The following is a 57,671-nucleotide window of genomic DNA, read 5'->3' on the forward strand; positions in this document are numbered from 1 at the left end:
ACGTGTTGCGCCTAATGCTATTAATAGTGAAGTAGATATGTCTAACTTACAATCGGGCGCTTATTTTGTTAAAGTGACTATTGAAAATGCGACTAAAACTATTAAAATTATTAAAGAGTAAGAATAAAAGTAAAAACGTAATTCTTTAAATTTTAAAGTCCCGCTGCATCTGTAGCGGGACTTTTTTATACCGTAATTTCATTGGAAAAGGTTAGAAAAGTATCTTTTTTATTACCCCAATCTTAAACCGTATTTTAAGTACATTTGTGCTATGCAACTTATGTACTCTTTTATCATACCAGTTTTCAACCGACCAAATGAAATTCAAGAATTATTAGATAGTTTTTTAGAACTGAAAACTGCTTGTACTTTTGAAATTATTATTGTGGAAGATGGGTCTACTAAATCTTCAAAACAAGTGGTGGATAGCTATACGTCTAAATTAGATATTTCTTATTTTTTTAAAGAAAACTCAGGCCCAGGCGCTTCTAGAAATTATGGTATGCAACGTGCTAATGGAAATTATTTTATAATTTTAGATAGCGATTGTATTTTACCATCGCAATATCTAAATGCAGTTAATAATAGTTTACAGCACAATTATGTAGACTGTTTTGGCGGTCCAGATGCCGCTCATGCATCTTTTTCTAATCTGCAAAAAGCGATTAATTTTAGTATGACTTCGTTTTTAACCACGGGCGGTATTCGTGGACATAAAAATAGTATAGACACTTTTCAGCCTAGAAGTTTTAATATGGGCTTGTCTAAAAAAGCCTTTCACGAAACACAAGGTTTTGGCAGAATACATCCAGGTGAAGATCCCGATTTAACGATAAGGTTGTGGACTAAAGGGTTTAAAACTAATTTAATACCAGAAGCTTATGTTTTTCATAAACGCAGAATTTCGTGGTCTAAATTTTACACACAAGTCAATAAGTTTGGTATGGTAAGACCAATTTTAAATTATTGGCATCCAGAAACAAAAAAAATAACCTATTGGTTTCCTTTTCTCTTTAGTTTTTCTTGTATATTATCGCTACTACTTACGGTTTTTGGTATATTATGGCCTTTATATTGTGTTTTTTTGTATTATATTTTAGTTTTAGTTTCAGCAACTATTCAGAATAAAAGTATAATTATAGGGTTTCAATCATTAATAGCAACAACAATCCAGTTTTTTGGTTACGGTTACGGTTTTATAAAATCAACATTGACCTTAACGCTTTTTAACAAAAAGCCAGAAGAGGCTTTTCCAAAATTATTTTTTAAAATTAAATAATGACAACATTAAAGTCAAAAATACTAACAGTAATTAAAACGAGAAAAATTAATATTTTCTTCTTGTTTTTCATTTTGGCATTCGCCATATTAGTATTAACAAAACTCTCTAAAACATATACCGATACCATCGCTTTTACGGTAATACCAAAAAATATTCCCGATGAGGTTATTATTTTAAACGATTCTTCGCATCAACTTAAAGTAACTTTAAAAGCGCAAGGATTTAAATGGTTAAAATATTATTTGAAACAGCCTTATTTATCTATCGATTTTAATACCGATGTGAATAAAGCTGATTCCACTTACGTTTGGATGCGAACAAAAGGGTTTTCAAATCTAATCAAACAATTCAGTAAAGAAATTGAAATCGAAAGTATAAATCCTGAAACACTAACCTTTTATTTTGATGAAAACGCGGTAAAATATGTACCCGTTCGACCTCAAATGACCATTGCTTATGCTCCTGGTTATGATGTTATGGAAGAAGAGTCAACAACTCCTGATTCTATAAAAGTTATTGGACCGGAATCCTTATTAAGAGAGTTGGAATTTATTAAAACACATAATATTGAATTGACCAATATTAATAAGCCTGTGCACCAAATTTTGAAGTTAAATCTCGATTCTTTAAATACTAAAATGAGTGTATCGCAAAAGGAAGTGTTATTAGCATTAGATGTTAAAAAGTTTACCGAAGGCACAAAAGAAATTCCTGTTGAGGTAATTAATGTTCCTAAAGACCTCACATTAAAATTTTTTCCAAAAAGTATTTATGTAAGTTATTACACAAGTCTGGAGAATTTTAATGCTATTAAAAAAACAGATTTTCAGATAATTTGTAATTATAAGGATTTAAAAGAAACCAGTACCTTTTTAACGCCCATACTTACTAAAAGGAGTGAAAAAGCAAAATCTATAAGGTTACATCACGAAAAAGTCGAATTTATTATAACAGAATGAAAACAGTAGTGTTAACAGGCGGTATTGGTAGTGGCAAAACGACGGTTGCAAAAATGTTCGCCGAGCTAGGCGTGCCTATTTATATTGCAGACGACGAAGCCAAGAAATTAATGGTATATTCTAAAGTTATTAAGCTTAAGCTAATAAAACTGTTTGGGGAGAAAGCTTATATAAATAATACACTGAACAGACCCTTTTTAGCAGAATCAATTTTTAATAATAAAGAATTATTAGAGCAGATGAATGCCATAGTGCATCCAGAAGTTAAAAATCATTTTGAAAATTGGAAATCGCGGCAAGAAGCGCCTTATGTAATTAAGGAAGCTGCTATTATTTTCGAAAACGGAAGTTATAAAAATTATGATCATATTATAACTGTACACGCACCCGAAACAGTGAAAATAGAACGCGTGTTACAGCGAGACTCGACAACTGTAGACAGAATAAAAGCCATTATGAAAAACCAATGGTCCGATTCAGAGAAAATAAAACGATCAAATTACGTTATCGAGAATCTAGATCTCGATAGAACACGAAAACAAGTCCTTCAAATCCACACAAACCTTCTAGAAATTAAGTAGATAAACCTACAATGTTTTTTTTGTTAATGTAAGGTTAAATGGTACGATTACTCATTGTTAAAATGTTAATTTTGAATAATGAGGAAGAAAATTTTTCTTGTGTTAATCATTTTAATGAGCTTATCTCTTGGTGGGATAATCTTCGTTCAGAGTTATTATATCACAAATTCTGTTAAAAATGAGGAAGATCAATTCAAATTTAACGTAAAAAAGGCATTACGTTATGTTACTAATAAAATTGAGAACGAGGAATTTAAAGACCATATTTATAAAATATCGCGCTTAATAGAGAAAGGGGAATTGGTTAATATAAACGAGAACTCCATTTCTAATTTATACATTAAACAGTACGACGAAAACACCAACGAAACATTAGTATATAGAAATGGTATCCTAGAGGAGAATTATAAATTATCATCATCGCTCTTTGACATTGGTTTAGATAGTACAAGCATAAAACGTATTATAAACCAGAATGAAACGAAGGTTTATAAATCCAGTGAGATTGATGGTAAGGATAATGTTGAAATGATTCAATTTGGAGACCTTACTAGAACTGATAATTTGGTGTACGAAACGCATTACAATAATACAGCCTACAGACGGCCTATTCATAAGCGGGTGTCGATAGAGCAAATAAACAAACTTTTAAAGTTGCGTTTATTGCAAGATGATATTGATATCGATTACGAATTTGCTATCTATAGTAACGGTTTAGCTACAAAGATACAAACAGAAAATTTCGAACTTCAAGGATTAGAAACTATAGGTATTCCTGTTTTTTATAATGAGAAAGATTCTAATAACTATAAATTATTAATCAATTTCCCCGATCAGCAGAAATTTATTTTTTCAACGCTTATAGGAATGATTTTGCTTTCGGTAGTTTTTACATTAATAATTATATTAACTTATGGAAGCGCTATTTTTCAACTCGTTAAGCAACGCCAAATTTCTGAAATCAAAACCGATTTCATTAATAATATGACGCACGAATTTAAAACGCCAATAGCAACTATAAATTTAGCGTTAGATTCTATAAGGAATCCTAAAATAATTAACGATCAAGAAAAGGTATTGCGTTACCTTACAATGATTAGAGAAGAAAATAAGCGAATGCACGCTCAGGTAGAAAATGTATTACGTATATCTAAACTTGAAAAAAACGAATTAAATATAAGTAAGGATAGGGTAAGATTGCACGACTTAATAGAAGATGCTATCTCGCATGTTGAATTAATTGTAGAAGATAGAGGTGGTTTTATTGAAACCGATTTAAAAGCCGATAAGTCCTCTATTTTAGCAAATGAAACCCATTTTACAAACGTTCTGGTAAATATTCTAGATAATGCTGTGAAGTATTCTCCAGAGGCACCAAAAATTATTATTGAAACGGTAAATGTTGGAAACAATATATTAGTAAAAATTAAAGACAACGGAAGCGGAATGAGTAAAGCCGTACAAAAACGTGTATTCGAAAAATTTTATAGGGAACACACGGGCAATATTCATAATGTTAAAGGACACGGTTTGGGCTTAGCTTACGTAAAAAGAATAGTAGAAGATCACGAGGGTCATATCTCGGTAGAAAGTGAAAAAGAAAAAGGAAGTACTTTTATAATAAAGCTTCCCCTAATATCATAAAGTTATGGAAGAACAACAAAAAAAAATATTATTAGTAGAGGATGATCCAAATTTTGGAACGGTACTAAAAGATTATTTAATGATGAATGATTACGAAGTTGTTCATGCTAAAAATGGTATGGAAGGTTTCGAAAAATTCAAAAAGGACGATTACGATCTATGTATTTTAGATGTAATGATGCCGTATAAAGATGGTTTTACATTAGCAAAAGAAATTAGAGAAAAAAATTCTGATATTCCTATTGTCTTCTTAACCGCGAAAGCAATGAAAGAAGATGTGCTTAAAGGGTATAAAGTAGGGGCAGACGATTACCTAAATAAACCTTTTGATAGTGAAGTGCTATTAATGAAGATTAAAGCAATAATGCAGCGTAAGGCTACAGAGACTGTTGCCGATAGCAAACAATTTGAATTTAAAATTGGAGGTTTCGATTTAAACTCTAAACTAAGATTTTTAAAATATAAAGATAATGAACCGGTAAAATTATCGCCAAAAGAAAACGAATTATTACGTCTATTAGCGTTACATGAAAACGATTTAATGCCTAGAGAGTTGGCATTAACAAAAATATGGAGAGATGATAATTATTTTACATCTCGAAGTATGGACGTGTACATAGCAAAGCTACGTAAGTATTTAAAAGTAGATGATAAAGTCGAAATTTTAAATATTCACGGCGAAGGCTTTAGATTAGTTGTAAACCCGGAACAGTAGAATACAGTGATATGATAAATATAAAAAACCAGCTCCAAAGCTGGTTTTTTTATACATTAAAGTTTTCGGAAGCTATTAGCGCTAAATCGCGTTCGTTTTTAATAGAATGGCTTGCATCTGTTTTTAGATTTTCAATTTCTTCTGTAATGCTTTTTGTATAAGTTTCTACCGTACTTAAACGTTTTAAATTATTTAGCATAGTTAATAAACGTTTTACTAATATCACATCGTGCTTGCAATACGTTCGTAAAGACGCCATAGCTTCGTATAGTAGTGAGCTAAAATTAACTGTTGAGATAAAAACCCAAGGAATATCGTCTATATAAGTGAAGCTAATATCATTTTTCTTAAGCCTTAACACGTATAATTGCGATAAGTAATCTATAGCATTAAGCGCGGTTCCAGGGTCGTTAATACCAGGAGACATCGCTTTAACTGCGATCTCGGTTAATTGTTTAAAAGCTAATACATAATTATCTTCTATAAGTTCGCTTTTTGCAAAGTCGAAGTTTGTATGCAAACCTCCAAGAGTCTCTTCATCTAATTCTATTTCTGTTTTAAATAAGATGTCCTTTTCTAAAAGAAACGCTCCTTTATTAGCACTAATCTCTATTTTACACTCGTGCTTTTTTGCAATTTCTGCGATATTTTCTAAGGATATATTTTGAAGATATCCCGTTTTATACGATTTGTAGCTATTCCAATTATCAGACGACTTAAAAGATTCTTTATTGTCCTTTTCAGAGTCTATGAGGTGTAATAATCTGTTACTTGATTTTTTAAAAATTTTATCCATTATATTGTTTATTTGAATGGATTGAGAAATCGAGTGTATGAAATAAATAAATGCACCTAACGATACGACCATAAACACAATGGCTAATAGTACCGAAAATCCGGGTAATTGATATTCGTTACCGCTGGGGCGAATAGAAATTAATGTAAAGATGCAATAGAGTATTGTGGCTACATAAATACCTAAGATAACTTGATGTCGTCTGTTCGAAATTAAACCCGGTAATAAACGTGGTGAAAAATTACTCGATGCTTGGTTTAAAAGCACCATTACCATAGAGAAACTAAAAACCATAATTGAAATAGAACCCGCGGTTATTGTTGTTAGTAAAGTACGTGCCGTATCGGTGTTATTAATAACCAAGTCTGGTACAATATCTAATAAATATTTAGAGATGCCTTGACTTTCTAAATAAAACATTAAATAGGCAAAAGCACTACCAGCAAAGGCAATTAGAGTGGGGAAAAAAGCGATTTTATCTTTTAGTTTAAAAATACTTCTTAAAATAAACAGAAACTTTTCTTTCATAAACAGTTTGGTTTTATTTCACGTTAAATAAATGTACTATTTTTTATTTTGAATGGCTTTCAGTACTGTTTTAAAATCGGTATTAAAATCGAACCACGAGGTTTCTGGATCTCTTTTAAACCAAGTAAGTTGTCGTTTTGCGAAACGACGGGTGTTTTTTTTAATTTCCGAAATGGCAAATTCTAAAGTCCATTCTCCATCTATATATTTAAATAATTCTTTATAGCCAACGGTATTTAGCGCATTTAAATCTTTATAATCTAAAAGTGATTGGACTTCTTCTAGTTGACCGTGGTCAATCATACTATCTACGCGGGCGTTAATGCGGTCGTAAATAATGGCTCTTTCAGCGGTTAAACCAATACTAACGGTTGTAAAAGAACGATTGTTTTTATCTTTATTTAAAAAGGAAGAATACGGTTTACCCGAACCGATACTTATTTCTAAAGCGCGAATTACACGCTGCGGGTTTTGAAGCGCTATCCTATTATACGATTCTAAATCTAAGTCTTTTAATTGGCGTTGTAACGACGCTAAGCCTTCGGTTTCGAGTTGCTGATTCAGTATTTCGCGAATATTTTTATCGACTTCCGGAAAGTGATCTAATCCTGTTGTAACCGCATCCACATATAAACCGGAACCACCAACCATAACGACATAGTCGTGTGTTTTAAAAAGCATATCCAATTTCGCAATGGCGTCTTTTTCGAAAGCGCCAACATTATAGTTTTCTAAAATCGATTTGTGCTGAATAAAATGATGTGGTGCTGCAGCGCGCTCAGATTTTGTAGGCGCCGCAGTGCCAATGTGCATTTCTTTAAAAAACTGTCTAGAATCGGCTGATATAATTTCGGTATTAAAATAATTAGCTAGTGTAATACCAAGACTGGTTTTACCAATGGCAGTTGGGCCAATAATAGAGATAAGATATTTGTTTTCTGTTTTCAAAATAAAATGACTTATGGTAAAGGTGTAACGTGCGTTAAGGATAGTAGCGGCATCCTTTTTTTATTCCTAAAAAAGATATAGCGAATAGCCTGACTTTAATAGCTAAATGCTATTAAAGTAACGCCCAAATATTATTTAATATGCAATGGTTGCCCGCAGTTGTAACAATACTCGGCTTTGTCCTTATGGTTTTCAGCTAAGCAATTTTGGCACGATTGTGTGTTCAGGGCTACGGTGTTAGATTGCTCTTTTTTCTGTTTCTGCTCTTCTTCGTTATTGGTACTTCTTGTGTATTCGGCAGACACAATTCCTGTAGGCACGGCAATAATACCGTACCCTAAAACCATTATTATTGTGGCTATAAATTGACCTAAGGGTGTTTGTGGTGCGATATCACCAAAACCTACGGTAGTAAGGGTAACAATGGACCAATAGATACTTTTAGGGATGTTATCGAAGCCGTTTTTTTCGCCTTCTACTAAATACATAATTGTACCAAAAATAGTGGCGGCAATAACAACGGCAAATAAAAATACAGAGATTTTCGCACGGCTTGCTTTTAGGGCTGTGGCGAGTTGGTTTGATGCGCCTAAGTAACGGGCTAATTTTAAAATTCTAAATACACGTAATAAGCGTAGTGCTCTTAAAGCCACGAGAGCGTGTGTACCTGCAAATATTAAAGATAAGTATTTAGGTAGGGTAGATAACAAATCGATTATACCGTAGAAACTAAATATGTATTTCCAAGGTTTTTTTACGGTAATTACTCGCGCTATATATTCGATAGTAAATAATACGGTAACAATCCATTCGCCTACGTTTAACCAAAAATGGTATTTTAAATCGATGGAGGCTACGCTTTCAAGCATTACCAATAAAATACTAGCAATAATGAAAACTAATAAAATAACATCGAATAACTTTCCGGCAGGAGTGTCTGCTTCGTAAATAATTTCGTGAAGTTTTATCTTCCAACGCTTATTTTTTTCAGGTAAGGGATTTTCCATAGGTATAAAAAATACAGAAATTTAATTATTTTCTTGCTGTGTATCTAATGTTACAATTTTTAAGCGTTTATTACGTCTTAAGTAACTTTGTATAATATGCTGGTTATCTCTATTGTTAAGCATTGGTGTAATGATTGTTTTTAAAATATCGATATTGTTTATTTGATAGTTTAAATTGAAAAATCCCAAGCCTTGAAAGATACCATTTTCTATAAGAATAGCACTACGTTCATCGATATCGCGACCTTTGTCTATAATTACCATATCTTGATTATCGTAACTGTATTTTTTTATTAGCTCAGTGACGCGTTTATTATACGCTTCTGGTGCTTCTTGATTAACACAAGCGCCATTGCACGATTTTATATCGTAATTAAAACAACTGGTTTTGGTTTTATATAAACCATTTAATTTCTGACATAAATTATAGTCTTCCACCACTTTAAACATAAATGCTTTTGCGCTTTGCCTATTGCTAAAGGTTGTTATCGCTTTTTTGCGACCATCGGCCTTATCAACGGTTAAATTAATATAACCATTATCGTCTACAAAACTGTATAAAGCACTAGAGAATAGAGAACGGCGTAACGAACGATTATGTTTCGGTTTTACGCGTTTTATTTCTTCGCTTTCTTTTAATAGTGCAACAAGTTCGCTACCTGTAGACTCGTAAGTGACCTCGGCCACTTGTAACTGTATTTTTTTTGACTTCGAGTCGGTACCCGTAAAATGTTGATTAATACGTTTCTTAATATTATTACTTTTACCAATATATATAATATCTCCGCTTGAATTATGAATATAATACACACCAGTTATTGATGGCAATTGACCCATAATATCGACGAGTTTAGGCTCCAATTGAAGCTTTGGCTCTTTACGAATGGAATTAATAATAATTTCCTTATTCGTGTCTTTGTCTATTAATAACTTAAAAAGTTTTACTGTCGCCAAGGCATCTCCAGAGGCGCGATGCCTATCGGTTACTGGTATACCTAAAGAACGCACTAGTTTACCCAAACTATAAGACGGTAAATCTGGAATTAAGTCTTTAGACAATTGAACGGTGCATAAGGTTTCTCTTTCGTATTCGAACCCTAGGCGGCTAAATTCTGTACGTAAAATACGATAATCGAATTTGGCGTTGTGCGCGACTAAAATAGAACCCTCTGTAATTTCGACAATGCGTTTAGCGACTTCGTAAAATTTAGGTGCATTGCGCAGCATATTACTGTTTATACCTGTTAAGTTTACAACAAACGGTTGTATCTCGCGCTCCGGATTTACCAAACTAATAAATTGGTCTACGACTTCGTGTCCATCGTATTTGTAGATGGCAATTTCGGTAATGCCTTCTTCATTAAACTTCCCGCCGGTCGTCTCTATGTCAACTATAGTATAAATATGCTATTAATTTAAGTGTTTGTTATGCGTTGTAATTTCTTTCTCCAAAGATACTACTTCCTACACGAACCATTGTGCTGCCACAATTAATTGCTAATTTATAGTCGCCACTCATACCCATAGAAATGGTTTTGAAGGCTTTATTTTCGGGCTGAAGCGCTTTTAATTGATTGAATGCAGTTTGTAAAGCATTGAATTCATTTTCAACCTGATTGGTATTATCAGTAAATGTTGCCATCCCCATAACACCAGTAATTTGAATGTGTTTAAATTCTGAAAAGTCATCCCTCTGTAAAATCTCTGAAGCCGCGTCTAAAGACATTCCGAATTTAGAATCTTCTTCAGCAATTTTTATCTGCAAAAGACAATTAATAGTGCGCTCGTTCGCTTTCGCTTGTTTATTAATTTCTTTTAATAACTTAAAATTATCGACACCGTGAATTAAATTCACAAAAGGTGCCATATATTTTACTTTATTACGTTGTACGTGCCCAATCATATGCCAAAGGATGTCTTTTGGCATATCTTCGAACTTGTCGCACATTTCCTGAATTTTATTCTCTCCAAAAATACGCTGACCAGCGTCGTAAGCTTCCATTAAGTCGCTAACCGGTTTCGTTTTAGAAACGGCGACCAGAGAAACGTGCTCTGGGAGGGTGGCTTGTATATCGTGTAATTGCGTTGTTATGCTCATTTGTTCTTGCTTATAATCAATTTGCTAAATGGTAATGCGTTTTAAAACTCGTAAATAGTAACTCCACTTCGTAATTTTGGTTCTATATACGTGCTTTTTGGAGGCATTTTTAAACCATCGTCAGCGATGGTTTTAAGTTCATTAATACAAGCAGGAACCATACCAAAACCTATTTTGTAGTCGCCTTCATCCACTTTACTTTTCATATTTACGACTTCCTTAATACCACTTATGTAATTTATTCTATTATCGTTACGTAAATCTTCAATACCTAAAATAGGTTTTAAAATGGTCGCATAAAGTAATTGTGCATCCAAGGCATCAAGCGATGTTTTAAACGAATAACCTGCTTTCCTTAAATATAAGGAATAAAACTCGCCATCTAAATACATACTGAAATGATGTTTTTGTGTCGGTTTATAAGGAATGGCACCGCGGTTTTCTATTCTATACAGCGTATCTAATTGTATTAAAAACTCTTCTTTACTTAATCCGTTGAGATCGGTGATTAATCTATTAAACTCGTGAATTTTTAATTCGGATTCCGGAATTAAATACGTCATAAAGTAATTATAAGACTCCGATCCTATATGATTTTTGTTTTTAGATTTTAAATCCTCATATAATAAATGAGACGACGACGAACGGTGATGGCCATCGGCAATATATAAGGTGTCAATGTCTTTAAATGCGTCCGAAATCGCGTTTATATCAACTTCATTTTCAATTTTCCATAAGTAATGCGTGTCGCGAAAGGTGGTTGTAAATTCAAATTCTGCTCGGTGTTGTTGTTCCTTTTTAATAATAGATGAAATAACAGCGTTATCGGGGTAGGTCAACAACACAGGTTCGGCATTAAAGCCCACCGTTTTTAAATAGTCTTTAAACACGACTTCGCGGCTAGAAATAGTGTCTTCGTGTTTTTTTATAACATCGGCTTTGTAGTCTTCAACACTTGCTGCTGCCACAATACCGTTAAATACTTGGTTTTTTCGATCTATAATTTTATAAATATAAAAACAAGGGGTGTTATCGCGTTTAAATATGCCGCTTTCTTTAAATTCTAAATAGCGATTTTTAACGAGTTGATAACGCGCAACTCCAGAAATTTCTTTTGCATATTTATAGCCCGGATTAACGATGTGCAAAAATGAATACGGGTTATAATCTAAACGGCCTTCGCGTTCTGCTTGCGTATAACTTTGATACGACCGCGAAGCCACCAAGCTCACTTTATCTCGGGTAGGACGTACTGCTTTAAACGGAATAATTGTAGACATACTAAATATTGAGAGTGTTTAATTCGCATAAAAATAAAATTAGACCTTTAGAGGTATGCGAACGCTATCTGCTTATAATTTTTATTTCGAAAATTGCTTAGCGACTTTTTCAGCCTTTCTACTTTCTGAATAATCATAAAATCCTTCGCCAGATTTAACACCTAATTTCCCTGCCGCTACCATATTCACTAATAATGGGCACGGTGCATATTTAGGGTTTTTAAAGCCGTCGTACATAACGTTTAAAATTGATAGGCAAACGTCTAGCCCAATAAAATCTGCTAATTGTAAAGGTCCCATTGGGTGCGCCATACCTAATTTCATAACTGTATCTATTTCTTCAACGCCGGCAACACCGTTGTATAACGTTTCGATAGATTCGTTTAGCATTGGCATTAAAATTCTATTCGCTACAAAACCAGGATAATCGTTAACCTCGGTTGGCGTTTTACCTAATCTTTTAGATAAGTCCATAATAGTTGACGTCACGACATCGCTTGTACTATACCCGCGAATAATTTCAACCAATTTCATAATAGGCACAGGGTTCATAAAGTGCATTCCAATAACTTTCTCTGGTCGAGAAGTAACGGCTCCAATTTTTGTAATAGAAATAGAAGAAGTATTGGTGGCTAAAATGGTGTTGTCGTCACAAACGTCGTCTAATTGCTTAAATATTTTAAGTTTTAAATCGAAATTTTCGGTTGCAGCTTCAACTACTAAGTCGGTGTTTTTAACTCCTTCAGAAATATCGGTGAACGTGGTAATCTTTTTTAGAGTAGCGGTTTTATCAGCTTCAGAAATTTTTTCCTTAGCAACCATTCTATCTAAATTTTTCGTAATAGTGTTTATGCCACGCTCTAAAGACGCCTCACTAATATCTATAAGTTGTACGTTGTATCCGGATTGAGCAAAGGTGTGGGCTATTCCATTTCCCATTGTTCCTGCTCCAATTACTGCTATATTCTTCATTAAATATTTATTTTTATTCCTTAAAAAAAGGATTCTTATTTATTATCTATTTTTCCTTGAGCTCGTTTGGTGTTTAGCAAGGAAGTAAATTGTATTTTTTACTTAATTATACTTCGAATGACTTTAATTTAAATAATGAGATTATTAGTTGCGACAGCACTAAAACTGATTGATAATCATAGTAGCAACACGCAAGGCTTCGGTACCATCGTGAAGTGTTACCACTGGTTTGGTGTCGTTATTAATGGCATCGGCAAACGATTCTAATTCGTCTAAAATGGCATTATTTTCTGAAATTTCAGGATTGTCGAAATAGATCTGTTTTTTGATGCCTTCCGCATTTTGAAGAATCATATCAAAATCTCCGGGGTTTTTCGGGGCGTCTTTCATTTTAACGACTTCACATTTCTTCTCTAAAAAATCGACAGAAATATAAGCGTCTCGCTGAAAAAAGCGAGTTTTACGCATATTCTTTAACGAAATTCTACTCGCTGTTAAATTCGCCACGCAACCGTTAACAAACTCAATACGCGCGTTGGCAATATCGGGAGTGTCACTAATTACCGAAACGCCACTTGCCGAGACGTGTTTTACTTCAGATTTTACGACGCTTAAAATAGCATCGATATCGTGAATCATTAAATCTAAAACCACAGGAACATCGGTACCTCGTGGATTAAATTCTGCCAAACGGTGCGATTCTATAAACATAGGTTTATCGAGCATGTCTTTAACGGCAATAAACGCAGGGTTAAAACGTTCTACGTGCCCCACTTGACCTTTAACGCCTTTTTCGGCGACTAAAGCACGCAAGGTTTCTGCTTCCTCAACGGTATTTGTAATTGGTTTTTCTATAAAAATATGCTTGCTTTTAGCAATGGCCTGCTTGGCACATTCGTAGTGCGATAGGGTAGGGGTAACAATATCGACAACATCTACAGCGTCAATTAATGCTTCTATAGTACTAAAATAGGTGTAGCCCAATTCCGCTTCAATACGTTTTGCATTTTCTTCATCGGCGTCATAAAAGCCAACCAAATTATATTTTTCAGATTGATTAAGCAGTCTTAAATGAATTTTTCCAAGATGACCAGCACCTAATACTCCTACGTTCAGCATATAATTACGTTTTCAACAAAAATAAGATTTTTGAAGCAGAATAAAGAAAAAGAATTTATAAAATAAAGGTATGAAACCTTTAAGATTTGATTAATTTTATCCCGTAAAACTCCCAATTATTTTGAAAGATACTTTAAAACATCAAGGCTTACGTCAGCAATTAGTTTCTGTGGTTAAATCTAAAGGTGTAACCAACGAAAAGGTACTAAAAGCGATGGCTAAAATACCACGACATTTGTTTATGGATTCTAGTTTTTTGGACCACGCGTATCAGGATAAAGCCTTTCCTATTGCTGCCGACCAAACGATTTCACAGCCGTATACAGTAGCGTTTCAAAGCGAATTAATGCAAATAGAACGCGGCCATAAAGTATTAGAAATTGGCACTGGAAGTGGTTACCAAACCGCTGTTTTGTGTGAATTAGGAGCACAAGTATATAGTATTGAAAGACAGCGAGAATTGTTTAAAAAAACGAGTAATTTTTTACCTAAGTTAGGGTATCGTGCCCGAAAACTTATTTTTGGTGATGGCTATAAAGGATTAGTTGAAGAAGCGCCGTTTGATAGTATTATTGTTACTGCCGGAGCACCTTTTGTACCCAAACCGCTTTTAGCGCAACTGGCTATTGGTGGCCGCTTGGTAATTCCTGTGGGTGACGACGTGCAAACAATGACGCTATTTGTAAGAACAGGCCCAAAAGCATTCGAGAAAACCGAGTTTGGAGAATTTCGTTTTGTGCCTTTATTGGAGGATAAAAATTAAGGGGTTATTTCTTGGTTTGCACTATTGTTTTAATCACCATTACTATAGGCATTAGCGTTAAAAATGCGATCGTTATTATTAAGAAGTAATTTGAAAACAGCGAAAAGGAAGTGCTGTTTTTTAAAGCTATAGTTACCATTTCGTAAGTAATTACCGCGCAAATTAATGAAAAGCTCAAGTTAATATATCGTGTTATTTTTGTTGAACTTCTGTACTGTTTTTCAGCATTGTTTTCCGTGATTTTCACAGGATAATTATAGATGTAAGGATGTTTGTTCAATTTATAAACGCCGAAGCAAATAGCAGAAAGTAGCATGGGGACTAACCAAATCATACTTTTCTCGTCATAGCGGTTTACTTCGCCATCTAATCCAAAATGAGCGGGAACCCTATCGGGTAAATCACTGTAATGATGCGCTATAAACGCAAACGAAAATAACAAGCTTAAAAGTGTAAGCGCTTCAATAATTCTGTCTGATTTATCACAGTCAATTTTTAATTTAGGTCGGTTGGTGTTGAACATTTTCGGTGTTTTAGTTGAAAGGTATTTAACGTCGAGCACAAGGATCGTTATAAATATTAGGTATGAGAAAGGGGTAGAGCAAAATTAGAGTTTGTAATTACGAAGCGATTAATATTAAAATACTAATTTAAATAGTATTTTCCTTAATTAGTTTCTTTTTCAACCTATTCATAAATAGGTTTTGCCTTATTAATGCAATAACCAGTTCATTCCAAAAAACCAAATAAATGCAAAAAATCCAATATTATAACTTTGAGAAATAAGTCCGAAAAAGGCACTCATACACAAAGCAATATAAAACATCCTAATTAGAGAAAAAGAATATACTACTATTTTTGAATCTCTATTCAGCTTAAAATATTCTTTATCTACAGGAGCCATTAGATGATTTCTTCCCTGTCCGTTGAAAAAGGAGTTTCTGAAATTAATTTCAAACCCTGAAAGTATAATTTCATCAATTTTTAAGTGAATCAGTTCTTTTTCTATCGTTTCAATAATTTTATTGTTTTCAGAATCTAAATTTAATTTTATATTTTATGTTTAATGGAAACAAATTATTTTTTTATATATATAATGTATTAATTAAACCTTTTGTAAATCCAAATGGTTCTTAAAATTGTTTTGTAATCGACTTCTTAAAAACATTCCAAAGAGGTGAAACAAAATGGCAACTACAATTATAAGGAGTCCAAAAATCAAGGTTTTGTTATTTGAAGCTGCCACTATTAAGGTAATTATGCCTATTAATACGGTAAGAATAGGGAAAATGGCTATAACAGGATTTGGTTTAATGTTTAATTGCAATAATGAGCCTTTTTCAGAGGTTATTATTTCCCCATTTAAATACGCCGTTTTTCTTTTAAAATTCGGGACATACCACTTAATATAAGTCCATTTATCATAAGCTTCAAACGCATTTTGACTTGTAAATTTCCCAACAAACTTCAAGTTATTTTGGCCAAAAATGTCCTCAATTTTTTGTCTTAAATTATCTCCATTCAAATTTGAAGAATAATGTGCTTTTTTAGTGTTAAGTATATATTTAATCATTTTCTATAATTATGTTTTTTCAATATAAGGGCTAAAAGTAACGCGTATATGATTCCGGATTATCTCTTTACTCAAAGGCATACAGCTAGAGTATAACTTAAGTTAGTATTTTATAAATATAGTTAACTTTAGGATATAATCAGAAAGGACAAAGGAGGAATAAGGTCATTTTGTGTAATGAGACTTAGATCTTGTTTTTTTGATTTTAGGTTCCGTAGTAAAAACCAATAGTATTGACGCTAAAATAATAAGCTCAGAAAAAATCAAAGACTAATATTCTTTCGGTTCCGAAATTCTTGAAAATTCTACAGTTAGAATGCTCAAAACACAAGAGGTTATTATAAATATTGAAGCTAAATGTCTTTATATCATTTTTTAATATTATGAGAGGATATTGGGTTTATTGTAGTCTTTGTTATTGCGTTGCAGGTTTTATATCGAGGGTTTTCCTAAGGAAAATTAGAAGTTTAAAAACAAAGCAACTGACAATGATAATATTAATTAATTTTATACGGTATTATGTTTTTTTTATTTTTTTTAGTCCAATCCATTCGTGTTTAATATCCTTCATTAGTAGCCCATTGTCAAATTTCACAGAACCTTTTGGGAAAATATTTTCATCTTCAAAAAAACTCGACTCTACGTTTTCCACTTCCAATAACGATACTTTCCAATTTTTCGTTTTTAATTCAAGTCCGTCAAAATCATTTTTATCAGGCGCGTATCCAATAGAGGCATATTCAAAAAAATCAGATGCACATTTTAAATTTTCAAATACGCTTTCGTTATTCCACTTATGTGTTTCTGTGGCTTGGATTGATATAGATGTTTGGTCTTCACTTATAAATCTGATATCGTAATTTCCGCCTTTTTCATTAACTGTAAAATTTGCTAAGTGATGGATTCCAGGGAAAAGTGTTCCTCCAGCAAGAGAATTTAATTTAGAGGACGTGTCTCTTCTTGGAATATAAACACCTTCTTTTAGTTTTCCATTTTCTACCCATTCGACTGCAATACGGTGTGCTCCGTTTTCAGATGAAATTCCGATTTGTTTAGGGAAACCTTTAGGTCTGATTTCTTTTAATCTAATTAAACAAATTCCACCAATTCCTTTTCCATTTACCAATTTCGGTTTAAAAGGTTTTGGTAAATAATTCTCCAAAACTTCTTTATCAATTTGGTAATTGATTAAAATTCGTCTGTCTATTATTCCTTTTAATCTTGGTGTTTTCATTATAGTGGTCAATTGGCATCAAACGCGATTGTTTAAGATTAGTTTCGTGGCTAAGCAACTAAATTAGGAAATAAAAATCTACTTCTAAAATCTATAAAAATTTCTAAGTAGGTTAGAACTAGCAATTAATTTTATACGGAATTACCCTCAGTTTTTTTAATCATCAAGTTTATCTCTTAATATTTAACTTTTGTTTTGTTAAGCCGTTAGAGTGCGCATAATGTACACTACCTCTAATGTAAGAGTTATAAATTAAACTATTAATTACATATTAAAAGCTAATTCCAAACAACACAGCATCGCTAATAAAGCCAGAGCCTTGGTACGAGCGCACATAATCTATTCGTAAAAAACGGTATTTACCAAAGCCTAAATTATCGATTCCTATAGCATATTCTGTATACGGTTTGTTACTTTCCGTGTAGGCAATATTGGTGCTAATTAGCATGTTGTAATTCAGTTTATTAAGTAATGGAATTTTATTCAAAATAAACCCTTTAAAGTTGTGTTGCGCGTGTACTTCTGCGTAATTGTTATTGGTGCTTAGGGCGTAGTAAGGTAAATTCTTATAGCTGTTTAAATACGAGCCTCTAAAATTAACATTGGTCTGGTTGCCATTAAAATGATGATAATCGATAAAAGCAATATCATCGGCATTGGCAAAGAAACCACCTTTTACATTATAGTTTAAAACCCCTTTGTTACCAACAACCACTTCCTGCTGAAGTCCTAATTTAAAAGCATCGAAATTGTAATTAGATTCAGACGCACCCAACCCTTTTTCGTAGCCTACAGTTAGCGTTGGGTATTTATTATTGGTAACATTAAATTTCCCGTCAGGGCGACTATAAAAACTTTGGGCGAAATTGATGCGCGCATTTACATTCAGTTTTACAATATTGTGCGTGCTAAAATTGGCGCTTGTATAATTAAATGGATCTCTGGGATTATTACTTGTGTAACTATCGCGATCTTCGTTTATAAAAGTATAATCGGTGTGATTAAAAAGCGGTTTTCTACGTTCGTAAGCTAATGAAGAATAGAAGCTAAACCCATTAAACAACTCTTGTGAGAATTTAGCTTCAGCAAAACTTTTGTCGTAAAGCTTCATATAATTATCCTCAAAAAACAATGAGCTGATGCTATTTATTAACGGGGAAATAGGTGCGCTACTATTAAACTGTTCGGTTTTTATACCACCAGAAAGCGAAATAAAACGATCGTTTATATTATTGAATTTAAAACGAAAATAAGCAACAGCACGCAGGCGGTCATCGGCTTCACCATAATTTATTTTCGTACCGATACTTAGGTATTTATTAAAATCGTCGTACTCTTTCATGAAATTGACATCCAAAAAGCTATTAAAACCTTGCACCGTATTAAAGTTGACACCTTTTAAAGGAGAACTTACATTAATAGTATACGATTTTTGAGAATTTTGATAACTGTAACCGCTAATAATATCACCAATTTTAAAGGCATTATTCGCGCCGTCTATGGAATCTAAATAGGGTTTCGATTCTTTTACTAATTGAATACTGTCTTTTTTTATGTAGTCCTTATTTTCCGGTTGCGTTAAGGGAACGGGCCTTTTTGTCGACCAATAGATAGCGTCTTTTTTATTAGAATTGTCTTCGAATGAAAGAATTTCACGTGTAAAATGATCATCTTCAAAATTAGGAGAAAAATCGTAATCACTATAAACAACAGTAAAATAGCCATCGCCCGTAATGCCTAAAATGCCGAACTTAAACTCGAAAACCTGCGATATTTTTGCCCAAATAGCATCGGTTTCAGAGTAAGTGTAAGATTGTTTTATGGTAAATACATCGACAGGAATTACCTGAGCGCGTTTTCCAGTAACCGAAACGTCTACGGCGTATAAACTCCAATCATCTTCTACGATATATACAAAACCAGAAAAGGCTTTATCGTTTTCTCGTTTTGGAGTGATTTCTATTTTATTAATGAGGTTCCCTTTGTCATCATAAAAAACACCAACGAGTTGGTATCGGTAATAATTAAAGGCATAATCGGCAATAGGCGAAATAATTTCGCTCCCTAAAGTAATAGTATTGTCGTAAAAATTGAAATTAACGCTATTGGCGCTGTTAAAGCTAAAACCATTATCATCGCCACTCACTTTGGAAGCGATAATTTTTTCTTTTAAAAGTTTTGGTGCTTGATATTCTAATTTCGAAATCGTTTCAGAAAGATAAATAATTCCACTTCGGGTAGAATCTAATGCGCCACCTAAATCACCAACGTCTTGTCCGAATATTTTCTCGGGAGCATTTTTAATTTTCAGTAATCCTCGAGAATAAAAGTTGGCCGAAAACGTGTTTTGCTTTTCTAAATTGGCTTCTCGAGCTTCGATAGTTTTACGAATAATAATATCTGCTGGGTTTTCTTTCGAATTAATAACGACTTCATTCAGCGAAATATCTTCTTCTATTAATTCAGCATTTAAAGTATGTGGAAATGATGTAATAGTAACCGATTTCTTTAACGTTTTATACCCTAAATATTGAAAAACAACGGAATACTCTCCAGTTTTAGCGAAGTTCAATTCATAGATGCCATCGTCGTTCGTGGTCGTACCAATATACGTATCGTTTAAATAAACACTTACGACAGGAAGGTTTTCTCCGCTTGCCGAAGTTACCCGGCCTGTTAGTTGTGAAAATGAAGTATGGAAAATAAAGAACGTTACTAAAAAGAGTAGTGGTTTGGTCATAGTAAGGGTGTTTAGGGTCTGTTTTATTATAGACGCTTTTAAAAGTAAAAAGGTTGCCTAAAGATAACTGAATTTAATAATAAAACAGAAAAACATCAGTAATGACTAATAAATAAATTATGGTAAACTAAAAGTTCTTCTTAATACGCGCTAATTGTTTTTTGCTATCTCGGTCTTTTATAGCTTCTCTTTTATCGTATAGCTTTTTACCTTTTGCTAAAGCTATAGTCAGTTTAGCTAAGCCTTTATCGTTAACAAACATACGCAACGGAATAATGGTTAACCCAGTATTTTGCACCTCTTTATTAAGTTTTTTAAGCTCTTTTTTGTGTAATAATAGTTTGCGTTCTGCTTTTGGGACGTGGTTGTAGTAATTACCATACAGGTATTCTTGAACGGTCATATTAATAACAAATAATTCGCCACGGTCGTTAAACTCACAAAACGATTCGGTAATGGACGCTTTTCCCGATCTAATGGATTTTATCTCGGTACCTGTAAGTACAATTCCTGCGGTATATTTATCTAAAATTTCGTATTGAAACTTAGCCTTTTTATTAAGTATGTTTATTTTTTTTTGCATAGCACAACAAAGCTAATCAATTTAAGATTATTTTATTAAAATTGATGTTAATAATTACTAAGTTGCACGAAATAATTGCTTTTACTAGATGTAATTTAATCTCATTTTATCCGACTGTTTGATTATTGCTTACAGAAAAATGAAGTGATACTGTCTTATTAAAATTAAAAAAATGAAACTAATGAAACTAATGAAATCTATACTTTTACCTTTACTCTTTCTTACTGTTTTAATAAGTTGTAAACAGAATACTACCCCAGAAGTTGCAGCACCAAACGCAACTAACATTGTAAACGAAGCGATTAAAATTGCCGGTGGCGATACTATTTTAACGTCTACGCTTACATTTAAGTTTAGAGATAAAACGTATAAAGCAGTACGCGATGGAGGTGCTTTTACTCTAAATCGCACATTTATCGACTCGGTAGGAACAATTCGCGATGTGTTAAGCAATACACGTTTTGAGCGATTTGTGAATAATGAAGTGGTAAAAGTACCAGATTCATTAGTGGATACGTACAGTAATGCCGTTAATTCGGTACATTATTTCTCGATACTACCGGTAGGATTAAATGACGGAGCGGTTTATAAAACGTATTTAGATACGGTTACCATAAATAAAAAATCGTATCATAAAATAAAAGTGACATTTAGTGAAGAAAATGGCGGAGAAGATTTTGATGATGTGTTTGTGTATTGGTTTTCGACTGAAGATTATAAACTTGATTACTTAGCATATCAATACCACGTAAATGGTGGCGGTATTCGTTTTAGAGAAGCGTTTAATGAGCGCTATATAAACGGAGCGAGAATTGTAGATTACAATAATTACAAGCCCGAAACTATCGATATCAATATAGAAACCATTGACGCTTTATTTAAAAATAAGAAATTACAACTCCTCTCTAAAATTGAATTGGAGAATGTAAGTGTAGAATAATCTGAAATTAGGCTAATTCTAGTGCAATTTCAATCATATCATTAAAGGTGGTTTCGCGTTCTTTGCTAGTGGTGACTTCGCCAGTTACTAACGAATCTGATATGGTTAAAATTGTTAGGGCTTTTACGTTGTGTTTAGCGGCAACTGTATATAATCCAGCGGTTTCCATCTCTACGCAAAGCACACCAAATTTCGACCACTTTTTATACGATTCGAAATCGTCTGCATAAAACTCATCCGAAGTAAAAACATTTCCGGCTTTTATAGGGATGTTTTTACTTTTTGCTGTGTCTACCGCTTTCTGGAATAACTCAAAATTGGCAGTTGGCGCGTAATCGGCACCGCTAAAACGCAATTCATTAACGCCGGAATTGGACGATGCTGCCATTGCCAAAACGATATCCCTAATTTTTATGTGTTTTTGGTAAGACCCAGAACTTCCTACCCGGATTAAGTTTTTAACCCCAAATTGCGTAATAAGTTCGTGGGCGTAAATAGATATACTCGGCACGCCCATTCCGGTACCCATAACCGAGACGCTTTTGCCATTGTAAGTACCGGTATAGCCTAACATACCGCGGACTTCATTAAAAAGTATCGGATTTTCTAAATAGGTTTCTGCAATCCATTTGGCACGTAAAGGATCTCCGGGCAATAAAATTGTTTCCGCTATATCTCCTTTTTTAGCGTCTATATGTATACTCATAATTACTGGTGTTCGATATTTAAAACTTCTGAAGTTGTTTCGTTACCATTAATTGTTACAATAAAAAGCGCGCTATTTATACTATCGTTGATTGCGTTGTATTTATTCTCTCCAATAATGGTATTGACAAATTTTGGAGTCGTATCGCTATGTCCTACGATTAAGACCGTTTTGTCTTTAGTGTCTGCTTTAAAAGCGTTGTAATCTAATTTTGACGGATTGTAAATAATAAGTTTTAAATTGTTCTGTTTCGCCGTGGGTGTCGCTGTTTGTTTAGTGCGCTTGTAATTCGTAGAATACACGGCATCAAAAGCAATAGATTTAAAATATTCGGCCCAATTTTCAGCTCTAGATTGTCCTTTTTCTAACAAATTAGGGTTTTTAGTTTTTACAGCTCTGTTTTTTTCAGAATGACGGATAAAGTAATACGTTGTTTTATTTTCAACTTGAATTGTTTCTTCTTTCTCTTTCGTTTGCGCTTTTCCGCAGGCAAAAACCAGTAATAGGAGTGACGCTAATAGTAATTTCTTCATTTTAATAATTTGCTTTTTTATCTTTATTATTTTCAGTGACAATAGCAATACTGTTCGATGTACCTAAGCGCAAAGCTCCAATTTTAATATACTTTAAAGCTGTTGCGGTATCTCTAATACCACCTGAAGCTTTCACTTTTACGTGCGTATTTTTAGTGGCGTTAAGCATTATTTGTACCGTGTTTAACGTGGCGCCACTAGACCCGAAGCCTGTGGATGTTTTTATAAAGTCGGCGCCGCTTTCTAATGCAATTTCGCTGGCTTCAATAATTTCTGTCGTGTCGAGGTAACAGGTTTCTAAAATCACTTTTAAAGTAAGTTTAGGCATTTGTTGTTTAACGGCTTTAATATCGTGGGCAGCGGCCGCGTAATCTGCGCTCTTAAAAAAACCGATATTCATTACCATATCAATTTCATCTGCACCCTCTTTTAATGCTTGTTTTGTCTCTTCAACTTTAGCGATAGTGCTCATCGCTCCTAAAGGAAAACCTATTACAGCGCACAGCTTAACAGAACTGCCTGCTAAAGTTTGTTTCGCCAAAGAAACATAACACGTGTTAACACACACCGAAAAAAAACCGTATTCCATAGCTTCCTTACAAAGCGTGACAATGTCATTTTTGGTCGCTGTTGGCTTTAATAACGTATGGTCTATAAAAGTATTGAGGTTCATAAATAAAAAATAATGGTGTTTATCTCTAGTAAAAATACAATTTACTGCGAGCATAATGAAGATAAATAGCGAATTATTGCGACGGTATCTTGATAAATTTCAGAAAATTTCTTTTTAAGCATATTCCAATTTAATGCTATAAAAAAGCTGCTTTTTATGAGTAATACCGACTTGAAATACAGTCTACTACAGAATTTAGGATTTACCTATGACTTTTGTCAACGTTAAAGCTATGTGTTGTAAGTATTTTTGGGGTATAATATTAAAACATAATACTATGAAAAAAGTAATTTTTAGTGCCCTAATGTTGTTTGCGTTTATATTTAGCGCACAAGCACAAGATGATGACAAAATGAATGCTGATTTTAACAAATGGCAAGCACGTTTTAGAGTGGTAACCGTAATACCCTCTCCAGGAGATAATTTAGACGGTTTAGATGTCGATTTATCGACGTCGTACATTCCAGAAATAGATATCACCTACTTTTTTACAAGAAATATAGCAGCCGAATTAATTTTAGGAACTACAAAACACGAAGTTGAAGTTGGAAATAGCCTAGCAACCACAGATTTGGGGCACGTTTGGTTATTGCCTCCAACATTAAACCTTCAATACCACTTCTACGCCGGGGATTTTAAACCTTATATTGGTGCAGGTATTAACTATACATTTTTCTACGGAATTGATGAAGGAGCGATGGCAGGAATGGAATACGACGATGCTTTCGGGGTCTCTTTTCAAGCAGGATTAGATTATAATTTAGACGATAAATGGTTTTTAAATCTAGATATTAAAAAGCTATTATTATCTACCGATGTAAACGTAGATACCGGTGCAGGCGTATTACCAGTAGAGGTAGACATCAATCCATTAATGGTCGGAATTGGTGTTGGTAGAAAATTCTAATCAACGTTATCTCGTATATAGTTCAATATAAATTAACAAGCCGCCATAGTGTGGCTTGTTTTTTTAAATGAAAGGAGCTTTTTTTTTAGCGTTATTTTTGGTTTGTAGTAACGCTTTCGCGGAATTGTTATAGCTTCAAACGTGGTTTTAGCACCTAATAAATACAGTGATTCCTTCACCCTTTTTAACCTAAGAGAAAGATAAGCGCACTTAATTTCTTATAATAATTCCCGACGTTTGAAGGCGTCGCGCTTCGGTTTATAATGGAAAGATAACAGCAATAGTAGAGTAATAGGGTTTCACTTTGGCACTATGAAAAATACAGTATTGTACCCGTTTAATCCTATAATTAGCCCTAAGATGAAATCTAAACGTGTTGCTCTAAATCACTTTTCTTTTCCTTCTGAAACAGAAAGTAGGAGTAGAGAATAGGTAGTATTGAAATAACCCCTGTAACAATTAAAAACACCTTGTAATTCGCTTTTTGGTCTAGAATTAAACTAGAAATAATTACAATAATACCACCAATAAACCATAATTTACCTCCCATTTTGTGCGTTTCCTTCCAAACAGATTTACTTTCTAGCGTCCAAGGCGTTCTAATCCCAATAAAGTAGTTGGCTTTAATTGTTTTAAAATAATTTCCAAGAATTAAATACAACAAACCAATACAAAGCACTATATAATTAGGGTTTGTAAGCGATTCATTTTTTGCAGTGTAAATAATAAACAAAGCCAAAACAGACATAATAGTAGTGAGTAAAAACTTTAAACTCTGTAGTTTGTTACCCATATTTTTCAACTTATTTTTAGGGTCGATTTTCGGAATCACCAAAAACACAACATACGTAAGAACAGGGAGTAAAAACGGAATTAATAAAAGCTCTAGTTTTTCACCATAACGATCTATTTCTCCCTCAATATTCCAGTGCATCGGTACTTTTTCTGGTAAATCATTCCATACATAAGCGATGTAAAGAAACGGCAGTAATACTATTGCAATTAGCAGAAGTTCTTTTTTAAGTTTCATAATTTATTTTTTTAAGGTTAGTATCCAGTTTATTAAATCTTCCAAAATGCTAGTGTTTAAAGAGTATGCTACAAATTGTCCTTTTTTCTCACTTGTAATTAAATCCGCCCTTTTTAAAATATCTAGATGATGCGAAATGCTAGGTTTCGACATTTTAAATTGGTCTGCAATTTCTCCAGCATTCATGTCTCTTTCTTTTAGCATTTCTACAATCTGCCTTCTCGTTTCATCATTCAGTGCTTTAAATAACGCGTTCATTTTGTATGTTTAGGTATTTAGACAAATATCTAAATATTATTTTAATTCTGCAAAATTATTTCTTATTAAAATTATAACGCACTGATTTAAGTACTTCTACGCGTGGTTTTGCTCAAGAAATAATTCCTGAATTCTACGAGATATTAACGATTGTTAAACATTTTTAAAGTAAATAAGGGCTCTTAAAGCACTATAAAAGTCCGTTTGCATACGGCCGAGTAGCTGCTTAAAAAGTATAAAAGAAAACAGTTTTAAACTGATGTAGCTTGAAGAGGCTCAACTCTATTTCTTAAAGCGTAGTCGAGAGGTTATTTACAAAAGGACATAAAAAAAAGCAACGTAGTCTAAAGTGTAGACCAACGTTGCTTTTCAAACTAACTAACCATTACTAGGAAAACGTTCTCTTTTCTGAGTTATTTCACGTTAACAATAATTTATGATTTAGACCGCGTCGGAAACTAAATTCCCTTGATTTCTAAATACTAATTCTTTGTCGAAGGCATCGAGTAAAATAATACTATCGGTGTTTACGTTTCCTGAGAGTATTTCTTTACTCAAGGTATTTAAAACTTCTTTCTGTATTACTCTTTTCACTGGTCTTGCACCATATTCTGGATTATATCCTTTCTCTGCTAAGTAAGAGATTGCTTCTGGTGTCGCGCTGAATGTAATGCCTTGCTTACCAATCATTTTAGCGACACCTTTTAATTGTAACTGCACAATTTCGGTAATGTTATCCTTAGATAGCGGTGTAAACATAATCGTGTCGTCAATTCTGTTTAAAAACTCAGGTCTTACTGTTTGCTTCAATAAAGCTAAAACATCCACTCTTGCAGCTTCAGTTGCCGCGTCTATGTCTTTAACAGCAGCGAATCGCTCTTGAATAATATGGCTACCAATATTCGATGTCATAATTATAATAGTGTTTTTAAAGTCGGCAACGCGTCCTTTATTATCTGTTAAATGGCCTTCGTCTAACACTTGCAATAAAATATTGAAGGTGTCCGGGTGCGCTTTTTCAATTTCATCTAACAGTACCACAGAATACGGTTTGCGTCTCACTGCCTCCGTTAATTGTCCACCCTCATCATAACCTACATATCCTGGAGGTGCTCCAACCAAACGGCTCACAGCGTGGCGCTCTTGGTATTCACTCATATCTATTCGCGTCATTGCATTTTCATCATCAAATAAGTACTCGGCTAATGCTTTTGCTAATTCTGTTTTACCAACTCCCGTAGTTCCTAGAAATAAGAAAGAGCCTATTGGTTTTTTTGGGTTTTGCAATCCCGCGCGACTACGTCTTACGGCGTCACTCACAGCGACAATAGCTTCTTCTTGGCCAACGACGCGTTTGTGTAATTGATCTTCAAGTTTTAGCAGTTTTTCGCGATCAGTTTGAAGCATTTTTGTCAACGGAATACCGGTCCACTTCGCCACCACTTCGGCAATATCATCATATGTAACCTCTTCTTTAATTAAAGACGTCGCCGATTGATTTTCTTTTAATTCTTGTTGCAGTTTTTCTAAAACTTCTTGCGCTTCTTTAATCTTACCATAACGTAATTCGGCAACCTTACCATAATCACCATCGCGTTCGGCACGTTCGGCTTCGATTTTAAAGTTTTCAATCTCTAATTTTCTATTCTGAATATTATCGACAACCGCTTTTTCGGTTTTCCATTTCGCATTTAGCTCGTTGCGCTCTTCTTTTAAATTCGCTAACTCCGAACGTAAACTTTTTAGTTTGACTTCATCTTTTTCCCGCTTAATGGCTTCAATTTCAATTTCTAACTGCATCACTTTTCGGTCTAAAACATCAAGCTCTTCCGGTTTAGAATTGATTTCCATTCTTAATTTAGCGGCAGCTTCATCCATTAAATCAATGGCTTTGTCTGGTAAAAATCGGTTAGTAATATAGCGTTGCGATAATTCTACTGCACCAATAATTGCTTCATCTTTAATACGTACTTTATGGTGTGTTTCGTACTTTTCTTTAATACCACGTAAAATGGAAATAGCACTTTCTGTATCGGGTTCGTCGACCATTACTTTTTGAAAACGACGTTCTAAAGCTTTGTCTTTTTCAAAATACTTTTGGTATTCGTCTAGGGTTGTAGCTCCAATCGCTCTCAATTCGCCACGCGCTAAAGCTGGTTTTAAAATGTTAGCAGCATCCATAGCACCTTGTCCGCCACCAGCACCTACAAGCGTATGGATTTCGTCTATAAATAGCACAATGTTTCCATCGCTTTCAGTTACTTCTTTAATAACGGCTTTTAAGCGTTCTTCAAATTCACCTTTGTATTTTGCACCGGCAATTAAGGCGCCCATATCTAGAGCGTAAATTTGACGATCGACTAGATTTTCGGGCACATCGCCATCTACAATTCTATGAGCTAAACCTTCTGCTATAGCAGTTTTACCAGTTCCAGGTTCTCCAACTAAAATGGGGTTATTTTTTGTGCGTCGCGATAAGATTTGAAGAATACGTCGTATTTCTTCATCACGACCAATTACAGGATCTAATTTCCCATCTTTGGCTAATTGGTTTAAATTTTTCGCGTATTTATTTAAAGAGTTATACGTTTCTTCTTGGTTTTGAGACGTTACGCGATCGCCTTTTCTAAGCTCTTCAATACTTGCTGTAAGATGTTTTTCTGTAACGCCTTGATCTTTTAAAACTTGCGCAATTTTACTGTTCGATTTAAAAATGGCGAGTACTAAATGCTCAATCGACACATAATCGTCTTTCATTTTTTTAGCAATGATAGCGGCTTCGTTTAGCGCTTTTGAAGCGTCGCGCGACAACACTAAATCGCCACCCGAAACTTTTGGAAAACTCTCTATTTGCTTATCTAAAATTTGTTGTACCATAGGAACGTTGACATTCATCTTTTTTAAAATGAAAGGGAGTACATTCTCATCGACATCAAAAATAGATTTTAAAATATGTTCATTCTCTATTTGTTGATGTCCTAAACTCTGTGCAAGTTGTTGGGCTTGTTGTATCGCTTCTTGCGATTTAATTGTAAAATTATTAAAATCCATAGCTGTATGTTTTGTGGTCTTTGGTTGTTATCGGAAGTTTACCTAACGCTTCTAATTAATAGGACTGAAGACTATTGTTTGTTTTTGTTTGATCGAGATATTTCAATTATCTTACCAAATAATAGCGAACGACAAAATGTCTGTTATTACGAATATCGACGTGACTTTTTGTCAGGCTGTAAGGTTATATTAAAGATACGACTTATACGATGAGCGTACAAATAAAATCAGTGATTACTGATTGCTAAATACAAAAAATATTATGGGATTTATAAATAAGTTGTTTGGAGGTTCTAGTGAGCCCAAAGAAGAAAAAGTGCTGCCGTGGTTGCTATTAACTTCGGAGTCGCAATTAGAAACGATTGAAGAGCGTTCTAAAACAAAAACGCAAGTCGTTTTTAAACACTCTACACGATGTGGTATTAGTAGTATGGCAATGAATCAGTTTGTATCGAATTACGAACTCACTGCTGAAGATTTAGATTTATACTATCTCGATTTACTAAATTTTAAATCGGTGTCTAATGAAGTGGGCTATAAATTTCAAGTGCTTCACGAGTCACCGCAATTATTAGTCATTAAAAATGGAGTAGTAGTAGCACACGAAAGTCACGGTGCTATTAATGCTTTAGATTTAAACCGTTTTATATAAAGAAACAAGTGTTTTTCAAAGTGTTTTTTAATTATATAACTTCACGGTTGCTATTATCTCTTTAATTTCAAGTGAATTTCGCGTGTAATTTTAACGTTAAACTAAGACGTTTTGTATCTTCGGGCTATTATTTAGTATACCTAGAAATCAAGCATTTATGAAGGTTAAGATTGATAGATTCGTTGTGTCTATTGTAGTTGTAATATTTATAGCTTACTTTTTTCCACAATGGGGAATAGAAAGCAGCATAATTCCTATCGATACGATTAGTGCGATAGGAATTTCTCTTATATTCTTTTTCTACGGACTTAAATTGAGTCCGACGAAGTTAAAAGAAGGGATTAAAAACTGGAAGCTACACCTTTTGGTCCAGGGTTCTACATTTTTAGTTTTTCCGTTGTTAGTTTTAATTTTTAGGCCACTTATTCAAAATCAAGAGCAAGAAACGATGTGGTTGGCGTTCTTTTTCTTAGCCGCGCTGCCATCGACAGTATCATCGTCTGTTGTTATGGTTTCTATGGCAAAAGGAAATGTTCCAGCTGCGATTTTTAACGCGAGTATATCCGGGATTATCGGTATTGCGATTACACCACTTTGGATGGGGTTATTTATAAACGATACCCAAACGCATTATGATTTTACTTCTATTTACATCAAGCTCATAGTTCAAATACTTCTGCCTGTTGTTTTGGGCTTACTCTTACAGCGCTACACTAATAATTTTGCTCATAAACATAGTACTAAACTCACCCTTTTTGATAAGTCTATCATTCTATTAATTATTTATAAAAGCTTTGCGGAGTCTTTCTATAAAAACATTTTTAGCGCTGTGTCGCTATTAGATTTAGGTGTGCTTTTTATAGGTGTACTAGTACTCTTTTTAATCGTGTTCTTAGTCACCGGGTTTACGGCAAGAAAATTAAACTTAAATAAAGAAGATCAAATTACGGTACAATTTTGTGGTACTAAGAAATCGTTGGTGCACGGCACGGTATTTTCTAAAATTATATTTGGTAATATGGCAACCGTAGGTATTATCTTATTGCCGCTTATGCTGTTTCACGCGTCACAACTATTAATAATAAGTATTATCGCTAGTAAACTTGCTAAGCGGGAACGTTTTGAGGAATAATGTGTTGTAATTTGAAATGTAATTTGTGGTCTTCTGTTGGAGCTAAATTTAATCTAAAATCTAATTACTGCTTTTGCAGTGACATAAATACTTATAGCAAGGAACAAAAAAAACAGCCTCTTAAATTTAAGAGGCTGTTTTTATATGTATTTATACTATTTTTATTACTTGTTTTTCTTCGCATTAAAAACAGGTAATAATTTTGTTTTTACTTCTCCAAATCCAATACGTGTTCCATCTTTTTCACAGTAACCTCTCATAATAACCGTATCGTTATCATTTATAAATTTACGCTCGGTACCGTCATTCATTGTAAGTGGTTTTTCACCTCTCCAACTTAATTCTAACATCGATCCGTAAGAATCTGGAGTTGGGCCAGAAATGGTTCCACTACCCATCATATCTCCCGAGTTTATTGGGCAACCATTTATAGTGTGGTGCGCTAGTTGTTGCGCCATAGACCAATACATATATTTAAAGTTAGATTTACTTATCACCGTTTCTTTAGCTTTTTCAGGCTGAAGTGCCACTTCCAAGTTAATATCAAAACCTTTTTTTCCTTTTTGTTGTAAGTATTCCAATTGCTTTTTTAAAGGTTTAGGGCCTTGTATTCTGTAAGGTTCTAAAGCATCTAATGTAACAATCCAAGGAGAAATAGACGAGGCGAAACTTTTCGCTAAGAAAGGCCCTAGTGGCACGTATTCCCATTTTTGAATATCTCTAGCACTCCAATCGTTAAATAAAACTAATCCGAAGATGTATTCTTCCGCTTCATCAATAGGAATAGGTTCTCCTAAATCGTTAGCATCGGTAGTAATAAACGCCATTTCTAATTCAAAATCTACTAATTTTGAAGGTCCGAAAACAGGTTCGTTCGCTCCGGCCGGTAATGTTTGACCTTGTGGTCTGTGCACATCAATTCCCGATGGAATGATAGACGAACTTCTACCGTGGTAGCCTACCGGAATATGTAACCAGTTGGGTAGTAAAGCATTCTCTGGATCTCTAAAAAGAGTTCCCACATTTGTTGCGTGCTCTATGCTCGAGTAGAAATCTGTGTAATCACCAATTTGAACCGGTAATTGCATTTCGATTTCATCCAATCTAAAAAGAACAGTTTCTTTATGTTGTATGTTGTTTTTTAGCGTTCCATTTTCGTTATCAAAAATGTCCGCAATTCTATTTCTTACTAAACGCCAAGTTTTACGACCGTCGGCAATAAAATCGTTTAAAGTATCTTGAAGAAAAATATCATCGGTTAATGGTATTCCTTCAAAATAACCTAATTGGTGTAAAGCTCCCAAATCTATAGCTGTATCACCAATTCGAGTTCCAATAGTTATTATATCGTCCCTAGTAAGAAAAACTCCAAAAGGAATGTTTTGAATGGGGAAATCTGAATTTTTATCGACGTGAAGCCAAGATTTTCTATCAGGGTTATTTGCAGTTATTGACATGTTAAGGGTGTAATTTTAAAGTTTGTAAATCATTCCAAACCTACATATTTTTTTTATTTTACAAGAATAAAATCGAAAAAAACGAGATTGAAATTAATCATTTGTTAAAATAGTTACGTTTAGGAGTAAATATATGTTTTTTCAAGTTTATAACTAATCAATTTCTTATTTTTGGTTCTTATTTAACACTAACAAAATATTATGCAAAGGGACGAACAAATATTTGAATTAATTGATGCTGAAAAAGAAAGACAGCTTAACGGTTTAGAGCTAATAGCCTCAGAAAACTTTGTAAGTGATCAAGTTATGGAAGCAGCAGGTTCTGTTTTAACCAATAAATATGCAGAGGGCTATCCTGGAAAAAGGTATTATGGCGGGTGTGAAATTGTAGATGAGGTAGAGCAGATTGCGATAGATAGAGCTAAAACGTTATTTGGCGCAGCGTATGCTAACGTGCAACCACACTCTGGAAGTCAGGCAAACACGGCTGTTTACCACGCGTGTTTAAGTGTTGGAGATAAAATTTTAGGATTCGATTTATCTCACGGAGGTCACCTAACACACGGTTCGCCAGTAAATTTTTCTGGTAGATTGTACAACCCTGTGTTTTATGGTGTCGATAAAGAAACGGGATTAATAGATTACGATAAAATTCAAGAAATTGCAACCAAGGAGCAGCCAAAGTTAATTATTGCTGGCGCTTCAGCGTATTCTAGAGATATGGATTTTGAGCGTTTTCGTAAAATTGCAGATAGTGTCAATGCTATTTTATTAGCCGATGTATCGCACCCTGCCGGATTAATTGCAAAAGGTATTTTAAACGATCCAATTCCGCATTGTCATATTGTTACAACAACAACACATAAAACATTAAGAGGTCCAAGAGGTGGGTTAATATTAATGGGGAAAGATTTTGAAAACCCGTTTGGCTTAAAATTGAAAAACGGAAACTTACGTATGATGTCTTCTCTTCTCGACTCTGGTGTTTTTCCAGGAAATCAAGGCGGGCCTTTAGAGCACATTATTGCGGCTAAAGCAATTGCTTTTGGAGAAGCGTTAACCGATGAGTTTTTAACGTATATGCTTCAAGTGAAGAAAAATGCTGCGGCAATGGCCGACGCATTTATGAAAAAAGAATATGGTATTATTTCTGGTGGAACAGATAACCATATGATGTTAATAGATCTGCGCAATAAAAATATTACCGGTAAAGACGCCGAGAAAGCACTAGTGAAAGCTGACATTACTGTGAATAAAAATATGGTGCCTTTCGACGATAAGTCGCCATTTGTAACGTCTGGAATTAGAATAGGAACTGCCGCTATTACAACTCGTGGATTAAAAGAAGAAGATATGAGTGGTATTGTAGCGCTTATTGATGAAGTTATTACAAATTACGAAAATGAAGAGGTATTAGAAAAAATAGCAGGAAAAGTAAATGCAATGATGAGTGACTTACCGTTATTTAAAATGTAAATACTGTTTAATAGTTTTATAAAAACCTGTATGAAATCATACAGGTTTTTTTGTTTAACTTTAAAAAACACTATTAATACATTACTTTTTTGATATTTTCTGAGCTAATTGACCACCTAACCATGCCATCGGAATGTATGCTAAAAGCAAATCGGCGGTGATAAACCAAAGAGGACCAGTTATCATAAAATTAATCATAATTCCGCCCAGTAAAAAGAACACTCCTATAATATAAGCAAACTTCATTTTATTATTTGTCGCCATACTATAAGCGATTATCGCGCCGACAAAAGTCCCTAAAGCGTGTGCTAAAAACGGAAATATAAAATAATTAGTCCCTAATGTTGGCATAACTTTCGATAAGGCATTCATGTTGTTTATATCAATATTTGGAATAGGATAAATAGAATGTCCGACTTGTATTAAAGCCATATTAATAATACTGCCGCCAATCCATCCTAAAATAATGGCAAGAATATTTTTTATAGTAGAGTTCATAATGTCGTTTTTATAGTTGTTTATCAACTAAAATAAAGGTAAAAATAGATTTCAGGTGATTTATTATTTATTAAAATGCTGTGTTTTCGCCACTTTTCTTAAATTAGAAACACTAAAGTGTTCAAAAGATATAGACTAAATAAGCTTCATCTTTTTTGCCTTTTCAATCACCTCTTGCATTTCTTCTTCTTTTTGAGTCCCTATTCCAATCTTTTTTCCATTTTTAAGTGCAATCGCTACTCCTTTATTTCCTCTAGTATTGTACACGGTGCCATAGGCTGTATTCCATCTAATTCCCCATCCACCAACAAACCCATAATTAACGACTTCAGCAGTTTTAATATCTTTCCAATCAATCTCTTTTTTTACAAACGGAATGTAATTCATTTGTATGCCTTTCGAATTAATTTCTGTTTTTAAAGTAAGCCATAGAAACACGCCGATAGTAGCAAATATAAAAATAGAGTAGAGGATTAATCCAACATCAGAGAGTGGGGCATCTCCTAAAGGTTCTTTTTTAATAAGTTGTGTGTAAATCCCAATAAGCGGGCTAATTCCAATAGCTATTAAAATAAGCCACAACCACCACTGTGTAAATTTCTGCGTTTCTTTAAATGTTAACATAATATATGTTTTATAGTGCCCTAAAATAAACATTTAATATTAAGTGTGAAATAGAATAGAATAGCACCATCAAGATTTATTTAGGTTTTTCGAGTTTGTTTTTTAAGTAATGCATTACAAAAACAGCGAGCGCCCCGCCTAAAAAGGAAACAACACAATTAATTGCGAATAATGGTAGTGAAACGGTGTCTATAATTACAATAGTTTGAGGATTAAAGCCTAAGCGTCCAAAACTTTTAATTAATAAAATACTCCCAAAAACTCCTGCAATTGTATTACCTATAAAACCAAAAGAGCGATTTTTATAGCGTATTGCAATACCATTTGCACCAAGGATGCCAAATACAATACTAATTAGTGAGATTAAGGTTGCTGTCATAATAAAGGGGTTTACTATTAATTAATGACCATAATCCATGGTGTCCACTTTGCCTCTCATCAATCTTTTTTGAACTATAAAATAGATTAATAATAGAATCAAGCCTACAATTCCCCAACCCATTGCTACGGACAAGCCATACTGTGCTGCTGAGGTGTTATAAATCGTTAACGACTCGTGAACGCTATTAGTAGATGGTAAAATAACGGGGAATAACGAGGCTAAAGACGAGGTGATTCCGCCTAAAATTATAAGTGTTGAAAAGACAAGTGGACTGTTATCATTTTTAAATTTTGAAATGAAAAATGTACCAACGACCCCCACTATAAAAAGCAACGGAAAAATTAACAGATAAGGTTTTTCTGAGAAATTATTAAATGAATCGGGGTTGATGGTTTTCCAGCTAATTAACGAGACAATCGTTAACAATAAAAGTACCCCGTTTAAACGTACGGCTATTGTTTTTAGTTTCTGATTAATCGATGAATTGGTTTTTAAAACAATCCAGTTTGCTCCGTGTATAGCCAAAGTAACAACACTTATAAAACCAATAATTAGCGTAAACCAATCGATAACTCCCGGGTGTGTGGTTAGTGGGCTAAAACTAGAATCCCATAGCGGTAAGAAAAAATAGTGCGCTTCGTAAATAGAGGAGCCATCTTCAAAACCACCTAAATTTACACCTCTTACAATATTACCTAAGGCAATTCCGAAGAATAAAGCCAAAAGTAGACTGGAAACACCAAAAGAAGTATCCCAAATATCTTTCCACATTTGGAAATTAAACTGACTTCTAAACTCTAAACCAATCGCCCGAAAAATAATGAGCCATAATACCAAAATCAATGGCAAATAGAACCCACTAAACACCGAGGCGTAAAATGTGGGGAATGCCATAAACAGTAAACCTCCGGCAGCCACAAGCCAGACTTCATTCGAGTCCCAATACAAACCGGCAGATTTGGCTATAACCTCTTTATCTTTATCCTTTTTGGCGTAAAATAAATGAATAATTCCTGCTCCAAAATCGTAACCATCTAAGATGAAAAAGACGACTAAAACAAGTGCAATAATAATAAACCAGAATAATTCCATAATTAATGAGTTTGAGATTTTGGACCTTGGTGAATCGTTTTACCAACCAATACTAAAAATAAAAGTCCGAGTAGCATATAAAGCGCGACAAAACCCAGTAAAGTAAATAATGTATTTCCTGAAGACACGTTTGGAGACACCCCTTCGCTAGTTCTAAGTAGTCCATAAACTAAGTAGGGTTGGCGACCTAGTTCGGCGGTGTACCAGCCCGTTAAATTTGCGATATACGGAAAGGGAACCATAAACATAATGGCCCACAGTAAAGCTTTCATTCCGTATAATCTTTTCTTCCATAAAAAGAATGCCGATAGAACCATTAATCCAATAAAAATAGTACCTAAACCAACCATAATATGATACGAGTAATACAAGGCAGGAATATTATCTGGTAATTCCTCTTCTTTAAATTGGTCCATTCCTGCGATTTGTCGGTCCCATTCCTGGTACGTTAAAAAGCTAAGAATGTTGGGCACTGCAATTTTATTGTCCAATTTCTTTTCGATCATATTTGGCTGACCGATTAATATAATTTCAGCTCCAGCGTCTTCAGTCTCAAAAATTCCTTCCATAGCCGCAAACGCTGCAGGTTGATATTTTACAACGTTTTTAGCATTCCAATCTCCCGTTGGAAACGCCACTAAAACACTAGATATTAAGCCGAAAACGACCCCTGTTTTTAAAAATAATTTACCAAACTCTGTGTTTTTATCTCTTAAAATGTAAAACGCGCCAATGGCAGCCACTACAAAAGAAGAGGTAACGACCGATGCTAATTGGTTGTGTAAAAAGGCAGGAAGTAGCCAAGGATTTGTAAATAACTCAGAAAAATTATTAAGTACAAATTTCCCGTTTTCCAGTATTTCGTAACCCACAGGATGTTGCATCCACGCGTTGGTGGCTAAAATAAACCAGCCACTTGCCCAGGAGCCTACAAAGACTAAAAAAGCAGTTAAAAAATGAAGCTTTTGGCCTAGTCGTTTTTCACCGAAAATAAAAAGGACTAAAAACGAAGATTCTAAGAAAAATGAAAACAAACCTTCCATTGCCAAGGTTTGTCCGATGATACCACCGGTAAGCTCGGAGAACTTTGCCCAATTGGTACCAAACTGAAATTCCATTGGGATTCCTGTAACTACCCCCATCGTAAAGTTGATGGCAAAAATTTTCATAAAAAATTTAGCGGCGTCATTATATTTCTCTACTTTATCACGTAAATAGCGCCATTTAAAATAGACTATCATTAACGAAAGACCCATAGTTAATTGGGGAAAAATGTAATGGAAAGTGATTGTGAATGCAAATTGAAGTCTATCGTAAAAGATCATATCTTCCATAGCGCAGAATAAATTGAGAGTTTAATTTTTAATTGCGTTTTAAAAAATAATGCAGTGAAAAATAAAACAAAGAATAGCTAATTGATTAGCGTATTAAAGGTTTTTAATGGATCGTCGCACTGAAATTATAAAATTTAAAAAAATATTTTACAATTTTATTTACTAATTTTTTAAAACGTTTTAACGAAGGTAATCAATAGTAATCTGTCTGAATGTAACTGCTGTTACTTATCGGAAAATTATCTTAGTTTTTTAAGGAATGTCGCGAACGCAAATTAAAAGTAATTCAAAAAAAATAAGCTTTAAAAAGTAGTCTGTTGGTAGGCACCACTATCTGGAGATGCCGTTCTGTTCGTTCCAGAAAGATCTAACGGCACTTGATTGGCAAAAAAGGAATTGCCTATGCCATTTGCCGCCGAGTCCTCACTAATATTAAAATCGTTTTCAGTTACATTTTTAAATTTTGGTGATTGGTTAAACAGATTGCCTTCGTAATGTGTTGCATCGTTAAAATCGTAATTCGATCCCGTATAACTGTTATTTGCATTCTCAAAACGCAATAGTGAATTGGTGAATTTGAAGTTAAAATCTACTGAAGCATCAAAAATTTCATCGACTAAAAACTCAGGGTTATCATTTCCATAAACAATACAGTTGTTAAAATTGGCCTCGGTTAGATTATAAACTAAAGCTGTGTTTGAAGCGTCTACAACGAAATTATTAATTAGAAGTGCAGGAAATTGCCTAAAACTATTGGTCCAATAATTGGTAATAGTAGAATGTGTAAAATTATATTTTCCTCCTTGGGTTAAGGCTAATGACACTTGTCCAGAATTATTAATCACGAGATTCTCTCCTGAAATAGACGTGTTTCTCGCTAATACACCATAGTTACTAGAATTGTATATTTTGGTGTTACTTATCGTTAGTTTATTATTGGATGCATCGGGATTGCCGTCTACAATAAGAGCTACTCCAGCATTTTTTATGGTTGCATAATTAATACTATTATTTACGCTATTTTGAAATAACCAAATGGCGCCCCATTGTCCAGGAATATCAGAAAAACCAGGTTCTAAACGATCGCCTTCAAAAATCACTTCGTTTTCTAATAGAGTAGGGTCGGTACTTAAATCGCCATTCACTTGGAGCGCTGCGTTTTCAGACACTAGCAACCCAGAATTAGCGTGGAAATGTACTCGAGCGCCGGGGTTAACGGTTAGCGTTTCTCCGTTTGGTACAGCGGCATACCCGTAAATTACGTATGGTTTTTCGTTGGTGAAAGTTAATTCATCCGCTAATAATTCGCGCCCTTGAATATCGGTAGCTATAGATTCTCCATTGACATTTAAAGTTAAGGTTTCAACGATTCCTGTAGCACCATCACGATTAGGATAGATAAAAACGGCATCTTTTACCAAGGTTACTAAATTTACACTTTGTTGATTAATCCCCGAATCGAATTCAATGTTGTCCGTGTATAGAAAGGCGTTATTAGTTACCGGATTTGTAGTGGTGTTGTACGTCGTTTCAACAAAAATAAATAGACTGTCTTTAGCTAAAATTTCAACATTATAAAACGCTTTTCCTGCGGCTCCATCTACATTTAAACGGTAGCCAGAAGATTCTCCACGACTTAAACTCACTGAAGGAATTGTAATATCCTCATTACTACGGTTATAAACTTTTAGATTGTAAGTACTAGAGCCAATATTTGCAAATATGGTATCTAGATATACGGTGTCTTTAGAAAACTCTAACTGTCCTGAGCTAGGTTCGAATTCGAAATCTTTCCGGCAAGAACTCCACAGTAAAAGAAATGCAAAACAAGCGATAAAATATAAAGTACTTTTCATAGGTGCAAAAATAGAATGGCATTGGTTGTAAACGACTAAAATATAACTTTTGAAATACTAATTTAGTATAGAAAAGCCTTTTTAATTAAATAATTCTTCAATCTCTGGCGTAATGCGCGTAGGTCGTTGCGTTAATGCATTCATAAAACACCATTTGGTTTTAGATTGGGCAACGAGTTCTTTAGTTTCTGTATTATACATATCTACAGCACGCAGAGATGTAATAGAACTGGACTCGATAATATAGGTTTTAACGGTTATGGTATCGTTTAAAACCGCCGCTTTTTTATAGTCGATAGTGTGCGACATCAACACCCAGAAATATTTGTTTTTTATGTGCTGTGACGCTACTTTTTCCCAATGTGCTTTTGCGATATCGTTTACCCATTGCACATAAACAACGTTGTTTACGTGATTAAGATCGTCTAAGTAGTTAGCAGTAACTGTGATATCGTATTCTAAGGCTTTCATAATTTTTAAATTAGCAGACTAAGATACTGTTTATTCCTGTTTTTTGAAAGATTTAATACTTTAGAATAGTACCGTATCTAATTATTGTTGTCCGATAAATGACACGAGATTACTGCACTTCTGATGTCAAGAATCAAGAACCAAGATTTCATTCTAACTATTAACCAAACAAGAAAGCTTAAAAAGAAAAAAACGCCACTATTTCTTTAAAACGATTAGCCAAAAAGCACGCGTTATTATAAACAATTAGTGAACTTCTTTATTTTGACACAGATTATGCCTCTTAAACTATTTTAAATCGGATACTAATGATTACTAATAGATTTTTTTAAGACTATCCCGTATTGTTCATTTTTATCGCGATTAAATTGTCGTTAATGTCTCTCTGCTTTTTAAAAGGTAAAGGCTACTTTTCGATTATTTTAACCTCAAATAGTTTATCCCATCGTTTACCAGTAACAAAGATAGTTTGGGTTTCTGGGTTATAGGCAATACCATTTAAAACATCTAAACCTTGATGCTGAGTCACTAATTTTTTCAATGGAGAAAAATCGATAACGGCTTCCGTTGCTCCGTTTTCTGGATTAATAATTACTACACCATCTTTTTGATAAATGTTAGCATAAATTTTTCCATTAATCCACTCTAATTCATTCAAACGGCCAATTTTACCTTTATTAGTAAAAACCTGTATGTTATCTTCTTCAACCAAAGTCTCTGGATTTAAAAGCCAGATATGCGACGTGCCATCACTTTTGTATAGCGTTGTGTTGTCATTACATAAGCCCCATCCTTCTTTACTTTCGCCATATTTAAAACTGCTTTTGCGTTCTAATGTTTCGGCATCGTAAACAAAACCAGTGCCTTCTAACCACGTTAATAAAAACACATTGTTATTTAAAACGGTAAGTCCTTCACCAAAATATTTCTTAGAAAGATGCACATTCTTTGTTACGTTTCCAGTGGCGTAATCTAAGGTTCTAAGTTTAGATTCTCCATATTGTCCGGTACTTTCATAAAGCGTACCGTTATAAAACTCTAAACCTTGTGTGTACGATGTAATATCGTGGGGATACGAATTTATAATTTCGTAAGTCATTACTTTTGGCGCGACGTTATTCAATAGAGATAGTTTTTGCGACACCGTTTCCGTGTCGCCATTGTAAGTAACAATGGCTTCTAAGTTATGTTCACCTAATTTAAAGTCGCTTATTAGTGTTTTTGCTTCAATTGGGGTGCCGTCTAAAGTATAAGCGACCGAAGTCACTGCGATATTTTTAGCATTTTTAAGCGTCAATTCTAAGGTGTTTCCTATTTGAATGGCGTTATTTTCGGTATTTGTTTGAATAGAAAAATTATTTTTTTGAGAAGAACTGCCACTACAAGCGACAAATAAACTGCCTAAAAATATGATTGTAAGTACTTTAAATGTTTTCATTTTTGGTTTAATATTTTTAGCAAGATATTTATTAAAATTCAGTTTAAAAAATGATTGTAAAAGTATTAAAAGATTGTATCTTTGCACCGGCAAGTCCTACACAACTAGCTCCTGTTGAATCCTCCAGGTCGGGAACGAAGCAAAGGTAAATGGTCGTAGCAGTGTGATGTAGGGAGCTTGCCTTTTTTTGTGCCCAAAAGTCTCGTAATATTCTTCACTTAAATTATTGTATTTTTGGCCCATAAAAGTTTAAAATTTATATGTCTAAAGTTGTTTTAATTACAGGCGGTTCTTCCGGAATCGGAAAATCTATTGGAGAATTTTTAACCGATAAGGGATTTAAAGTCTACGGCACTAGCCGAAATCCAGAGCGTTATACTAATAGTAAATTTCCTATTGTAGCTTTAGATGTTAATAATCCAGAGAGCATTACTACAGCCATTTCTGAAATTTTAAAAAATGAAAACACCATAGATATTCTTATAAACAATGCCGGTGTTGGTATAACGGGGCCCATTGAAGAAATCCCTAACGACCAAATTCAACATAATTTCGATACCAATGTTTTTGGACCGATAAACGTTATTAAGGCTGTTTTACCTCAAATGCGTATTCAAAGAAGTGGATTAATTATTAATATCACGTCTATTGCCGGATATATGGGATTGCCTTATCGCGGCATTTATAGCGCGAGTAAAGGAGCCTTAGCGCTAATTACGGAAGCGTTTAGAATGGAAGTGAAAGATTTTAATATAAAAATGACCACTATTGCCCCTGGCGATTTTGCAACTAATATTGCTGCTGGACGTTTCCACGCGACTGTACACCCAAATTCTCCATATACTAAATATAAATCGGTGTTAAGTGATATCGATGAACACGTAGATAGTAGTGGTGACCCCATAGAGGTTGCCAAGAAGGTGTATCAAGTAATTAATGCCAAAAATCCCAAAGTGCATTATAAAGTAGGGGCTTTTATGCAGAAATTTTCAATTGTATTGAAACATATTTTACCAGATACGGTGTACGAAAAACTACTGTTAAATCATTACAAACTGTAAGTAGATTATGATTTTAATGTATTCTTTATTAAAAACAAGGGATAAATTGTAATTTAGCTCCAATTAAAAATAAACACTACTAAATATATTACCATGAAATTTTTTATTGATACAGCAAACTTAGAGCAAATTAGAGAAGCTCAAGATCTAGGTGTTTTAGACGGCGTTACTACAAACCCGTCATTAATGGCTAAAGAAGGTATTACCGGTCACGATAATATTATGAAACATTATGTTGAAATCTGCTCAATAGTAGATGGAGATGTTAGTGCTGAAGTTATCGCAACCGATTACGATGGAATGGTGAGAGAAGGAGAGGCTTTAGCGGAACTACACAATCAAATTGTTGTGAAATTACCAATGATTAAAGATGGAATTAAAGCGTGTAAATACTTTAGTGATAAAGGTATTAAAACCAACGTTACGTTAGTGTTTTCTCCAGGACAAGCATTATTAGCAGCGAAAGCAGGAGCAACATATGTGTCCCCATTTATAGGTCGTTTAGATGATATTTCTACGGATGGATTAAACCTTATTGCTGAAATAAGACATATATACGATAACTACGCGTTCGAAACTCAAATTTTAGCGGCTTCTGTGCGCCATACAATGCACGTAATCGATTGTGCTAAATTAGGTGCCGATGTTATGACTGGTCCTTTAAGCTCGATTGAAGGGTTACTAAAACACCCGTTAACAGATATTGGATTAGCTAAATTTTTAGAAGATTATAAAAAGGGAAACTCATTGATTTAATTATTCAGATAAGACTATAAAAAAAGCTTCAGGGTATTACTGAAGCTTTTTTTGTTTTATACCTTTTTTAAAAATTGATTTGAGCCACAATCAGTTGAAATAATTAGACTTTATCTCCTTAACTAGTATTGAATATTGTAAGAGTCTAATCGTCTTATAATACTAGGTGTCGTCTCGTTTACAAACGATGCGCTGTCATAGATAAGTCCCACGCCATCTGCGTAATAAAAATGGTCTAAACCATTAAATGGTTCGCCTTCTGGTGATTTAGCATAACGTTCGGAGTTGATGCTGGTAAAAACGCCGGCTTCAACGGTTATTAGAGAATCTCCTACCGTTAAAGTTTCGTAGATAGAACCCCATTGGTTTTCTACAATTAAGCGTTCATCAAAATCGTTATTTGTAAACTGAATCGCGCCATCTTCATTTATTAAATTGCCTTCGTTTTCTCTAAGGAGTTTAAAATGCTCTCCATTAGAATTACAAAACGTTATCTGTTCTTCATTTCCTGTGGTTAGTCGTCTAAACTTATAATAAAGATGTCCCGAAACGTCTTGAGTATCTACAATACTTAAAGAATCGATGACCCCGGTATCTTCATAGTTTTCGGTATTGTCATCGTATTTATAATTTTTATATACCCATGAATTGCCAACGGTTAATGCGTAAAAATTGGCTTCAGGTGGCGTCGTTTGATTTTCGGCATCGTCGGATTCACTGCAAGAAAAAGAAAATATAATAATTAAAAAACTTAGCGATATACGTTTCATAGTATAGGTTTTTTTGTTAAAAATTAATTAGGTGTGGTTTTGAAGATATTAGTTGTATTAATCTAAACGAGAGAAAGTGAAATTTAGTATTATTTGTTTTTTTAGTTGGTGTTACTAAGATGAAAATGATTGAGGTGTTTTTTATCAGTTTAGCTAATATAGATATGTATATTAAAAGACTTTAATTTGTAAGACTATTCTAGAGAATAGAAGCATACCATAACGATAAGGAATGTTAAATGAAAGCAACAGTTTAGAAATCCTAAAACTTAAGATGTAATTCAAAGTCTTCAATACTCAGAAGAAAATTTAATTTTCAGAACTCCTCCAGAATCTCTCTTGAACTTAGTGGCGAACTACGGTGATTGCATTATGGGACTAAAATTATTGAGAAATTTATTAGTATTCAAGTAGCCTTAAAGGTCTGCCAAAAACCAAAGAAAGGATGTTAAAACACTGTCTCGGCTATTATTAACCTGTTCTAGTTGGATTAGTTGTTGGAGAATTTAATTAAAAAGGGGGGCTTTAGAGTAGAGATTATGCCTGCTCTAAATATTAAAAGTGGTAAGGAAATCTTTTTCAAATTCGCTAACCATAGAGAAGTATACAGCAGTGGTTTTCCAAAAAAGTATATAGTGTCTAGCGTATTAGGCATTATAAAACTAGGGTTTTATGTAAAAAATCCAGCAGAAACACTGAAAATATTAAGTATTTAAAGTTTTGGAGAATCAACAAAACGATAGAGAGGTTGCTAAAGATCTTAGTGAAATTAAAGTAATAACAATCTTTGTCCTTAATAAATTACTGATTTATAACACCCAATAATTCTTGCTCAAAACTAATATTAAACATATTAGCTTTAGCGTTAACAATCTCTGCTTTTCCATTTAAAATGAAAACGTTATTAATGGGTTTTACAGATAAAACTTTTATAGCCTCTGCAGCAGATTGGAAACGGAATTCGTTATTAATTCTTACGTTGTATAGCTTCAATAATCGTACTTGTTCTTTATACGAAATAGAATCTACGTTTAAGGCTATAAATTCGACTTCGGGATATTTTTTTTGTAAATCGGAGGCCCTTCTATGAGCGATAATCAAATGGTTTTTATTGGTTCTAGTCCAAAAATAAATAACAGTTGGCTTATTAATAAGCCCTTGTAAAGTGCGTTGATTATTATTTTTATCTAAAATTTTTAAATTAGGAATCTTTTTACCCGGTTTTAAGCGTTTGTATGAATTTACAATGCGCGTAACACGTGCTATTTGTTCGGTATTAGTGCTTTTTTGCTGAAACGATTCTAAAAGAGCATCGTAATCTTCAGTATTTTTTGTAATGCTTATAAAATGTACAATGTTATAATTTAGAAGACCGTTTTTTATTTCTTCATTCTGGATTTTGTCATCTATAACATTAAGCTTATCCAAGGTGTAATCTAAAATATGCTCGTTATAAGAGGTGTCTTCAGAATGTTTAAAATGGGTTTGTAATGCGGCATTATTTACATAAAAACGTAAAAACGAATTATAGGGGCGGTAGTCTTTTAATACATCGTTGTTAAAATCAACATCCTTTCGGTAGTTATAAAAATCTTCAGGCAAACTTTCGAACATATCACGCTCAGATTTGCTGTAATTTGCTAAAGGGTATAATTCTTTGTTTGAGTAGTATTTGTAATTAATATCGGCCGTAGCGAGTTCTAAAAACAAGTCAGACGGTTTGTTTTTCTTCTTAAAGCGCGATAATTTATTAAACTTTGCGTCCCTTAAAGCGTGAAGTTTCTTTTCGAATTCTTTTGGATTTAATTGACTAATACCAAGGATGTCTTTGTCTTCTTGTTCATTTTGAAGAAACAAATTAACTAGAAAATTATTCTCTTTGGCGCCTTTACCCGTATACACTAACGACTCATCAAAATCTATAGTATTTAATCGTAAACGTAAGCTATCGCGGGGTTGTAATAAAAATGTTTGGGTTTCTCTACCATCAAAAAAGTTGTAAATACCAGGTTTTAAACTCTCGAGTGTGTAACCAAATCTGTTTTTCTTATCCAAAAATAAGGTGTCTATAAATTTTCTGTTTTTAGAAAGTACGAGATAATTTGAATAGGGATTAATAATTTCACCACCAAAAAAAGCACTGTCGTCTACATTACTATTCGCTGCGTCTTTTTCACAAGAGGTAAAAAAGAGAGTCAAAATTAATAATAGAGGTAGGGCTTTAATAGTCATTAATAGAACGTATATTTTAGATAACAAAAATATGTTTTGCTTTGGATTTCTCGTGTTAAGGCGTTGTTAAAGTTATTAAGCTGGGTTTTATTTCGTCTTACGGAAGTAATTTTCTACTTTTGCAAAAATTTTTAAACTACAATTTATGTTATCAGTTTCAAATCTTTCAGTTCAATTTGGGAAGCGTATTCTTTTTGATGAAGTGAGCACAACCTTTAATAATGGAAATTGCTATGGAATTATTGGTGCAAATGGCGCCGGAAAGTCTACATTTTTAAAAATAATTTCTGGTCAGCAAGAAGCTAATTCTGGTAGCGTGCATTTGGAAGCAGGAAAGCGTATGTCGGTTTTAACACAGGACCATAATAAGCACGATGAAGATACTGTTTTAGAAACCGTTTTAAAGGGAAACGAGATTTTATATAAATTGAAGTCTGAAATAGATGCCTTATACGCAGATTATACGGATAAGAATGCTGAAAAAATAGGGGAACTTCAAGTTCGTTTTGAGGAAATGAACGGCTGGAATGCAGATAGCGATGCAGCGTCAATGTTATCTAACTTAGGTGTTAAAAGCGATTACCATTATATGGTAATGGGCGATCTTGATGGTAAACAGAAAGTACGTGTGTTATTAGCACAGGCGCTGTTTGGAAATCCAGATGTGTTAATTATGGATGAGCCTACCAACGATTTAGATTACGAAACTATTTCTTGGCTAGAAAACTTTTTGGCGAATTATGATAACTGTGTTATTGTGGTTTCTCACGATAGACACTTTTTAGATTCTGTATGTACACATATTAGTGATATTGACTTTGGAAAGATTACTCATTTCTCTGGAAACTATACGTTTTGGTACGAGTCTTCTCAATTAGCAGCAAGACAGCATGCGCAACAAAACAAGAAAGCCGAAGAAAAGAAAAAGGAATTAGAAGAATTTATTCGCCGTTTCTCTGCTAACGTTGCTAAGTCTAAACAAGCAACTAGTAGAAAAAAGATGATTGATAAACTTAATATTGGAGATATTAGACGGACAAGTCGTCGTTATCCAGCCATTATTTTTGAGCGCGATAGAGAAGCAGGGGATCAAATATTAAATGTTGAAGGTTTAACGGCTTCTTTAGATGGTGAGGTGTTATTTAAAGACATCGATTTAAACTTGAATAAGGGTGAAAAAGTGGTGTTGTTCTCTAGAGATTCTAGGGCGACAACGGCATTTTATCAAATATTAAACGATAAAGAAAAAGCAGATTCAGGAAAATTTGCTTGGGGAGTGACAACGACACAATCGTATTTACCTTTAGATAATAATGCTTTTTTCGAAAATGAGTTAACGTTAATCGATTGGTTGCGCCAATGGGCAACTACCGAGGAAGAGCGCGAAGAAGTGCATATTCGAGGCTTTTTAGGAAAAATGATTTTTAGTGGAGAAGAGGCCTTTAAAAAATCGTCTGTGTTATCTGGTGGAGAAAAAGTACGTTGTATGTTATCGCGCATGATGATGACTAGAGCCAACGTTTTGCAACTGGATGAACCAACAAACCATTTAGACTTAGAAAGTATTACCGCGTTTAATAACTCGCTTAAAAACTTTAAAGGAACTGTATTGTTTACCACTCATGATCACGAGTTTGCACAAACTGTAGGAAATCGCGTGGTAGAATTAACACCAAACGGAGTAATTGATAGATTTATGTCGTTTGATGATTATATGCAAGATCCAAAAATTAAAGAATTAAGAGATAAAATGTATGGGGTAACTGTATAAATTTCACCTTTCAATTTAATAAACTAGTAAAGCTCTGATTCTATCAGGGCTTTTTTTGTAAATAATTATCTTATATTTGGATAAATATGTTAAAATAATCGCTGTAAAACATCTAAAATCGAAATGTAATCGTTTAAAGAGTAAAGCATTAAATAAAAAATAAAAATTATGTATTTAAAAACTAAAGCAATAACCAAGCAAATTACAATGGCAATAGCGCTAGTAGGTTGTATTAGTTTGGGTTTCGCTCAAAATAAAGAGCTTGAACGTACTGATAAGACATCAGAAAATAAAATCGCTGAATCTGAAATGAGTCGTGCTTCACTATCGGCTATAGATGAGGAAGATGCTACATCGGCTAACGCAAAAGCTGAAGAAATAAAAATGTCTCATAATGCAACAGATAATGAAGAGGTTTTAAAAGCGGAATTGAAAGATGCCAAACAAGACACACAAGAAGACAACACAGAAGGAGAACCAGAAGCGTCTACAATAAATAGTGCTATTTATATGTTTAGTAAAAGTAAGATAACAACTCCCCGAACTGTCGAAGGAACAACTGTTTTCGCTTATTTAAACAACTCTGAAGATTATACGTTTTTAGTACGCGCAATTAAACTTGTAGGATTAGAAGAGACTTTAAAAGGAAAAGGGCCGTTTACTGTTTTTGCTCCAACCAACGCAGCATTTAACGCGTTACCAGAAAAAACGTTAGAAACGCTATTAGAAGCTGAAAACAGAGAGGCACTTAAAGAGATGTTAACTTACCACGTTATGCCAGGAAACCAAGGTGTAAACGAGTTAACGAGGGCTGTAAATGGCAACGGCGGAGAAGCACGTTTGAAAACCTTAAACGGAACAACACTTACAGCAACTTTACAAGGTGATAAAATTGTCTTAATTGGCGCTAACGGTGTGAAATCTACTATTATTTCGGGAGATAAAACACAAACAAACGGAATGGTACACACCATCAATACCGTTGTAATGCCAAACTAGTGAGCATATGTAGTATATAAAAAAAGCGGCTAAAATAAGATTTAGCCGCTTTTTTTATGTTTAAAATCAAGCCATAATTATTTACTTTCCATCTCTCCACGAACCACCTCTACCACTTGTACAGCTTTATTTAGTTCTTTTTCATGTACATAAACTTCTGGTTGTCCGCGTAAAGCAGATGCAAATCCTGCAAGTCTACCAGATTCGGTTTCGTCTTTAATAATCGGACTAATTCCGATATCTTCTAAACGCTCCTTAATCATTTGAACGATAATATAATTTCCTGTAAAAATTTTTACATATTCTGAGTCTGACATACTGTTTCGTATTTAGGTTATATTTAAATGTACAAATAATAAGTGTTCAAATTAAATTTTAAGGAACTTCTGTAAGTTAAAGTTTTGCAAAATAGATAGGGCTCAAAAAATTAAATAGATAGGTTCCTATTTTAGTACGTCGCTATTTTATATTTAAGACACTGATTTTGATAATGATTTACATATGGATGGTTGTACACCTTAGCAACATTTTATAAGATAGTTATACAGGTTGTTGAATTTAGTAGTATCTGATTACCTTTTTATGCGACAATAACAAGAGAATAGGAAGGCGATTACCAGTAAATTAAGTGTTGAATGGTGTCTTTCTGAAATAAAAAAAGTAGCCTACAGATTATGCAGACTACTTTTATATAGTGTTATCGAAAGTTGTTTTTACTTCGTGTATTTATATAAATTATAAATACCAAAACCAAGGAAGGCCGCAGCAAAAACAAGTCTTAGGTTTGACAGTGTTGCTTCGGTTAAAAAGTGACTGTAAAAACGGTAACCTCCTAAGCCAATAAAAGCTATACCTGAAATTAGATCCCAGATGTTTTTCTTTTTCTGTGGTACTTCATTGTGTTCTGTTTCCATAATTTATCTTAGTTGGGCACCTAATTTTGTTTCGAAATTAGATTTTAATTTATTCATTATTTTATCTACTTGCTTATCAGTAAGTGTTTTGTTTTCATCTTGAAAGATAAAACTTACGGCATAACTTTTCTTTCCTTCGGGTAGGTTTTCACCTTGGTAAACGTCGAATAAGTTTACGCTTTTTAAAAGTTGCTTTTCTGTTTGTTTAGAAATAGTATGTATGTCTTCAAAGAGCACTTTATCGTCTAGTAGTAACGCGAAATCGCGACGCACTTCAGGGTATTTTGGTATTGCTTTAAACGAAATTGTATTGCGTTTTGCAATGTCAATAATAGCCTCCCAATTAAAATCGGCATAAACGACAGCTTGAGAAATTCCAAAATGCTTTAAAATAGCGTTTTTAACTACTCCAAATTCTACTAATTTCGTTTTGCCTTGTTCTAACAATACGCCTTCGCTAAACACATCATTTTTAAAAGGCTTAGTCTTAAATCTAGAGATTCCTAAGCGCTCTAAAGTCGCTATAATGGTCCCTTTTAAATAAAAGAAATCGCTTGGTGTCTGGTTTTTATTCCAAGATTCACTCGTTTTATTACCTGTTAAAAACAAGGTTAAGTGTTTCAGCTCTTCTTTATTATCTCCGTAGTTATGGTAAGTTTTACCAAATTCAAATAACTTTAAATCGGTGCGTTTTCTATTTATATTAAAAGAAATAGCTTCCAAACCTGAAAACAGTAGCGATTGACGCATTACCGATAATTCGCTACTTAACGGATTTAACATCGTAACATTATGGTCTTCATTTAACTGCTCGCTTAAAGCTGTGTAATCTGGAGTCGTAAGAGAATTAGCCATAATTTCGAAAAATCCTTGAGACGCTAATTGATTACCAATGATGTTTTGTAATTTATAGTCTTCAAAACGAGACGCATTAGAAATAGACGCGTTTAGCTTCGTCGTGGTTTCTATTTTATTATAACCGTACACTCTTAAAATCTCCTCGATAACATCCGCCTGGCGGTGTACATCGTTTCTGTACGCAGGAATTGTTAAACCTAATCCTGTTTCGGTAACATTATTAATTTTGAAATCTAAAGTCGTTAAAATACTTTTTATCGTTTCTTCAGGAATCTCTTGACCAACCAATTTCGTTACTTTATCGAATGTAAGGTGAACGTGAAGGTCTTCAATTTTATTCGGATAAAAATCTGAAATATCGCTAGTAATAATGCCGCCTGAAATTTCAATAATTAATAAAGCTGCGCGTTTTAAAGCATATTCTGTGATATTTGGGTCGATTCCTCTTTCAAATCTAAAAGAAGCGTCGGTATTTAAACCGTGGCGTTTCGCTGTTTTACGAATGCTAACGGGGTTAAAAAACGCGCTTTCTAAAAATATAGAGTTAGTGTTTTCGGTAACACCAGAATGCAATCCGCCATAAACACCGGCAATACACATAGGTACATCGGCATTACAAATCATTAAGTCGTCTTCATGTAATTTGCGTTCTACGCCATCTAAAGTGGTAAAGGGGGTTCCGGCAGCAACCGTTTTTACTTCAATTTTATTATCTATAATTTTTGCCGTATCAAAAGCGTGAAGTGGTTGCCCTAATTCGTGTAATACGTAATTAGTAGCATCAATTATAGTGTTTTTTGGGGTTACACCAATAGCCTTTAAGCGGTGTTGTAACCAAGCAGGGGATTCTTTAACTTTAATATCAGAAATGGTAATACCGCAATAGCGCGGTGCCAATTCTTTATTAGCGATTTCAATGTCTATTTTTAACGATCTATTGTCAACGTGAAACGCACTTACAGAGGGGGTGTTTAATTGGGCAATAATATTTTGTTGCGCTAAACCAGCTCTTAGATCTCTGGCCGTACCGTAATGACTCATTGCATCGGCACGGTTCGGGGTTAAACCAATTTCAAAAACCTGATCATTTACAATCTTAAATAAATCTGCAGCACGCGTTCCTACAACTGTATCGATGTCTAAAACCATAATACCATCGTGAGATTTCCCTATACCTAATTCATCTTCAGCGCAAATCATTCCGTGACTTTCTTCACCACGAATTTTTCCTTTTTTTATGGTCCAAGCTTCGCCTTCCTCGGTATATAAAGTCGTTCCTATGGTCGCCACAGGTACTTTTTGCCCAGCAGCAACATTGGGTGCGCCACAAACAATTTGCACGGGCTTCTCTAAGCCAATATTAACGGTTGTAACCTTTAATCGGTCTGCATTTGTGTGTTGTACGCACGTAAGTACTTCGCCTACAACAACGCCGTCTAAACCGCCTTTTATGCTTTGGTATAATTCTATACCTTCAACCTCCAAACCTAAGTCTGTTAATAATTCGCTTGTTTGTTCTGGTGACCAGTCTGTTTTAATAAACTGCTTAATCCAGTTATAAGAAATTTTCATTTATACAATACCGTTTTAAGTCCGCAAATATAAGAATACTTAAGGCTTAATGGAATTGAAAAACTATTTTGTTGAAAAAAAAGTGCTGATTAGCGGCTTATTATTAAGACCCCATTAGAATCTATGTTTTATTTGTAAGGTTTTTGTAGTTTATTCGATTACATTTAAAATCAAAACAAAACAATGCTAAAAACACCTCTTCTATTCTTAATTTTATCAGTTTCATTTTTATCTTGTCAAGATGAAACGCCTCAAGAACGATTATCACCGGGAATGTACCGCGCAGAATTACAAGTGAGCGACACAGAAATATTACCTTTTAATTTTAAGGTTGACGCTGAAGATTTGCTAGAAATTTATAATGCAGATGAAGTAATCTTGGTAGATGAAATACGCTATAAAGACGATTCTATTTATATAAAACTACCTGTCTTTGAGGGTGTTTTAATAGCGAAAATTAAAAACGGTGTTTTAAAAGGTGATTTTGTAGTAAAAGGTAAACAACGAAAAGTGCCGTTTACAGCTCAGAAAAATACAACGAGATTTGAGGTTGTAAACGATGCAATGGTTAACATTTCGGGCGATTGGGAAACGACATTTAGTCCCGATAGTGACTCCGAAAGTTACCAGGCAAAAGGTGTTTTTAAACAAACAGGTAACGAAGTGACCGGAACGTTTAGAACTGAAACCGGCGATTACCGCTATCTTGAAGGCGTAATTTCTGGATCGACTTTAAAACTCTCTACTTTTGATGGGGCACACGCTTTTTTGTTTACAGCACAAATTACCGATTCTACAATTGCTGGAACCTTTTATTCTGGAAACCATTATAAAGAACCTTTTGTAGCGCAGCGAAATAGTGATTTTGAATTAAAAAGTGCGAATGCGCTTACCTTTTTAAAAGAAGGTTACGAGAGTTTAGCCTTTAGCTTTCCAGATACTGATGGTAAGCAAGTGGCGTTAAGCGATACCCGATTTAAAGATAAAGTGGTTGTCGTGCAAATAATGGGAACGTGGTGCCCAAATTGTTTAGACGAAAGCACGTATTATGCAGACTATTATAGAAATAATAAGCACAAAGCCCTTGAATTTGTAAGTCTAGCTTTTGAATACGCGAAAACAGAAACTCAAGCTTTTAGTAATATAAAACGTTTGCGAGATCGTGTAGGTATTACCTATCCTATTTTGTTAGCACAGACAGGGTCGACAAGTAAAGAGGAAGCTCAGAAAAAACTACCAATGCTAAACCACGTTTTAAGTTATCCAACCACTGTATTTATTGACAAACAAGGAAAAGTTAGAAAAATACATACGGGGTTTAATGGGCCTGCTACTGGCGATAAGTTTACCGAATTTAAATTAGAGTTCGATGGTTTTATAAATGCGTTGTTAGAAGAGTAGGGGTGGTTTACCCGTGAATGGTTTCGCTTTTACCGTAACTTTTAATCAGTTCGCCTTCAAAGGTAACGAGTTCTTGCCAGCGCGCATCGACATCTATACCTTTTCCGTACTTTCTGGCAAACGTAATAAAAGTAGTGTAATGTCCAGCCTCACTAATCATTAGTTCGTGGTAAAACTTAGATAATTCGGGATCCGTAATACGTTCGGAGAGTAATTTAAAGCGTTCGCAACTTCGGGCTTCAATCATAGCCGAAAACAACAAACGATCGACCATACTTTGTAAACGGCTTCCGCCTTTGCTCATAAATTTATACAACTCATTGACGTAACTGTCTTTGCGTTCTCTGCCCAAAGTGTACCCACGCTCTTTAATGATGTTGTGCACCATTTGAAAGTGTTCTATTTCCTCCTTCGCGAGTTCTAATAATTCTGTAACTAAATCTGGATATTCAGAATTGTGAGTAATTATTGTAATTGCGTTGGTCGCCGCTTTTTGTTCGCACCACGCATGATCGGTTAATATTTCTTCAATATTAGATTCTACAATAGTTACCCAACGCGGATCGGTTTCTAGTTTAAGGTGAAGCATATTAATGTTTTAGATGTAAAAGTAAATAATATAACAGTTTAAGCTCAATATTCTAAGAAATATAATTCCAAATATTCTTGTATTTCGCCATTTGGCGGTAGGTCTCTAAAATAGGGGTGTGATCTGGCGATTTCAAACGGGGATCTTTTGTTAATATTTGTTTGGCATGGTACCGGGCATGTTGCAAAATATCATTGTCTTTAACGATATCGGCAATGCGCAAATTTAAAACACCACTTTGCTGTGTGCCCATAATATCTCCCGGACCACGAAGGCGTAAATCTACCTCGGCGATTTCAAAACCATCGTTAGTACTTACCATCGTTTTAATGCGTGTTTTACTGTTTTCAGAGAGTTTGTGGCTCGTCATTAAAATACAAAAACTTTGCTCGGCACCACGCCCAACACGACCACGCAATTGGTGTAATTGCGAGAGTCCAAAACGTTCGGCACTTTCAATTATCATTACCGAGGCATTAGGGACATTTACGCCGACTTCAATAACGGTTGTAGCGACCATAATATTGGTTTCGCCTTTTACAAAACGTTGCATTTCGAACTCCTTATCGGCCGGTTTCATTTGTCCGTGAACAATAGAAATTTGAAAGTCTGGCATCGGGAAATCTCGAGCAATACTTTCGTAGCCGTCCATTAAATCTTTGTAGTCCATATTGGCACTTTCTTTAATTAATGGGTACACGATATAGACCTGTCTTCCTTTCTTAATTTCGTCTCTTATAAAGCGTAAAACCTTAAGCCTATTGGTGTCGTATCGGTGTACTGTTTTTATGGCTTTTCTACCCGGTGGTAATTCGTCTATTACGGAGATGTCTAAATCGCCATAAACAGACATTGCTAAGGTTCTTGGAATAGGGGTTGCGGTCATTACTAAAACGTGTGGGGGCGAGGTGTTTTTTTTCCATAATTTAGACCGTTGCTCCACACCAAAACGGTGTTGCTCGTCGATAATGGCGAGTCCTAAATTTTTGAATTTCACCTTATCTTCTAAAACGGCGTGCGTGCCAATTAAGATGTCTAATTCGCCATTTTCTAAAGCTTCGTGAATTTTTCTTCGCTCTGAAGTTTTACTTGAGCCTGTAAGAAGTTTTATACTGATATTCAGATTGTTGCAAAGTTCTTTTAATCCGTTATAGTGTTGTGCTGACAAAATTTCAGTAGGCGCCATTAAACACGCTTGAAAACCATTGTCAAGTGCCATTAACATTGCCATTAGAGCCACAATAGTTTTTCCGGAGCCTACATCGCCTTGTAATAAGCGATTCATTTGGGCATTACTTCCTAAATCGGCTCTAATTTCTTTAAGTACACGTTTTTGTGCGTTGGTTAATTCAAAAGGTAAATGGTGTTTGTAAAACGTATTAAAATGGTCACCAACCGTATTGAAAGGAAAGCCTTTTATTTTAGATTTATGGATTAAATTTTTAAGGATTAATTGCAGTTGAATATAAAATAATTCTTCAAATTTTAGTCGGTATTTGGCTTTAAAAAGAAGGTCGGAATTCTTAGGAAAATGGATGTTAAAAATGGCTTCAGATTTGGTGATTAATTTTAAATCTGAAAGTAAATTTTTAGACAAGCTTTCAGCAAAGCGTCCTTTGGTTTCTAGGAATAAATTTTGCATAATTTTTGTCATCACACGATTGGTAATTCCGCGATTGGAAAGCTTCTCAGTCGATGGGTAAATAGCCTGCATCGAAGAGCGTAAATTTTGTTCGTGTTCACTTAGCAATTCAGTATCGGGGTGCGGAATACTAAACTTACCGTTGTAGTAATTGGTTTTACCAAAAATAACATAATCGGTATTGAGTTTTAGCGCTTCTCGAATCCATTTTTGTCCACGAAACCAAACCAATTCCATTACGCCGGTGTCGTCTTTAAAAGTGGCGACCAAACGCTTGCCTCTTTTTTGAGCAATCTCCTCAAATTTTATAATTTTCCCAATAATTTGAACTTCGGCATTGTTAGCTTGTAGTTCGTTAATTTTAAAATATTTGGTCCGGTCTAAATAGCGATTGGGAAATAGATTAAGTAAATCTTGGTACGTTTGGATACCGAGCTCCTTGCGAAGCAAATCTGCGCGACTTGGTCCGACACCTTTTAAATAATCTATGGGCGTTTGTAAACTCGTACTCATACTGCAAAAATATCAATTTATAATTTATTCTGTAATAGAATACGTGAATGTCTTTAGGCTTTTGATATATTTACGAAACAAAAAATTAACTATATTTTAACCTATAAATCAAATTTATGAAATTAACCACGCTTAAAACCTGTTTTGGTTTTATAATGTGTACGCTGGTCGTACTACTTTCTGCAAATTGTAGCAGCGACGATACAACTGATGCGGCACCCACTCCTGAAATTAAAACGATGGGCTCTTTTGTGACCTTTGGAGAAGTCGATGTGATGAATCATTCTAGTTCTTAAAATGTAGAAGTGAAAGGGGAGAACCTTAACGAAAATTTAAAAATTAAAGCGAGTGAAAATTTTGAAGTTTCTTTGGATGATTTAAGTTTTTCTGCTGAAGTTAGTTTAAATAAAAGTTCTGCAAACGCTGCAAATAAAACGGTTTATGTGCGTTTTTCTCCAAGTGAAACAGCTGTAGGACCAAGAGGTGGGACATTAACGTTAAAAAGTAATGGAGCCGTAACAAAATCATTAAGTTTAAGTGGTGCAGGAGTGAGTATTGCTCCCATTATTACTGTTAGCAATACGGCTTTAAGCTTTGACGATACCGCAGTTGCTAACGCGTCTAACCCTGTAGAACTTATGGTAACTGGCTATAATTTAGTAAGTGATATAAATCTAACAATTACAGATGATTTTGAGATGTCTTTAGACGGAACAACTTATGCAAATACTTTGCAAATAGGAACAGCGACAGCAAATGAAGCAACAATTGTTTACGTGCGTTTTACTCCCTCAGTTACTGGAAACGCAACAGGTACTTTAATAATATCAAATACAGATGCTGACGCTGTAGTAGTTAGTTTGTCTGGAAATTCACCGGCTGTAATTCATAATTATCAAACTTTTAATCAGCAACGTCTTGCTATGGGTGGTGGTTACGATCAATCTAACACTCAAACGTTTAACTTACATAATGATTTAACAGCTATAGAAACTGTAAAAATGTATGTTAAATTAACGTGTCCTACAGGTGGTTGCGATGAATGGGATGTCTATGCTAACGTAAAAGTGAAGGATCCAGCTACTGGAGAACTTTATGAGTTAGGACGTTACATTACGCCCTATTGGAATGACAATAGCCAATTAGAAAGAGGTTTTGAATATGATGTCACCGATTTTAAATCGCTGTTAACGGGGACTACCGAGTTGAGAATTAGAACTGAATGTTGGAATGATAAGGGGTACCAAGTATCCGTAGATTT

Annotated in this window: 54 protein-coding genes and 1 other RNA gene (2 of these 55 running past the window's edge); 20 read left to right on the top strand and 35 right to left on the bottom strand. The window is 34.2% G+C overall.

The genetic code is table 11. The features are described 5' to 3' along the window. From ES677_RS00820 to ES677_RS00845, 6 genes are all read left to right on the top strand, one after another. Positions 1 to 121, top strand: the 3' portion of a protein-coding gene (locus ES677_RS00820) for a fibronectin type III domain-containing protein (RefSeq protein WP_148380140.1). 2,969 nt of this gene lie to the left of the window's left edge; only the last 121 of its 3,090 coding nucleotides appear in the window; its start codon lies beyond the left edge, outside the window; its stop codon occupies positions 119 to 121. A 150-nt stretch (positions 122 to 271) separates the two neighbouring features. Beyond that, positions 272 to 1,279: a glycosyltransferase gene (locus tag ES677_RS00825; RefSeq protein WP_148380141.1), complete on the top strand. Its 1,008-nt coding sequence runs from the start codon at positions 272 to 274 to the stop codon at positions 1,277 to 1,279. Next, positions 1,279 to 2,241 (top strand): CdaR family protein, encoded by a 963-nt coding sequence (locus tag ES677_RS00830; protein WP_148380142.1) that lies wholly within the window; start codon positions 1,279 to 1,281, stop codon positions 2,239 to 2,241. The genes ES677_RS00825 and ES677_RS00830 overlap by 1 nt, the downstream gene beginning before the upstream one ends. Further along, positions 2,238 to 2,822, top strand: a complete 585-nt coding sequence (coaE, locus tag ES677_RS00835; RefSeq protein ID WP_148368654.1) for a dephospho-CoA kinase — start codon at positions 2,238 to 2,240, stop codon at positions 2,820 to 2,822. The genes ES677_RS00830 and coaE overlap by 4 nt, the downstream gene beginning before the upstream one ends. Positions 2,823 to 2,900: 78 nt before the next feature. Beyond that, the gene (locus tag ES677_RS00840) at positions 2,901 to 4,466 is read left to right on the top strand and encodes a sensor histidine kinase (RefSeq protein WP_148368653.1); all 1,566 of its coding nucleotides are present in this window, start codon (positions 2,901 to 2,903) and stop codon (positions 4,464 to 4,466) included. Between the two features lie 4 nt (positions 4,467 to 4,470). Continuing rightward, positions 4,471 to 5,181, top strand: a complete 711-nt coding sequence (locus ES677_RS00845) for a response regulator transcription factor (RefSeq protein ID WP_148368652.1) — start codon at positions 4,471 to 4,473, stop codon at positions 5,179 to 5,181. Positions 5,182 to 5,230: 49 nt separating this feature from the next. On the opposite strand, the gene ES677_RS00850 is transcribed toward ES677_RS00845, so the two are convergent. The 8 genes from ES677_RS00850 to ES677_RS00885 all read right to left on the bottom strand — a co-directional run bounded on the left by ES677_RS00850 (position 5,231) and on the right by ES677_RS00885 (position 13,929). Then, entirely contained in the window at positions 5,231 to 6,505 is a 1,275-nt protein-coding gene (locus tag ES677_RS00850) for a DUF2254 domain-containing protein (protein WP_148380143.1), read from the bottom strand. Positions 6,506 to 6,541: 36 nt separating this feature from the next. Next, positions 6,542 to 7,453, bottom strand: a complete 912-nt coding sequence (gene miaA / locus ES677_RS00855) for a tRNA (adenosine(37)-N6)-dimethylallyltransferase MiaA (protein ID WP_148380144.1) — start codon at positions 7,451 to 7,453, stop codon at positions 6,542 to 6,544. A 131-nt stretch (positions 7,454 to 7,584) separates the two neighbouring features. Then, a complete protein-coding gene (locus ES677_RS00860; protein WP_148380145.1) occupies positions 7,585 to 8,460 on the bottom strand; it encodes an ion transporter in 876 nt (291 codons plus the stop codon). A 21-nt stretch (positions 8,461 to 8,481) separates the two neighbouring features. Continuing rightward, on the bottom strand, positions 8,482 to 9,864 hold the full coding sequence (locus ES677_RS00865; protein WP_148380146.1) for an exonuclease domain-containing protein: 1,383 nt from the start codon (positions 9,862 to 9,864) through the stop codon (positions 8,482 to 8,484). A 22-nt stretch (positions 9,865 to 9,886) separates the two neighbouring features. After that, positions 9,887 to 10,558 carry a YggS family pyridoxal phosphate-dependent enzyme gene (locus tag ES677_RS00870; RefSeq protein WP_148380147.1) on the bottom strand — a complete coding sequence of 224 codons (672 nt, stop codon included), beginning with the start codon at positions 10,556 to 10,558 and terminating at the stop codon, positions 9,887 to 9,889. A 41-nt stretch (positions 10,559 to 10,599) separates the two neighbouring features. Beyond that, positions 10,600 to 11,838: a DUF1015 domain-containing protein gene (locus tag ES677_RS00875; RefSeq protein ID WP_148368646.1), complete on the bottom strand. Its 1,239-nt coding sequence runs from the start codon at positions 11,836 to 11,838 to the stop codon at positions 10,600 to 10,602. An 81-nt stretch (positions 11,839 to 11,919) separates the two neighbouring features. Beyond that, the gene (locus ES677_RS00880; RefSeq protein ID WP_148368645.1) at positions 11,920 to 12,810 is read right to left on the bottom strand and encodes a 3-hydroxybutyryl-CoA dehydrogenase; all 891 of its coding nucleotides are present in this window, start codon (positions 12,808 to 12,810) and stop codon (positions 11,920 to 11,922) included. A gap of 159 nt (positions 12,811 to 12,969) precedes the next feature. Further along, positions 12,970 to 13,929, bottom strand: coding sequence for a Gfo/Idh/MocA family protein (locus ES677_RS00885; protein ID WP_148368644.1), 960 nt, complete (start codon positions 13,927 to 13,929; stop codon positions 12,970 to 12,972). A 121-nt stretch (positions 13,930 to 14,050) separates the two neighbouring features. Between ES677_RS00885 and ES677_RS00890 the strand changes: the two genes are divergently transcribed. Continuing rightward, positions 14,051 to 14,692: a protein-L-isoaspartate(D-aspartate) O-methyltransferase gene (locus ES677_RS00890; protein ID WP_148380148.1), complete on the top strand. Its 642-nt coding sequence runs from the start codon at positions 14,051 to 14,053 to the stop codon at positions 14,690 to 14,692. A 4-nt stretch (positions 14,693 to 14,696) separates the two neighbouring features. On the opposite strand, the gene ES677_RS00895 is transcribed toward ES677_RS00890, so the two are convergent. The 5 genes from ES677_RS00895 to smpB all read right to left on the bottom strand — a co-directional run bounded on the left by ES677_RS00895 (position 14,697) and on the right by smpB (position 20,822). Continuing rightward, a complete protein-coding gene (locus tag ES677_RS00895; RefSeq protein WP_148368642.1) occupies positions 14,697 to 15,215 on the bottom strand; it encodes a DUF1648 domain-containing protein in 519 nt (172 codons plus the stop codon). Positions 15,216 to 15,797: 582 nt separating this feature from the next. Further along, on the bottom strand, positions 15,798 to 16,265 hold the full coding sequence (locus ES677_RS00900) for a hypothetical protein (RefSeq protein WP_148368641.1): 468 nt from the start codon (positions 16,263 to 16,265) through the stop codon (positions 15,798 to 15,800). 517 nt (positions 16,266 to 16,782) lie between these two features. Next, the gene (locus ES677_RS00905; RefSeq protein ID WP_148380149.1) at positions 16,783 to 17,499 is read right to left on the bottom strand and encodes a DUF2071 domain-containing protein; all 717 of its coding nucleotides are present in this window, start codon (positions 17,497 to 17,499) and stop codon (positions 16,783 to 16,785) included. Between the two features lie 271 nt (positions 17,500 to 17,770). Beyond that, on the bottom strand, positions 17,771 to 20,239 hold the full coding sequence (locus ES677_RS00910; protein ID WP_148380150.1) for a DUF5686 and carboxypeptidase regulatory-like domain-containing protein: 2,469 nt from the start codon (positions 20,237 to 20,239) through the stop codon (positions 17,771 to 17,773). A gap of 127 nt (positions 20,240 to 20,366) precedes the next feature. Then, positions 20,367 to 20,822, bottom strand: coding sequence for an SsrA-binding protein SmpB (gene smpB / locus ES677_RS00915; protein WP_148368638.1), 456 nt, complete (start codon positions 20,820 to 20,822; stop codon positions 20,367 to 20,369). A gap of 190 nt (positions 20,823 to 21,012) precedes the next feature. On the opposite strand from smpB, the gene ES677_RS00920 reads away from it, so the two are divergent. Further along, complete coding sequence (locus ES677_RS00920; RefSeq protein WP_148380151.1) at positions 21,013 to 21,762, top strand: DUF6503 family protein; 750 nt, start codon at positions 21,013 to 21,015, stop codon at positions 21,760 to 21,762. 7 nt (positions 21,763 to 21,769) lie between these two features. Here the strand turns inward: ES677_RS00920 and deoD are convergent, their stop codons facing one another. The 3 genes from deoD to deoC are packed head-to-tail and all read right to left on the bottom strand — an operon-like array spanning position 21,770 to position 23,674. Then, positions 21,770 to 22,468 carry a purine-nucleoside phosphorylase gene (gene deoD, locus ES677_RS00925; RefSeq protein WP_148380152.1) on the bottom strand — a complete coding sequence of 233 codons (699 nt, stop codon included), beginning with the start codon at positions 22,466 to 22,468 and terminating at the stop codon, positions 21,770 to 21,772. A gap of 2 nt (positions 22,469 to 22,470) precedes the next feature. Beyond that, positions 22,471 to 23,001, bottom strand: coding sequence for a phosphoglycerate mutase family protein (locus ES677_RS00930; RefSeq protein WP_148380153.1), 531 nt, complete (start codon positions 22,999 to 23,001; stop codon positions 22,471 to 22,473). A 1-nt stretch (position 23,002) separates the two neighbouring features. Continuing rightward, on the bottom strand, positions 23,003 to 23,674 hold the full coding sequence (gene deoC / locus ES677_RS00935; protein WP_148380154.1) for a deoxyribose-phosphate aldolase: 672 nt from the start codon (positions 23,672 to 23,674) through the stop codon (positions 23,003 to 23,005). Positions 23,675 to 23,951: 277 nt separating this feature from the next. Here deoC and ES677_RS00940 point away from each other — a divergent pair, with 277 nt between their 5' ends. Next, a complete protein-coding gene (locus tag ES677_RS00940; protein WP_148380155.1) occupies positions 23,952 to 24,581 on the top strand; it encodes an OmpW/AlkL family protein in 630 nt (209 codons plus the stop codon). A gap of 367 nt (positions 24,582 to 24,948) precedes the next feature. On the opposite strand, the gene ES677_RS00945 is transcribed toward ES677_RS00940, so the two are convergent. The 3 genes from ES677_RS00945 to clpB form a co-directional block, all read right to left on the bottom strand. Next, the gene (locus ES677_RS00945; protein WP_148380156.1) at positions 24,949 to 25,611 is read right to left on the bottom strand and encodes an SdpI family protein; all 663 of its coding nucleotides are present in this window, start codon (positions 25,609 to 25,611) and stop codon (positions 24,949 to 24,951) included. A 3-nt stretch (positions 25,612 to 25,614) separates the two neighbouring features. Next, on the bottom strand, positions 25,615 to 25,869 hold the full coding sequence (locus ES677_RS00950; protein ID WP_148368632.1) for an autorepressor SdpR family transcription factor: 255 nt from the start codon (positions 25,867 to 25,869) through the stop codon (positions 25,615 to 25,617). Positions 25,870 to 26,310: 441 nt separating this feature from the next. Continuing rightward, entirely contained in the window at positions 26,311 to 28,920 is a 2,610-nt protein-coding gene (gene clpB, locus ES677_RS00955; RefSeq protein ID WP_148368631.1) for an ATP-dependent chaperone ClpB, read from the bottom strand. 262 nt (positions 28,921 to 29,182) lie between these two features. On the opposite strand from clpB, the gene ytxJ reads away from it, so the two are divergent. Beyond that, positions 29,183 to 29,572, top strand: a complete 390-nt coding sequence (gene ytxJ, locus ES677_RS00960) for a bacillithiol system redox-active protein YtxJ (protein ID WP_148368630.1) — start codon at positions 29,183 to 29,185, stop codon at positions 29,570 to 29,572. A gap of 157 nt (positions 29,573 to 29,729) precedes the next feature. Then, positions 29,730 to 30,704 carry a bile acid:sodium symporter family protein gene (locus ES677_RS00965; RefSeq protein WP_148380157.1) on the top strand — a complete coding sequence of 325 codons (975 nt, stop codon included), beginning with the start codon at positions 29,730 to 29,732 and terminating at the stop codon, positions 30,702 to 30,704. Positions 30,705 to 30,868: 164 nt separating this feature from the next. On the opposite strand, the gene fahA is transcribed toward ES677_RS00965, so the two are convergent. After that, the gene (gene fahA / locus ES677_RS00970; RefSeq protein ID WP_148368628.1) at positions 30,869 to 32,161 is read right to left on the bottom strand and encodes a fumarylacetoacetase; all 1,293 of its coding nucleotides are present in this window, start codon (positions 32,159 to 32,161) and stop codon (positions 30,869 to 30,871) included. 201 nt (positions 32,162 to 32,362) lie between these two features. On the opposite strand from fahA, the gene glyA reads away from it, so the two are divergent. Next, positions 32,363 to 33,637 (top strand): serine hydroxymethyltransferase, encoded by a 1,275-nt coding sequence (glyA, locus tag ES677_RS00975; protein WP_148368627.1) that lies wholly within the window; start codon positions 32,363 to 32,365, stop codon positions 33,635 to 33,637. Positions 33,638 to 33,718: 81 nt separating this feature from the next. Here the strand turns inward: glyA and ES677_RS00980 are convergent, their stop codons facing one another. The 8 genes from ES677_RS00980 to ES677_RS01015 form a co-directional block, all read right to left on the bottom strand. Continuing rightward, complete coding sequence (locus ES677_RS00980) at positions 33,719 to 34,135, bottom strand: hypothetical protein (protein ID WP_148368626.1); 417 nt, start codon at positions 34,133 to 34,135, stop codon at positions 33,719 to 33,721. A 135-nt stretch (positions 34,136 to 34,270) separates the two neighbouring features. Beyond that, complete coding sequence (locus ES677_RS00985; protein WP_148380158.1) at positions 34,271 to 34,759, bottom strand: hypothetical protein; 489 nt, start codon at positions 34,757 to 34,759, stop codon at positions 34,271 to 34,273. Between the two features lie 76 nt (positions 34,760 to 34,835). Beyond that, positions 34,836 to 35,138, bottom strand: coding sequence for a hypothetical protein (locus tag ES677_RS00990; RefSeq protein WP_148368624.1), 303 nt, complete (start codon positions 35,136 to 35,138; stop codon positions 34,836 to 34,838). Positions 35,139 to 35,159: 21 nt separating this feature from the next. After that, positions 35,160 to 36,233 (bottom strand): cytochrome d ubiquinol oxidase subunit II, encoded by a 1,074-nt coding sequence (gene cydB, locus ES677_RS00995; protein ID WP_148368623.1) that lies wholly within the window; start codon positions 36,231 to 36,233, stop codon positions 35,160 to 35,162. A gap of 2 nt (positions 36,234 to 36,235) precedes the next feature. Then, positions 36,236 to 37,567 (bottom strand): cytochrome ubiquinol oxidase subunit I, encoded by a 1,332-nt coding sequence (locus tag ES677_RS01000; protein ID WP_148380159.1) that lies wholly within the window; start codon positions 37,565 to 37,567, stop codon positions 36,236 to 36,238. A gap of 302 nt (positions 37,568 to 37,869) precedes the next feature. After that, the gene (locus ES677_RS01005) at positions 37,870 to 39,423 is read right to left on the bottom strand and encodes a hypothetical protein (RefSeq protein WP_148380160.1); all 1,554 of its coding nucleotides are present in this window, start codon (positions 39,421 to 39,423) and stop codon (positions 37,870 to 37,872) included. A gap of 81 nt (positions 39,424 to 39,504) precedes the next feature. Then, complete coding sequence (locus ES677_RS01010) at positions 39,505 to 39,894, bottom strand: acyl-CoA thioesterase (protein WP_148368620.1); 390 nt, start codon at positions 39,892 to 39,894, stop codon at positions 39,505 to 39,507. Positions 39,895 to 40,300: 406 nt separating this feature from the next. Then, complete coding sequence (locus ES677_RS01015) at positions 40,301 to 41,332, bottom strand: glutaminyl-peptide cyclotransferase (RefSeq protein ID WP_148380161.1); 1,032 nt, start codon at positions 41,330 to 41,332, stop codon at positions 40,301 to 40,303. Between the two features lie 87 nt (positions 41,333 to 41,419). On the opposite strand from ES677_RS01015, the gene ffs reads away from it, so the two are divergent. From ffs to fsa, 3 genes are all read left to right on the top strand, one after another. Further along, positions 41,420 to 41,518, top strand: an RNA gene (ffs, locus tag ES677_RS01020) — signal recognition particle sRNA small type. Positions 41,519 to 41,592: 74 nt separating this feature from the next. Then, positions 41,593 to 42,393 (top strand): SDR family oxidoreductase, encoded by an 801-nt coding sequence (locus ES677_RS01025; RefSeq protein ID WP_148368618.1) that lies wholly within the window; start codon positions 41,593 to 41,595, stop codon positions 42,391 to 42,393. Between the two features lie 93 nt (positions 42,394 to 42,486). Next, a complete protein-coding gene (fsa, locus tag ES677_RS01030) occupies positions 42,487 to 43,149 on the top strand; it encodes a fructose-6-phosphate aldolase (RefSeq protein ID WP_148368617.1) in 663 nt (220 codons plus the stop codon). Between the two features lie 122 nt (positions 43,150 to 43,271). Here fsa and ES677_RS01035 read toward each other — a convergent pair whose 3' ends face one another. Beyond that, the gene (locus ES677_RS01035) at positions 43,272 to 43,919 is read right to left on the bottom strand and encodes a hypothetical protein (protein ID WP_148380162.1); all 648 of its coding nucleotides are present in this window, start codon (positions 43,917 to 43,919) and stop codon (positions 43,272 to 43,274) included. 801 nt (positions 43,920 to 44,720) lie between these two features. Then, entirely contained in the window at positions 44,721 to 46,151 is a 1,431-nt protein-coding gene (locus ES677_RS01040; protein WP_148380163.1) for a TlpA family protein disulfide reductase, read from the bottom strand. A 145-nt stretch (positions 46,152 to 46,296) separates the two neighbouring features. On the opposite strand from ES677_RS01040, the gene ES677_RS01045 reads away from it, so the two are divergent. Beyond that, entirely contained in the window at positions 46,297 to 47,922 is a 1,626-nt protein-coding gene (locus ES677_RS01045) for an ABC-F family ATP-binding cassette domain-containing protein (RefSeq protein ID WP_148380164.1), read from the top strand. Between the two features lie 168 nt (positions 47,923 to 48,090). Continuing rightward, positions 48,091 to 48,921 (top strand): fasciclin domain-containing protein, encoded by an 831-nt coding sequence (locus ES677_RS01050; RefSeq protein WP_148380165.1) that lies wholly within the window; start codon positions 48,091 to 48,093, stop codon positions 48,919 to 48,921. A gap of 77 nt (positions 48,922 to 48,998) precedes the next feature. On the opposite strand, the gene ES677_RS01055 is transcribed toward ES677_RS01050, so the two are convergent. From ES677_RS01055 to pheT, 3 genes are all read right to left on the bottom strand, one after another. After that, a complete protein-coding gene (locus ES677_RS01055) occupies positions 48,999 to 49,238 on the bottom strand; it encodes a putative signal transducing protein (RefSeq protein ID WP_148368612.1) in 240 nt (79 codons plus the stop codon). 396 nt (positions 49,239 to 49,634) lie between these two features. Further along, complete coding sequence (locus ES677_RS01060) at positions 49,635 to 49,835, bottom strand: hypothetical protein (RefSeq protein ID WP_148368611.1); 201 nt, start codon at positions 49,833 to 49,835, stop codon at positions 49,635 to 49,637. Positions 49,836 to 49,838: 3 nt separating this feature from the next. Beyond that, positions 49,839 to 52,265, bottom strand: coding sequence for a phenylalanine--tRNA ligase subunit beta (gene pheT, locus ES677_RS01065; protein ID WP_148380166.1), 2,427 nt, complete (start codon positions 52,263 to 52,265; stop codon positions 49,839 to 49,841). Between the two features lie 183 nt (positions 52,266 to 52,448). Between pheT and ES677_RS01070 the strand changes: the two genes are divergently transcribed. Then, complete coding sequence (locus ES677_RS01070; RefSeq protein ID WP_148380167.1) at positions 52,449 to 53,666, top strand: TlpA disulfide reductase family protein; 1,218 nt, start codon at positions 52,449 to 52,451, stop codon at positions 53,664 to 53,666. A gap of 7 nt (positions 53,667 to 53,673) precedes the next feature. Here the strand turns inward: ES677_RS01070 and miaE are convergent, their stop codons facing one another. Then, a complete protein-coding gene (miaE, locus tag ES677_RS01075) occupies positions 53,674 to 54,255 on the bottom strand; it encodes a tRNA-(ms[2]io[6]A)-hydroxylase (protein WP_148368608.1) in 582 nt (193 codons plus the stop codon). A gap of 52 nt (positions 54,256 to 54,307) precedes the next feature. Continuing rightward, positions 54,308 to 56,410: an ATP-dependent DNA helicase RecG gene (gene recG / locus ES677_RS01080; RefSeq protein WP_148380168.1), complete on the bottom strand. Its 2,103-nt coding sequence runs from the start codon at positions 56,408 to 56,410 to the stop codon at positions 54,308 to 54,310. Positions 56,411 to 56,526: 116 nt separating this feature from the next. Between recG and ES677_RS01085 the strand changes: the two genes are divergently transcribed. Both ES677_RS01085 and ES677_RS01090 read left to right on the top strand, forming a co-directional pair. Continuing rightward, the gene (locus ES677_RS01085; protein WP_148380169.1) at positions 56,527 to 56,706 is read left to right on the top strand and encodes a hypothetical protein; all 180 of its coding nucleotides are present in this window, start codon (positions 56,527 to 56,529) and stop codon (positions 56,704 to 56,706) included. Positions 56,707 to 56,715: 9 nt separating this feature from the next. Beyond that, positions 56,716 to 57,671: the 5' portion of a peptide-N-glycosidase F-related protein gene (locus ES677_RS01090; RefSeq protein ID WP_211357853.1), read on the top strand. Its footprint extends 556 nt past the window's final position; 956 of the gene's 1,512 nt are visible here — the first part of the coding sequence; it begins with the start codon at positions 56,716 to 56,718; its stop codon lies off the right edge, out of view.

It is taken from the genome of Bizionia gelidisalsuginis (assembly GCF_008086185.1).
Classification (GTDB): domain Bacteria; phylum Bacteroidota; class Bacteroidia; order Flavobacteriales; family Flavobacteriaceae; genus Bizionia; species Bizionia saleffrena.

Bases quoted from the DNA above. Each gene is read 5' to 3' on its own strand.
- ES677_RS00825 (WP_148380141.1), top strand. From the start codon at position 272: ATGCAACTTATGTACTCTTTTATCATACCAGTTTTCAACCGACCAAAT.
- ES677_RS00830 (WP_148380142.1), top strand. From the start codon at position 1,279: ATGACAACATTAAAGTCAAAAATACTAACAGTAATTAAAACGAGAAAA.
- coaE (WP_148368654.1), top strand. From the start codon at position 2,238: ATGAAAACAGTAGTGTTAACAGGCGGTATTGGTAGTGGCAAAACGACG.
- ES677_RS00840 (WP_148368653.1), top strand. From the start codon at position 2,901: ATGAGGAAGAAAATTTTTCTTGTGTTAATCATTTTAATGAGCTTATCT.
- ES677_RS00845 (WP_148368652.1), top strand. From the start codon at position 4,471: ATGGAAGAACAACAAAAAAAAATATTATTAGTAGAGGATGATCCAAAT.
- ES677_RS00850 (WP_148380143.1), bottom strand. From the start codon at position 6,505: ATGAAAGAAAAGTTTCTGTTTATTTTAAGAAGTATTTTTAAACTAAAA.
- ES677_RS00860 (WP_148380145.1), bottom strand. From the start codon at position 8,460: ATGGAAAATCCCTTACCTGAAAAAAATAAGCGTTGGAAGATAAAACTT.
- ES677_RS00870 (WP_148380147.1), bottom strand. From the start codon at position 10,558: ATGAGCATAACAACGCAATTACACGATATACAAGCCACCCTCCCAGAG.
- ES677_RS00875 (WP_148368646.1), bottom strand. From the start codon at position 11,838: ATGTCTACAATTATTCCGTTTAAAGCAGTACGTCCTACCCGAGATAAA.
- ES677_RS00880 (WP_148368645.1), bottom strand. From the start codon at position 12,810: ATGAAGAATATAGCAGTAATTGGAGCAGGAACAATGGGAAATGGAATA.
- ES677_RS00885 (WP_148368644.1), bottom strand. From the start codon at position 13,929: ATGCTGAACGTAGGAGTATTAGGTGCTGGTCATCTTGGAAAAATTCAT.
- ES677_RS00895 (WP_148368642.1), bottom strand. From the start codon at position 15,215: ATGTTCAACACCAACCGACCTAAATTAAAAATTGACTGTGATAAATCA.
- ES677_RS00900 (WP_148368641.1), bottom strand. From the start codon at position 16,265: ATGATTAAATATATACTTAACACTAAAAAAGCACATTATTCTTCAAAT.
- ES677_RS00905 (WP_148380149.1), bottom strand. From the start codon at position 17,499: ATGAAAACACCAAGATTAAAAGGAATAATAGACAGACGAATTTTAATC.
- ES677_RS00910 (WP_148380150.1), bottom strand. From the start codon at position 20,239: ATGACCAAACCACTACTCTTTTTAGTAACGTTCTTTATTTTCCATACT.
- smpB (WP_148368638.1), bottom strand. From the start codon at position 20,822: ATGCAAAAAAAAATAAACATACTTAATAAAAAGGCTAAGTTTCAATAC.
- ES677_RS00920 (WP_148380151.1), top strand. From the start codon at position 21,013: ATGAAATCTATACTTTTACCTTTACTCTTTCTTACTGTTTTAATAAGT.
- deoD (WP_148380152.1), bottom strand. From the start codon at position 22,468: ATGAGTATACATATAGACGCTAAAAAAGGAGATATAGCGGAAACAATT.
- ES677_RS00930 (WP_148380153.1), bottom strand. From the start codon at position 23,001: ATGAAGAAATTACTATTAGCGTCACTCCTATTACTGGTTTTTGCCTGC.
- deoC (WP_148380154.1), bottom strand. From the start codon at position 23,674: ATGAACCTCAATACTTTTATAGACCATACGTTATTAAAGCCAACAGCG.
- ES677_RS00940 (WP_148380155.1), top strand. From the start codon at position 23,952: ATGAAAAAAGTAATTTTTAGTGCCCTAATGTTGTTTGCGTTTATATTT.
- ES677_RS00945 (WP_148380156.1), bottom strand. From the start codon at position 25,611: ATGAAACTTAAAAAAGAACTTCTGCTAATTGCAATAGTATTACTGCCG.
- ES677_RS00950 (WP_148368632.1), bottom strand. From the start codon at position 25,869: ATGAACGCGTTATTTAAAGCACTGAATGATGAAACGAGAAGGCAGATT.
- clpB (WP_148368631.1), bottom strand. From the start codon at position 28,920: ATGGATTTTAATAATTTTACAATTAAATCGCAAGAAGCGATACAACAA.
- ytxJ (WP_148368630.1), top strand. From the start codon at position 29,183: ATGGGATTTATAAATAAGTTGTTTGGAGGTTCTAGTGAGCCCAAAGAA.
- ES677_RS00965 (WP_148380157.1), top strand. From the start codon at position 29,730: ATGAAGGTTAAGATTGATAGATTCGTTGTGTCTATTGTAGTTGTAATA.
- fahA (WP_148368628.1), bottom strand. From the start codon at position 32,161: ATGTCAATAACTGCAAATAACCCTGATAGAAAATCTTGGCTTCACGTC.
- glyA (WP_148368627.1), top strand. From the start codon at position 32,363: ATGCAAAGGGACGAACAAATATTTGAATTAATTGATGCTGAAAAAGAA.
- ES677_RS00980 (WP_148368626.1), bottom strand. From the start codon at position 34,135: ATGAACTCTACTATAAAAAATATTCTTGCCATTATTTTAGGATGGATT.
- ES677_RS00985 (WP_148380158.1), bottom strand. From the start codon at position 34,759: ATGTTAACATTTAAAGAAACGCAGAAATTTACACAGTGGTGGTTGTGG.
- ES677_RS00990 (WP_148368624.1), bottom strand. From the start codon at position 35,138: ATGACAGCAACCTTAATCTCACTAATTAGTATTGTATTTGGCATCCTT.
- cydB (WP_148368623.1), bottom strand. From the start codon at position 36,233: ATGGAATTATTCTGGTTTATTATTATTGCACTTGTTTTAGTCGTCTTT.
- ES677_RS01000 (WP_148380159.1), bottom strand. From the start codon at position 37,567: ATGGAAGATATGATCTTTTACGATAGACTTCAATTTGCATTCACAATC.
- ES677_RS01005 (WP_148380160.1), bottom strand. From the start codon at position 39,423: ATGAAAAGTACTTTATATTTTATCGCTTGTTTTGCATTTCTTTTACTG.
- ES677_RS01010 (WP_148368620.1), bottom strand. From the start codon at position 39,894: ATGAAAGCCTTAGAATACGATATCACAGTTACTGCTAACTACTTAGAC.
- ES677_RS01015 (WP_148380161.1), bottom strand. From the start codon at position 41,332: ATGAAAACATTTAAAGTACTTACAATCATATTTTTAGGCAGTTTATTT.
- ES677_RS01025 (WP_148368618.1), top strand. From the start codon at position 41,593: ATGTCTAAAGTTGTTTTAATTACAGGCGGTTCTTCCGGAATCGGAAAA.
- fsa (WP_148368617.1), top strand. From the start codon at position 42,487: ATGAAATTTTTTATTGATACAGCAAACTTAGAGCAAATTAGAGAAGCT.
- ES677_RS01035 (WP_148380162.1), bottom strand. From the start codon at position 43,919: ATGAAACGTATATCGCTAAGTTTTTTAATTATTATATTTTCTTTTTCT.
- ES677_RS01040 (WP_148380163.1), bottom strand. From the start codon at position 46,151: ATGACTATTAAAGCCCTACCTCTATTATTAATTTTGACTCTCTTTTTT.
- ES677_RS01045 (WP_148380164.1), top strand. From the start codon at position 46,297: ATGTTATCAGTTTCAAATCTTTCAGTTCAATTTGGGAAGCGTATTCTT.
- ES677_RS01050 (WP_148380165.1), top strand. From the start codon at position 48,091: ATGTATTTAAAAACTAAAGCAATAACCAAGCAAATTACAATGGCAATA.
- ES677_RS01055 (WP_148368612.1), bottom strand. From the start codon at position 49,238: ATGTCAGACTCAGAATATGTAAAAATTTTTACAGGAAATTATATTATC.
- ES677_RS01060 (WP_148368611.1), bottom strand. From the start codon at position 49,835: ATGGAAACAGAACACAATGAAGTACCACAGAAAAAGAAAAACATCTGG.
- pheT (WP_148380166.1), bottom strand. From the start codon at position 52,265: ATGAAAATTTCTTATAACTGGATTAAGCAGTTTATTAAAACAGACTGG.
- ES677_RS01070 (WP_148380167.1), top strand. From the start codon at position 52,449: ATGCTAAAAACACCTCTTCTATTCTTAATTTTATCAGTTTCATTTTTA.
- miaE (WP_148368608.1), bottom strand. From the start codon at position 54,255: ATGCTTCACCTTAAACTAGAAACCGATCCGCGTTGGGTAACTATTGTA.
- recG (WP_148380168.1), bottom strand. From the start codon at position 56,410: ATGAGTACGAGTTTACAAACGCCCATAGATTATTTAAAAGGTGTCGGA.
- ES677_RS01085 (WP_148380169.1), top strand. From the start codon at position 56,527: ATGAAATTAACCACGCTTAAAACCTGTTTTGGTTTTATAATGTGTACG.